The organism is Pseudomonas sp. GYB4201 (assembly GCF_056312595.1).
On the sequence record NZ_JBWGIG010000015.1, the window covers coordinates 57672 to 112430 of the forward strand.

Genomic DNA, 54759 nt, shown 5'->3' on the forward strand with positions numbered 1-54759 from the left:
GCCGCTTGCACGGTACGCGGCATCGCTTCACCCGGCTTTGAACTGCTGATACCTACCCAATGGGGGCTCTCCCCCTGGGGGCGCTCCTGCTTTACGAGGATTGTCCCATGAACACCACCCTGAACCTGGTCGGCTCCGTCGATCCCGCTGTGATCCAGCGCGTCAACGAAGATGCGCTGATTCAGCAGGCCCTGCAGTTGCTCGACCGCCGTTATTTCCAACGCGGCGAGCTGCTTATCCAGCCTGCCGATGCCGCGGCCTACCTGAAGCTGCGTCTGGCGCCCTACCGGCAGGAGATCTTCGCCCTGCTCTGCCTGGACTCGCGTAACCGCGTGCTCGCCTTCGACGAGCTGTTCTTCGGCAGCATTGATGGCGCCAGCGTCTACCCACGCCAAGTAGTCATCAAGGCCTTGGAGCATAACGCCGCCAGCGTGATCTTCAGCCACAACCACCCTTCCGGCTGCCCGGAACCCAGCAACGCCGACCGGGTGCTGACCCAACGCCTGACCGAGGCCCTGGCCCTGGTGGAGGTCCGCGTCTTGGACCACATCATCATCGGCGAAGGCCGTCCGTTGTCCCTGGCCGAATTTGGCTGGATCTGAACCGTCGTCCCGACGCCACCGCCTGCATGGGGTGGCCTCAATTTCCGCTGGAGAGCAGTCATGCATCCTCTTACGTCCACCCCCTTCGTTCGCGGCTACCAATCCTTTCGCTGTGAACGCCTTATCCAAATTATCTACGAAGAGTACTGCGAGCCTTGCTACCGGCCCCTGCATGACTCGCAGGCGCAGCTGCCGGACCATGACATCAACCGCCAGCCTTGCATATTCAACGATGACTTCGTGCTGATCACCCGGGGGCAAACCCTGGTCAGGGAAGCCGTCGCGCACTGCACTGACGACGGCACGGTGGTGGCGGTGGTCTACACGGTCGTCGCCGACCATTTCGGCCAGTCCGCCCACTTGGGTGACTATCCCAGCGAGGAGGCAGCGCAAGCGGTGATCACGCAGTTGACCTTTGCCACAGGGCACTACAGCCGTAGCTGGGAAATCAGCTCGGCGCACCTGCCCCCTGCGGAGCTCAAACTGCTGGAGGAGCGCACCTGGCGCGGCATCGCGTCCGGCTTCTTCGAGTGTTTCGAGCTGTTCGACAGCCATGCCATCGGCTGCAAGCTGTATTCGACGCCTTGGCAGGATGGCGGCAACGCTTCTGAGTGTGTCGCCAGCCGCGCAGAGGTCCTGGCGCGCCTGCGTGACGAGCAGGTACCAGCGGTGCTGACCGAACTGTTGCTGCTGGCCGGGCAAGCCGACGTGCGTTTCCTGGTGTTTGATCCAGACGCCCGACGGCTGCCCGAGCTACCCGTTTTTCCCGATAATTGATGCAAGGCGCCTACGGGCGCCTTTTTTATTGGGCGCGAATTGCCGTGGGCGGGAATCGCTTTATCGGTGGGGCGACAGCCGCCCTTTTCGCCATGGTAGCGGCAACCTTCCCTGAGGCATCGCCATGCATCGTCCACTCATGCTCACGCTGGTCATTGCCGCCCAGCTGGCGGGCTGCAGCCATGCTGCGCCCCCTCCCGGCCCAATACCATCCCCGGACAAGCCCGCGACACCCGCCAAGCCGCTGGTGCCGGAAACGCTCCAAGCACCTGACTGGGTGCGGCAAGGTCGCTACACCCTGGTCAGCGCCCGGCCGACGCTGGAACAACGCCAACCGCTGCTGCAGATGGTCGAGGTCAGTATCCCGCCGGCGCTGCGCAGTGATGTCGGCGAGGCATTGCGCCATGTGCTGCAGCGCTCGGGCTTTTCGCTGTGCCCGGATGTCCCGCCGCAGGCGCTGCTGTTCAGCCGGCCGCTACCGGCGGTGCACTACCAGATCGGCCCGATGGCCCTGATCGATGCGCTGACCATCCTCGGTGGACCGGCCTGGGAACTCAGCGTCGACCCACTCAACCGCTCGGTCTGCTATGCACTGCGGTCGCCATCACCTGCTGCACCGGTCGGCACGCTGGGGCTCGTCCCATGAAAATACAGACCTTCCATGACCTGTTGATCGGCGCCCTGTGCATCGGCGCGACCTTGCTGGCGGCGGTGACCTACAACCATCATCAGCAACTCGCGGCCATGGTCGCAGTAGCTGCACAGGCCCAGCCCGATCCTACCCCAGCTCTGCGGCGGGATCTGGATCTGCTCCGCGATGGTCAGGCAAAGCTGCAGGCACAGCTGCGCGACCTGAGCAGCCAGCAGGAGGCCGTCACAGCCACCCAGGCGGCGAACCGGCAGCAACTCGACCAACTCGACGCTGCCATCGCCGAGCAGTCGAAATCAACAGCCAATGCCCCCAGCAGCGAGGTATTCACGGCTTGGCAGCAACGACTCGACAAAGCCGAGGGGGACCTTGCCCACGTGCAGGCCCTGCTCGCGGCACAGGCTCAACCCCGGCCCCGCACTGAACCCGCCCCGATGCCAAAGCCCAGGGTGAAATCACCGCGCCCTGCCGAGCCGCCGCTGTCGGTGCTTGGCATCGAGACGCGTGGCAGCGCCCGATTCGTGTCGGTTCTGCCGACCGGTGCACGTTCGCTGTCCGCCGTGCAATTGCTGCAGCCGGGCGAGAGCCTGGATGGCTGGCAGTTGCGTGAGACCCAGCGCGACCAGGCCGTCTTCCAGGTCGCGGGGCATGCCGACCGCAGCTTACCCCTACCCTGAGGACGCTGCCATGCGCCTGTTCGCTCTCATCAACCTGCTCCTGTTGCCCATCAGTCTGCACGCTGCCGTTGTTGCCGCGGCGGACCAGGAAGTCTCCGAACCCAGCCAACGCAACAGCGACGTAAAGCAGCTGCAGCAACGCCAGGCCACTGCCGCGCAGGCATGGGGACTGACTGACGATGAATGGGTCAAGTTTGAACACCTGCAAAACGGCCCCCGGCGCTATTGGTCGCCGCAGTTGGACCCGCTGACCACCCTGGGAGTGGAGGCGGAGTCCGATCAGGAGCGGCAGCGCTATGCCGAGCTGCAAGTGCGCCTGGAAGCCAAGCGGGCCGAGCGCGAACTGGCCTACCAGCAGGCGTACACCGCCGCGTGGGCGCGGCTGTTCCCCGGGCTGCAGCCCGTACAGGGCATGAGCAGCGTGGACAATACGTCAACCAGCACCCGCTACGCGCTCTTCGTCGAAGAGCAGTGCCCAGCCTGCCAAGCCCGGGCCTTGCAACTGACGAAACAGGGCGCGCAGCTGGATGTGTACCTGGTCGGCAGCCAGGGCAAGGATGAAGCGATCCGGCACTGGGCGCGCCAAGCGGGCATCACCGCCGCGCAGGTCAGCAGCGGGCAGATCACCCTCAACCATGACCGCGGGCGCTGGTTCAGCCTCGGCGCCAGCCGCCCCCTGCCGGCACGCTATCAACAGGTGGACGGACAATGGCAGCGCGTCGACTGATATGCGCCCTGGCGCTGGGGCTTGGCACCCACGCAGGCGCCGAGGTGATACCCCCGCCGGCCTACCAAGTGATTGCCGCCCAGGCCGGCATTCCCTCCTCGGTGTTGTTCGCGGTTGCCTTGCAGGAAAGTGGTACTCGGCTGCGCGGCCAGACCATCCCCTGGCCCTGGACGTTGAATGTCGCCGGCAACCCGCAGCGCTTCGCCAATCGTCAGCAGGCGTGCACCGCGCTCATGCTCGAACTCACCCGCCAGGATCCTCGGCGCATCGATGTTGGCCTGGGCCAAACCAACCTCGGCTACCACCCCGAGCGCTATGCCAGCGCCTGTGACGCCCTTGATCCGCGGACCAACCTCACGGTCACTGCCGCCCTGCTCAAGGAACACTTCGAGGCGGCCGGCGACTGGGTGCGAGCCGCCGGTCGTTATCACCGGCCAGCCGGAGGCGAGCCTGCGGCCCGCTATCGCGCGCAGTTCATCCGCCATTGGCAGCGGGTCGACGCATCGGCTGCCCTCAATTTGGAGAACCAACCATGACGCCTGTACGGATCATTGCCCTGATTACGTTGTGCTGGCTGTGGTACGGCGTGGCGGCCCAGGCCGACGAACCAACGTCCGCAGCCCCCGTCCCACGCCTATTGAGCTGGGTCCTGCCTATCCACAGCAGTCAGCTGAGCCCAGGCCCGGTCACGCGCAGAATGCTGGATATGCCGAGAATGACACCCCTGTTTCTGGTCGGGCAGGACCCGCTTTCCCTGCAATGGCTGGCTGAACATGCCCAAGCCCTACAGGCGCTGGGCGCCAGCGGTCTGGCCGTGGAAGTTACGGATAGCGGGACGCTGCAGCGCATCCAGGCAATAGCGCCGGAGCTACCGATCTGGCCGGTCAGCGGTGATGACATCGCCGCGCGCCTGCAACTGGAGCATTACCCCGTGCTGATTACGCCAACCGCCTTGGAACAGTGAGGGCAACCCATGACCGATCACGCGATGGAGTCCCTGCTGCGGCCCGCCGTGGAGCTGTACACCGTCGGCGTGTGCGCGGGCGCTGCGGCACTGTGCCTGCACTCGCCCTGGGCGGTGGCGCTCTCGTCTGAAATTGGCGCTGGCATGGCGGTGGCCTACACCGCCTTTGGCCTCAAGCGCCTGAATGAAGCCCGCGTCGTGCTGTGCTATCGGCGCAACATCCGCTGCCTGCCGCGCTACTCACTCACCAGCCGGCAGATCCCGGTCAGCAACAAGCGCCTGTTTATGGGCCGCGGTTTCCGCTGGACACGCCTGCATACCCAACGCTTGGTCGAAGCCCAGGACCCTGCGCTTGCTCGCTATGTGAATCAGTCCGCGGCCTACCAGTGCGCTCGACGCCTGGAGCGGGCGTTGGAGAAAGCCCCCTTTGCCCTTTCACGCTTGGCCCAGCTCACCGCATTGGACAGTCCCTTCAACCCGGTACGGCCACTGCCCCCGGTGGGCGGCTCCCCGCTGCTGCACGGCGTCGAGCCCCATGAGTGCGAAGCCAGCCTGCCGCTGGGTGAGCGCGTCGGCCATACCCTGGTGCTGGGTACCACGCGAGTGGGCAAGACCCGCCTGGCCGAGGTGTATATCACCCAGGACATCCATCGGCAAACGCCGGAAGTGGTGGTGGTCTTCGACCCCAAGGGCGATGCCGATCTGCTCAAGCGCATGTATGTCGAGGCGCGCCGCGCCGGGCGCGAGAAAGAGTTCTACGTGTTTCACCTGGGCTGGCCGGAGATTTCCGCGCGCTACAACGCCATCGGCCGCTTCGGTCGCATCTCCGAAGTCGCCACCCGTATCGCCGGACAATTGAGCGGCGAAGGCAACTCAGCGGCATTCCGCGAATTCGCCTGGCGCTTCGTCAACATCATTGCCCGCGCGCTGATCGAGCTGGGCCGGCGCCCAGACTATCTGCAGATCCAGCGCCACGTGGTTAATATCGACGCCCTGTTCATCGAGTACGCGCAGCAGTTTTTCGCCCGCCATGATCCCCAGGCGTGGGACACTATCGTGCAGATCGAGGGACGGCTCAATGAAAAGAACATCCCCCGGCACATGATCGGCCGGGAAAAGCGGGTGGTCGCCATCGAGCAGTACCTGGCCGCCAAGCGCATCTTCGATCCGGTGATGGATGGCCTGCGCTCGGCGGTGCGCTACGACCGCACCTATTTCGACAAGATCGTCGCCTCGCTGCTGCCGCTGCTGGAGAAGCTCACCAGCGGCAAGACTGCGCAATTGCTGGCCCCGAACTACACCGACCTGGACGATCCACGGCCCATCTTCGACTGGCTGCAGGTGATCCGCAAACGCGGCATCGTCTACGTCGGTCTTGATGCACTGACCGATGCCGAGGTGGCCGCGGCCGTGGGCAACTCGATGTTCGCCGATCTGGTCTCGGTCGCGGGGCACATCTACAAGCATGGGGTGGACCATGGCCTGCCCGGTGTCTACAGCTCGACGGAGAAGCTGCCGATCAACCTGCATGCTGACGAGTTCAACGAGTTGATGGGCGACGAGTTCATCCCACTGATCAACAAGGGCGGCGGCGCGGGTATTCAGGTCACCGCCTACACCCAGACGCTGAGCGATATCGAGGCGCGCATCGGCAACCGCGCCAAGGCCGGCCAGGTGATCGGCAACTTCAACACCCTGCAGATGCTGCGGGTGCGGGAGACTGCGACAGCGGAGCTTTTGACCAACCAGTTGCCCAAGGTCAACGTGCAGACGCGCACGCTGGTCTCCGGGGCCACCGACACGGCCGACCCGGACGCCCATACGGATTTCACCTCTTCCTCCCAGGACCGCGTCAGCAGCACCGCCGTGCCGCTGATTGAGCCCGCGCATATCGTCAGCCTACCCAAGGGGCAGATGTTTTCCTTCCAGGAAGGCGGACAGCTGTGGAAGGTACGCATGCCACTGCCCCTACCCTCCAACGATGACGCCATGCCCAAGGATCTGCAGGAGCTAGCCAATCACATGCGCGAGTCGTACAACGCCAACGCGGGCAACTGGTGGACCAGCGCCGGCGGCGCACCCACGGTTGATTTCAACCCCGAAACGCCACCGCCAACGCGCAAGCGCCCATCCTGAATCACCGGATGAAATGCCACGTGCGCCGAGGTATCCATGCCGACCACGCCGGTCAACCAAGCACCTGTACCGCGAAAACCCGGGCTTATCCTCGCCACCGTCGAACTGTGCCTGAGGCTGCTGGGCGTGCTGTTTGGCTCGATGCTATTTTCAATCATGCTGGAGTTTGCCGGCATGGTGTGGTTTTGGCCCGATCAGGGCTGGCACCACAGTCAGGTCATGTGGCAGAGCGAGTTGGGCTGGCTGAGTGCGAACTTCAAACAGTCCTTGATCGTTGCGCAACCTGCCGCAGCCGTTGGCCGAATCCTCGAGGCGATCAATGAGTGGTTGTTCGTCAGCATCGGCTGGGGCGAACTCCAGGTGCATATGACGAAGCTAAGCCAGGAGGACAGCATTCCGGGGGCAGCGGCGCAACTGTACGTCGGGTTGCAAGACTACCTGGTCGCGGCCCTATTTACCCTCCTCACGTTCGTGGTCCGCGTTGCCGTGCTGGTACTGTCGATGCCATTGTTCCTGATGGCTGCGGTGACTGGGGGTGTGGATGGGTTGATGCGCCGTGACCTGCGGAGATTCAGTGCCGGCCGTGAAAGCAGCTTTGTCTATCATCGAGCCAAACGACTGCTCATTCCCCTACTGCTCACGCCCTGGATCATCTACCTGTCCATGCCTTGGTCAATCAATCCCACCTGGGTGTTGGTACCCTGCGCCTGGGTATTGGGCTGGATGGTCGCGATCACTGGGTCGACGTTCAAGAAATACCTCTGACTGCCGCGCCTCTATATCCGCTATCGGCCAGAAACGGACGGTCGGATAGGCAGGCGCCGTCCGGAATCTAAGTTGAACTAACCGATGCCCGGCTCTCTCGATTGTCTGACAACCATCCGAGGCTGAAGACATCATGCGAGCACTTACCTACCACGGCGCCCACGACGTGAAAGTCGATACGGTTCCGGACCCGACCCTTAACGCCCCCGACGACATCATCCTGCGGGTTACCGCGACGGCAATCTGTGGCTCCGACCTGCACTTGTACCGCGGGAAGATTCCACAAACCGAGCACGGCGACATCTTCGGCCATGAATTTATGGGCATTGTCGAAGAGGTGGGCAGTGACGTGACGGCGGTGCAACGCGGCGACCGCGTGGTTATCCCGTTCGTGATTGCTTGTGGCAGCTGTTTCTTCTGCCAGCATGACCTGTTCGCCGCCTGTGAAACCACCAACACCGGGCGCGGCGCTATCCTCAACAAGAAGGCGATCCCGCCGGGTGCGGCGCTGTTTGGCTTCAGCCACCTGTATGGCGGCATACCCGGCGGCCAGGCCGAGTATGTGCGAGTGCCCCAGGCCAACACCGGCCCCTTCAAGGTGCCTGGCACCCTGGCCGACGAAAAAGTGTTGTTCTTGTCTGACATACTCCCCACTGCCTTCCAGGCGGTGAAAAACACCGAGATCGGCGCCGGCGCCAGCATTGCCATATATGGTGCGGGGCCGGTCGGGCTGCTGTGTGCGGCCGTGGCACGGATGCTCGGCGCTGAGCGTATTTTCATGGTCGATCATCACCCCTACCGCCTCGCCTATGCGCAGCGCACCTACGGGGTCATCCCGATCAACTTCGATGAAGACGACGACCCTGCCGACACCATCATCCGCCAGACACCCGGCTCGCGGGGCGTGGACGGCGTGGTCGATGCGGTAGGGTTCGAGGCCAAGGGCAGTACCACCGAGACCATTCTGGCTACCCTCAAGCTTGAAGGCAGCAGCGGCAAGGCGTTGCGCCAATGCATCGCAGCGGTCCGCCGCGGCGGCGTGGTCAGCGTGCCCGGGGTCTACTCGGGCTTTATCCATGGCTTCCTGTTCGGCGACGCGTTCGACAAGGGGCTGACTTTCCGCATGGGGCAAACCCATGTCCAACGCTACCTGCCCGAATTGCTGGGGCACATCGAGACCGGGGCGCTGGTGCCCGACGCCATCATCAGCCACCGCCTTTCCCTGGAGCAGGCGGCAGAGGGCTACAAGATTTTCGACAAGAAAGAAGAGGAATGCCGCAAGGTGATTCTCACGCCGGGCAACCGCCCCATCGAACTGCCCGTGGCTGAGGGTCCGGGGCAGCCTGCCGTGGTTTGACGCTCGTCGAGCGGCAAGCTGCGTTGTGCAACGGTTGATGTCCAGCCACCTTGTGAGGCACGTTCATGCACCTACTCCATCCGCACGCCCGTTATCGCCCCTACACCCACGCCTCGGGTGGGTGGGGCTCGGCGCACTCGGTGATGTCTATCCTGTGGCGCGAGCAAGCCTTGCAGCGCGCGCCCTTGGCGCTGATGCGGCAAAACAAGCCCAACGGCTTTGCCTGCGTCAGTTGCGCCTGGGCCAAACCGGGCAACCCGCATGCCCTGGAGTTCTGCGAAAACGGCGCGAAGGCGACGGCCTGGGAGTTAACCGCCTACCGCACCGGCCCCGAGTTTTTCCAACGCCACACCTTGAGCGAACTGCGTGGCTGGACGGACTATGCACTGGAGCAGCATGGCCGCCTGACCCATCCCCTGCGCCATGACCCCGCGACGGACCGCTACCTGCCCACCACGTGGGAACAGGCGTATCGGGAAATAGGCGCGCAACTGCAACAGCTCGAGCCCGACGAGGTGGTGTTCTACGCCTCCGGTCGCGCGTCGTTGGAAGCCTCGTTCATGTACCAACTGCTGGCACGCGCCTATGGCACCAATAACCTGCCCGACAGTTCGAACATGTGTCACGAAAGTACCTCGGTGGGCCTGCAGGAAAGCATTGGCGTGCCAGTGGGGACCGTCACCCTGGCCGACTTCGAACAGACCGACTGCCTGTTCTTTTTCGGCCAGAACGTGGGCAGCAACAGCCCGCGGATGCTCCATCCGCTGCAAGCGGCACGCAAGCGCCAGGTCCCCATCATCACCTTCAACCCCATCCGCGAGCGCGGCCTGGAGCGCTTCGTCAACCCGCAGTCACCCAGTGAAATGCTCGGCCCGAACTCCACCGCGATCAGTACGCAGTACCATCAGGTGGCGATTGGTGGTGATACCGCAGCGGTCATCGGCATAGCCAAACACCTGCTGGAAATGGATCGGCTGGCGCTTGCCGAAGGGCAACCCGCGGTGCTCGACCATGGTTTTATCGCCGACCATACGCAAGGGTTCGACAGCTTCGTGGCCGAGGTGCACCGCCATGCCTGGGGGGAAATCGAGCAGCGCTCGGGGCTGAGCCGCAGCGCACTTGAGGCGGCCGCCACCGTGTATGCGCGCAGCCAGCGAGTGATGGTGGTATACGGCATGGGCATGACCCAGCACCGGCATGGCGTGGAGAACGTGCAAATGCTGGTCAACCTGTTGCTGCTGCGCGGCAATATCGGCAAGCCGGGCGCCGGCATCTGCCCGGTGCGTGGCCACTCCAACGTGCAAGGCCAGCGAACCGTGGGCATCACCGAGGCCCCGGACAAGGTACCCGGCGACATCATCGAGCAGCTGTTTGGTTTTAAACTGCCGACGCGCAAAGGCACCAGCACTGTCGACGCTTGCACCGGGGTGCTGGACGGCAGTATCAAGGGATTCATTGGCCTGGGCGGCAATTTCCTGCGCGCCGTGCCTGACACCCATCGCATGGAACCGGCATGGTCCGGCCTTGAGTTGCACGTGGAAGTGGCCACCAAGCTCAACCGCACCCACCTGATACCCGGCAAGCACACCTGGCTGTTGCCCTGCCTGGGGCGTATCGAGCGCGACCGCCAGGACGGCGTGGAGCAGGTCTACAGCACCGAGGACAGCACCGGCTGCGTGCACGGCTGGAAGGGCACCAGTGAGCCGGCCGGCGAGCATTTGCGCTCGGAGGTGGCAATCATCGCCGGACTGGCCGAGGTCACCCTCGGCGAACGCGTGCGCATCCCGTGGGCCGCCTGGCGTCGGGACTACGCGCTGATTCGCGCGGCGATCGGTCAGGTCTATCCCGCCATCTTCCATGACATGGAAAGCCGTATGTGGGAGCCGGGCGGCTTTCATCGTCCGCTGCCCGCCAGCCATCGCCAATGGCAAACCGACTCGGGCAAGGCGCTGTTCGTTACCCCGCGCAGCCTCGACGAGGACAGCGATGTCACCGTCGGCGCAACGCGGCGCGACGTGTTGCAACTGATGACGATCCGCAGCAACGACCAGTTCAACACCACGGTTTATGGCTATGACGATCGTTTTCGCGGGGTAAAGGGGACGCGCAGCGTCATCTTCCTCAACTTAAGCGACGTCATTCGCCTGGGACTGGCGCCGGGTGGCTGGGTGACCCTGCGCACCGCCATCGAACCGCAGGTGCGTCGTGAGGTAGGTCCGTTCCAGATCATCGCCTATGACATACCCGCCGGCTGTGCGGCTGCCTACTACCCCGAATGCAATGCCTTGGTGCCGTTGTGGCATTACGCTGAGCGCAGCAAGGTGCCCGCCGCCAAATCGGTGCCCATCACCCTGCACCCTGCCCTGCCTTCTGCAGCCGAGCGGGCCAACGAGCTGCCCCAGGGTGACCAGGTTGTTTGAACTAGTTGACGCGGCCTCGGCGCTGCTGGCCGCTCGGGTTCAGTTTGCCACCACCATCAGCTTCCACATCGTGCTGGCCGCTTTCAGCCTGGGCCTGGCCCAGTGGCTGCTGGTACTGGAGGCGATGTGGCTGTGGCGCGGCAATGCCCACGCGATGAACCTGTACCGCCGCTGGCTGAAGGTATTTGCCTTGACCGTGGCGGTGGGCACGGCCTCGGGGTTGGTGATGGAATACCAGTTTGGCCTCAACTGGGCGCCTCTGGCCAATCGGGCGGGCGCGATCATCGGGCCGCTGATGTTCTATGAGGTGCTGGTGGCGTTTTTCCTCGAGGCCGGATTTCTGGGGGTCATGTTGTTTGGCCTGCAACGGGTCGGGCCCCGGCTGCACTTTTTTGCCACCTGCGCGGTGGCGGCCGGATCATTGGCCAGCGCCTTCTGGATTCTGGCCGCCAACTCGTGGATGCAGACCCCGACGGGCTATTCCATCGACGCGGCGGGGCACTTTGTGGCCGAGGATTGGTGGGCAATCGTATTCAACCCCTCGTTCCCGTATCGCCTGGCGCACATGGTCATCGCCGCGCTATTGGGCACCGCCAGCCTGGTGGCCGGCGCCGGCGGCTGGCAACTGCTTCACGCGCCCGACAATCCGCGTGCGCGGTTGCAATACTCCATGGCCTTGTGGGTGCTGGCCGTTGCCATGCCGCTACAAATCGTGGTGGGCGACCTGCATGGCGAGCATAGCCTGGCCGTGCAGCCGCAGAAAGTGGCGGCCATCGAGGGTACGTGGAACCGGCCGCCCCCCGGTGCCGGCGAAGCGCTGCGGCTGTTCGCGCTGCCGGACATGGCCGCACGGCGCAACGACTACGAGTGGGCCATACCCCGCGTCGCGTCGCTGTACCTGACCCACGACCTGCACGGCACCATCGCCGGGCTGAACCAGTTTCCTGTGCAGGACAACCCGCCGATGCTGCCCGTATTCCTGGCCTTCCGCGTGATGGTGGGGCTTGGGGTATTGATGCTACTGCAAGGCCTGGCCGGGCTGTGGCTGCGGCGTCGACACCGCCTTGCCACCACGCGCTGGCTGCAGCGTGTCAGCGTGGCGATGGCGCCCGCCGGCTTCCTGGCAATGCTCAGTGGCTGGGTGGTCACCGAACTGGGCAGGCAACCGTTTACGGTATACGGCCTGCTGCGCACGGCAGACAGTCTGTCGCCGGTTTCTGCCGCCCAGGTATCAACGGCGACAGCGGCCATCGTGGTGTTCTACACGCTGGTATTCGCCGTGGGGCTGTGGGTGCTGTTGCGGCTTCTCGGACGGCCGCCGGATGCGCAGGAAGCCGGGCCGCAGCCGGGTTTGCCTGGGGCACGCGACCATGGCTGAGCCAAGCTGGCTAACCCTGCTCAGTGCTGGCGCCCTCGGCTTCTCGGTGCTGGCGTACGTGCTGCTGGACGGCACCGACCTGGGCGTCGGCATGCTGGTGGCGCTGGAGCGCCGTGAGGCACACCGGCAGGTCATGGTGCTGTCGATCCTGCCGGTGTGGGACGCTAATGAAACCTGGCTGGTGCTGGGCGGCGGTGGCCTGCTGGCGCTGTTCCCCCAGGCCTACGCGCTGTTGCTGCCGGCCCTTTATGTCCCCTTCCTGGTGATGTTCGCCGCGCTGGTATTGCGCGCCATGGCCCTGGAGTTTCGCGAACACGTCAGCCAGAAGCGCTTGCCAGACGCGGTGCTGGTGCTGGGCTCGCTGATTGCCACGCTGGCCCAGGGGCTGATCATGGGCACCCTGCTCCAGGGCATCACCTGGGCGCCGGGTGCTACCGGCGGCCAGTTCAACGGCACCGGCTGGGAATGGCTGCGGCCCTTCCCGCTGTTTTGCGCCGTGGCCCACGTCAGCGGCTATCTGTGGTTGGGCAGTTGTTGGCTGTACTGGCGCACCCAGGGGCCGCTGCAAGGGCGCAGCAAACGCCAGGCTGCATGGCTGGCCCCGGTGGCGGTGGTGCTGGTGGCGGGCGTTGTGGCCTGGGCCTCCCTGCTCAATGAGCACTACGCCGAACGGCTGTTGCAGGGCAGCCTGCTGCCCCCTGCCACAGGACTGGTGGCCGCGCTAATGGTGCTGTTTGCCCTTGGCCTGCGTGGGCGAAGGGATGTCTTGCCACTGGTGGCGGCACTGGGAATGGTGGTAGGGGGTTTCGGCCTCATGGCCTTTGCAGTGTTCCCGCTCATCGTGCCGCCCGCCCTGCCCCTCGCCCAGGCTGCCGCCGGGCCGCGCACACAGATGTTCGTATTGGTGGGTTTCGCGGCACTAGTGCCGATTACGCTGGCGTATAACACGTTTGGCTTCAGTTTGTTCGCTGGCAAAATTCGTGGGTGAAGGCTGCACCGGCTGTCGGCCTGAAGGGAGGAATCAGGCAGCGCCACGGTCGATCCCTTCGGTCACCTGCCCACTAAACAAATGTAACGATGACGAGTCACGCCTACTCGGAAAGTATGAGGGGGTTGCACGATCGTCCTGACCCGTGCGCCCCTCGCCTGAGAGGTGCATACCATGTTCCTGCATAATAAACGTCTGCAATACACCGTGCGCGTTGCGCAGCCCAATCCGGGTCTGACCAATCTGCTGCTTGAGCAATTCGGCGGCGCCCAGGGTGAACTGGCCGCTGCGTCGCGCTACTTCACCCAGGCCCTGGCCGAGGACGATCCAGGCCGCAAGGACCTGTTGATGGATATCGCCACCGAGGAGCTCAGCCACCTGGAAATCGTCGGCTCCATCATCGTCATGCTCAACAAGGGCGCCAAGGGCCACCTGGCCGAGGGCGTTGACGGGGAAGGCGAGCTGTACCGCGCCATCAACGGCGCTTGCAATGACTCGCACATCACCGCGCTGCTGTATGGCTGTGGCGCCCCATTGACCAACTCCGCCGGCGTGCCCTGGACCTCCGCCTACGTGGACACCATAGGCGAACCCACCGCCGACTTGCGTTCGAACATAGCCGCCGAGTCGCGGGCCAAAATCGTCTACGAACGCCTGATGAACGTCACCGATGACCCCGGCGTGAAAGAAGCGCTGGGCTTTCTGATGACCCGCGAGATCGCTCACCAACTGTCCTTCGAGAAAGCGCTGCATGCGATCCAGCCGAATTTCCCCCAAGGCAAGCTACCGGGCATGCCGGAGTTCACCAACGTGTATTTCAACATGTCCCAAGGGGACGGCGAAGTACGCGGGCCTTGGAACAGCGGCGAGGAATGGGAATTTGTCGCCAACCCTGAACCCGCCGTGGATGGCGGTGACGGCACCGCCAGCGTTGAGCTTGATGAAGAGGACCAGGAGCTGTTGCTGCAACTCAGTACCCGTACCGCGTCCGACCCTGCCAGCGACCCGGTAACCGGTGCCGACCTGGGTTCAGGTGGGCAGCCGGACCCTGAGGAAGCGTAAGGACTTGGGCGGCGGGAAGCGGCTGGTTCCCGCCAATCCCACCGTCTGCGAATCAGGTTGAATTTTCGTCGCCCCGCCGGTTTCACATGGGTACACAACGACAAAGTATCCCGCCATGACCGTTCTCAAGCCCCTTGTTGCCATTGCCTCCCTGCCCTGTGCCGAGCCCCGTGATGCAGTGAACATCTACCACGACTTGCTGCAAGGTGGGGGGCGAGTCGGCGAGGACAGCTTGCGCTCGTTCCTCAACCAGCACTTGGCGGCCGCTGCCGCCCTGCCCTGCGAGCTGCCGGATGACCCTGCGGCGTTGGCCGACTGGATGACCGCGAAAGTGAAGCAGGTCGCGCAGGACTACGCTCATTACCTGAAGAAGCGCCACGAGGGCGCTCCGCGCCGCTATTTCAGCGGCAAGGCCCACGCGCTGTATTTCCTGCAGCATGTGGCGCCCACCAAAATGGTGGATGGCGCCTGGCTGTACGGCACACTGCAACACGTCGACGACTGGCGTTACCAGGGCCTGATTCGCACCTATCTTGAAGAGCTGGGCGACGGTGAACCCGCCCTCAACCATGTGGCGCTGTACCGCAAACTGCTCGCCGACCACGACTGCGCCGCCACCCAGCCCCTGGATGCCGGCCTGTACGTGCAGGGTGCACTGCAACTGGCGCTGGGCACGGTAGGCGATGACTACCTGCCGGAGCTGATTGGCTACAACCTGGGTTACGAACAGCTGCCGCTGCATTTGCTGATTACCTCGTTCGAACTCAACGAGTTGGGTATCGACCCTTACTATTTCACCTTGCACGTCACCATCGACAACGCCAGCTGCGGACACGCACGCAAGGCCATCGAGGCCGTCTTCGCCTTCCTGGCCAAGAGCCCGGCGCCCGCCTCATTCCTGGAACGCATGCGCGCCGGCTATAACCTGAATGAATTGGGCGTGAGTTCGACAGGGGTGATCCAGGGATTCGACCTTGCGCACGAAGTGGTGGCCATGCTCGAGCGCAAACGCGAGTTTGGCCAGCACATGCATTCGGACTATTGCCAACTGGATGGCAAGACTGTCAATCAGTGGCTGCAGAAGCCCGCGCAAATTCCGGCATTTCTCGACGCCCTCCAGGCCAGGGGCTGGATCAAGCGCCACCAGGACCCAGCCTTGAGCCGGTTCTGGCAGTTGATCGACGGCCCTGGCGCCGCGATGTTTGGCGTATTCAACGGCTATGAGCAACAACTGCTGCACGAATGGATTGCCGGCACCTGGGAGGCCAGCCGGAACGGCCACCCCTTCCGCGCCCGCTTTCGCCACCGCAGTGCGGTCCAGACCGAAGACGATGCTGCCGAGCCGCTGGCCACGCCGCCTGACGCCTTGCGCTGCCTGGTCCCCCAGTTGCACCCCGGCAACCATGCAACTCCCGATGGCCTGCGCGCAACGCGCGCTTTCAGCCGGCTGCTCAGCAGCGCAGGAGGTCAATGATGCTTTCACAGCCCCTGCATTCAACGCCCCCGGCCGCAGACGCTGACGATCTGGGCTGCGACCTGTCTATCCTACAACTGGGCCGTCGCCTGCAAGCATCTGGCTACCGTTTTATCACTGTTACCCCGCTGAGCCACCAGCGGAACAACGCACGCGCCGAAAACCGGGTGGCCCGGCAGGTGCGCGACGTATTCGGCTGGAGCCGGCCGTTTGCCCGTGAATTGCTGCCCGCGGACGACTTCGATGCACTGGCCAGCGGCGGCGTGCTGCGCGAGCACGCGGGTCTGTGGGCCAGCGATATTCGCTGGTCCAGCCTGGACGACTTGCTACTGGTGCATTCCGCCTACCCCACGGTGGCCCATGATGCCGTGTTCTTCGGCCCGGATACTTACCGCTTCGCCCAAGCCATAGAGGCGCACCTGCTTGCCCGTACCCAACCTATCGAACGCGCCGTGGACATCGGCTGTGGCAGCGGCGTTGGCGCGGTGCTGATTGGCCGAGCCCGCCCCGCCGCCCAGGTGCTCGCTGTCGACATCAACCCCACGGCGCTGCGTTACACCGCCGTCAACGCGGCACTGGCCGGCGTGAACAACGTCACTGCCTGGCACAGCGACATCCTGGCCGGCACGGAAGGTGACTTTGATTTGATCGTCGCCAACCCGCCGTACATGCATGACACCCAAGGGCGCGCCTACCGCGACGGCGGTGAAGGCCTCGGTTCGGCGCTGTCGGTACGCATAGCCGCCCAGGCGCTGGGGCGCCTGAGACCAGGCGGCACGCTGCTGCTGTATACCGGTGCGCCTTCGGTCGAGGGCCAGGATCTGTTTCTGCAGCAGGTCCAGCCATTGCTGGAGGCCTCGGGGTCTCAATGGGACTACCGGGAATTGGACCCCGACGTGTTCGGTGAAGAACTGGACACTCCCAGCTACCAGACTGCAGAGCGTATAGCCGCAGTGCTGATGACGGTCACGCGACTACCCCGAACATTACCCGGAGATCTGCCAGCATGAATTCATTAAGTGGTATGAAACCAGGCGAACGGTACAACATCGAGCACCCAGGTGACGGTTCCCATTTTCACGGATTTTTCTTAGACGAAAAGTATTACCTGAGCCCCGACCTGTTGACCGCGGTGGGCTGGCTCGAAGACCAGCAATTCTTGTACGACGCGCTGGACGGTAACGGTGAACCGTTATTTCCCGAACGCAGAGTGGGCTTTATCGAAGACTTGATGCTGACCTTGCACGACGGCTCGCAGCTGCGCCTCGCGGTACTCCCCGTCCACCTCGACGCTGATGAGGCGCACGAACCTTGGGCCGCCTCAATGCCTGCGAACGCAATGCTCACGCCATCGGGAACATCAGTCCAAGGTGGATCAAATCCCGGACGCCTAAGCCGTGCCCTATGCACCCTGGTGGCGGTGGGCGTTGGCGCATACCTGATGGCCCGCCTTTATCGCCGGCGTCATTAAGAGGCTGGTCCAATCACCATTATCGAAAGTTTCTTTACCCCGTAGTAGTGGTGGTCACGCGCAGAAATGCGTCAGTCGATTTCTCGGTAGCGTGCATCGTCACAGTTTTGGAAGCTATGACAAGCGTCGCCGAGATCGGCAAAATATCTTGGCAGTGGCGTTCAGGTTTATGCTTCGTCGCGCAACCTTTGCGAGATTCGATACCAGCTTGGCCGCCAGGTGACGCCCGACCGTGGGTTCATTGTCCTCCTGGATATTGAGCGGGACGACATGCCCGCGTAATTCCTACCTGGGAATGACCTTATTGTGCAAGCGTTAGAGGCGGTTCGCTGCCCGCCACCGGGCGTTGCTTCCGAGAGGGTCAGGGAGTTCTCTCGCGAAGACTTTCCTATCAAGCCGGTATTTTCAGAACTAAATATGTTTTGAGTTCAGGCGGCTCTCGCATGCTTATCCGGCGCCTCGCTCTTCCTCCGGCTCATCATCAGCCTCGTCGTCGGAAGGCTCAGCACGTTCTTTCCGGTTCTTGGCGGGATCGTTGACGAAAGGTACGCGATCGGGACCTTGTTCTTCCAAACCTTCTGTTTGTGGTTGCATAGTTGTTGCTCCTGATTAGTACGGTTTGAGGAGATCAGCCGAAGCATCGTTCAGCGTTCCCGCCGCTTCGCGCATGAATATCTCCACAGTTTTGGGCCCCACCCCTTCAAAGCTTAGTAGCCACTGCTCGAAGTCGGCGACCCGGTGAACCCCAGTGCACAACGTACGGAGTTGTGGTTGCAGTTCCTCGCTAACGCGTTGGACCAGTACCCGCAAACGCCTCGCGGTGGATTCGTCATATCGCGCATAGCCGGCCTCGCCCAACCACCTGACGAACTGGGCATGACTGCACTTGGCTAATTGTTCAGGCGTGCCCACCCCCTCCTGGTCGACCAGCCGATGAAAAGCCTTAACCGCCACAGAGGTGTGAATCCGCTTGCCGATCAGAAAACTGGCCAGAAGCCATTTAAACAGGCCGTTGCCACCGGGCTCGTTGATATCAATACCCAAGTCCGCAGCGGTGACGGCGATCATGTTTGCCCCTGCATGAGAAAGCGGGTCAAGCTCTTTGCACAGGCCTCTATACCCGCCGGCAACACTATCTCGAAGCCATGGGTGTTCTCGGTGGGGATGGCGATACAACCCGCCCGGCCAAGGGCCCCTACTGCCAATATCGCACTGGCGTCAGAGGCAAAATCCACCAGAAACGCCGGTTGCGGCGTGTAGCCAGCCTGTTGCGTGGCGGCAATCAATGCATCGGTGACCGAACGGGTGTAATGGCCTTTTTCGTCGCCAACTACGACGATGGGGTTTGCCGATAGCTCGGTGCCATACTCCGTTGCAATCGGGCCGACTTCCACCGCAACGGCGGTACGACATGGCAAATGGTGTGCTGCGAACAGTGCCCCTGCGTTGGTTTCCTCCTCCATGGTGGTGAAGGCGAAGTAAGTGTCCTGGGCTAAGCGGCTTGGCGTTAGGGCAACCATGGCAGCCGCTTGCAGGACTGCTACCACAGGTGCGCGGTCATCCATGAAGTGCGCGCCAATAGCATCCTGAAGGTAAAACGGTTTGCGCCAGTGCTGGCTGAGCACCACTCGGGTGCCAGCTCGAATGCCTTGCTCCTCCAATTGCCTGCGGCTTTGCCGGGTGACCACGTGCACGTCCCGCCAGTGCACATTGCCATCCTGAACGTCGGCTCCCTGCGGCGATTGCCGAGTCACATGCATGCTGCCAAACGAAAGCACGCCAGGCAGCACGGCAGCATCGCCCAGAATATCGACCGGGCACATGCCGAAATTGACCGGGTTGGCGCCGCCCAACGCGGTGACCTGCAATGAACCATCGTCGTTGATGGTGCGGACTGCCATGGCGATTTCGTCCAGATGCGCCATGATCAGCATGCCGGATGTCGCGGTCTGGGCATGGTCGGTGGGAGAGTTGGGCGCGCGAATCAGCCCGATCAGGTTGCCTGCATCATCGATCCAGGTTTCATCGCAATGCTCGCGCAATTCGCGCTCGCATATCACCCTCACCTCTTCCTCTTCGCCTCCAGGGCCTCTGGCGTACAGCAGTTCTTCAAGCAGTTGCATAGGATGCATCATGACTCCTTGAGTTGCCTTTACCTTCCGGGAAGCGAGCCCGCCACCGGCAATTGGGTACTCAGGGCTGCCCGGCTCCCCCTGAGGCACCGAACACCTGACCGGTCACATACGTGGACTTAGCCGACGCCAGTTGCACGTACAGTGAGGCGATTTCCGATGGCTGGCCTGGACGTTTGAGCGGCGTGTCACTGCCAAACGCCTTCAGTTTTTCCATGGTTTGACCACCACTGACCTGCAATGGGGTCCAAAACGGTCCAGGCGCAACTGCGTTGACGCGTATACCTCGATCCGCCAATTGCTTGGCCAGGCACTTGCTGAAGTTGGCGATGCCAGCCTTGGTCATGGAGTAGTCGAGCAGATTCTTCGACGGGTCGTAGGCATTGACCGACGCGGTGTAGACGATGGCGGCTCCCTCCAGCATCAGCGCAACTGCGGCCTTGGTGACCCAGAACATGGCGTAGAGGTTGGTCTTGACCGTCCAGTCGAATTGATCGTCTGGGATATCCAGGATCGAATCGAAGCTGTGCTGGCGGCCGGCGTTGCTGATCAGAACATCCAGCCCACCCAAGGCCTGATGGGCCTGCTGCACCAGGCTTCGACAGAATTCCGGGTCACGCAGATCACCGGGCAACGCCACTGCCTTGCGGCCGGCGTCCTGGATTAACTTCACCACTTCCCTGGCGTCCGGCTCTTCGGCAGGCAAGTAGTTAATGGCGACATCGGCGCCTTCCCGAGCGAAGGCAATCGCCACCGCACGGCCAATGCCGGAATCACCGCCGGTGATCAACGCCTTGCGACCGACCAACTGGCCGCTGCCTTGATAGCTATGCTCGCCATGATCCGGGCGCGGGCTCATGCTTCCTGCCAGTCCCGGCCAAGGTTGTGACTGCTCGGTAAACGGCGGCTTGGGGAAACCACCCTGCGGGTTACGCAACGGCGCAGTGGCAGTCGCTGTCGCCGCTTGCGCCATTGAAGGCGCGGCGATACCGACGGCGGCGGTTATGGCAGCACCTTGAAGCAGGTAACGGCGCGAGGGTTTGAAGTCTTCCATGAAAGTGCTCCTGACATTTAAAAGTTACTGGTTGGCTTTGCCAGGCTCGCCGGCCGGGGTGGCCTCGCCAGTGGGCGCGTCCGGTTTTTGCATTTGCACGGAAGCCTTACTGCGGTCAGCGCCCTCGGCAGGGTGATCGGTTTCATTGAAGCAACCGTGCAGCATGAACACGCAGCAGGCCAGACCGATCAGTTGAGTGGTTTTCATGATGGGGGTCTCCTTGGTAAGCCGTTTCAAAAGGGAGAGCCGCACGGGCTTGAAAGTTCAGCTCAATTTCAGTGCGTGGTTGGCCCTGAGCCCTGCGCGCCCGACGGCCCGCTGGTCGAGGTAGACCGCGATCCGACTCAACTTTTACCTCGCCTCAGGGTTCTCAAGCACGTACCCGCTGCAAATTCAAGGAGGCCTCAATCATGCGTAACTATCCCAAACCGCCTTTCCCCAGCCAGCCTCAAGCAGTGCCGGGGTCGCAACGCAAAATGGACCCAGTGCCCGACTGCGGTGAGCAAAGCTACCAAGGCAGCGGCAAGTTGGCAGGCAAGATTGCACTTATCACCGGCGCCGACAGCGGCATTGGTCGTGCCGTGGCGATCGCTTTTGCCCGTGAAGGCGCCGACGTTGCCGTCGCCTACCTGGACGAGCACGAAGACGCACGAGAGACCGCGCGCTGGGTGGAAGCCGCTGGCCGTCAGTGCTTGCTGTTGCCAGGCGATGTGGCGAAGAAACAGGTTTGCCAGCAACTCGTCGACGATACGGTTGCCCGCTTTGGGCGTATTGATGTGCTGGTCAACAACGCAGCCTTTCAAATGACCCACGAACGCTTCGAGGACATCACGGATGAAGAATGGGTTAAGACCTTCGATATCAACATTACCGCCATGTTCCGTCTCTGCCAGGCTGCGGTGCCCTTCATGTCGGCGGGCGCCTCAATCATCAACACCAGCTCGGTTAATTCCGACACCCCCAAGCCGACGCTGCTTGCCTATGCCACAACGAAAGGCGCCATCGCCAACTTCAGCGCCGGCTTGGCGCAGTTACTTGGAGAACGAGGCATACGGGTCAACAGCGTTGCACCGGGCCCCATCTGGACGCCACTGATCGTGGCCACCATGCCTGATGAAGAGGTGACTCAGTTCGGTTCCCAGACACCGTTGGGGCGCCCTGGCCAACCCGTGGAAGTCGCGCCGATTTATGTGCTGCTGGCCTCGGACGAAGGTAGCTACATCTCCGGCACCCGCTACGGCGTTACTGGCGGCAAGCCCATCCTATGATCGATTGGGTCCAATGGCCGGCGATGGCGGTCACTATCTTCGCCGCCTGGTTCACCGGTTCTACTCAGGCGAGGCGGCGGATCATCGGTTTTTGGTGTTTCATACTGAGCAATGCACTCTGGGTGATTTGGGGCTGGCATGATCATGCCTACGCATTGATCACATTGGAGGTCTCGCTGGGCGCAATGAATTTACGAGGATTCAAGAAAAATCTGGGCATGCGCCAAGATGGGGGTAAATAGCCAAGCCGACGCTGAATATGCCGTTGAAACAACGGTGTAATTGACGCTGGCAGAGTCGGGGGCCGGGTTGGGAGCAGGATTGCCAACATGCCCTTTTCCGAGCCTGGGTACATCATATTTGCACCGATTGATACCCGTCACTGATGGCCGCTATCGGCCGGAGGCTGCCCCCCGCCCAAATGCCACGGCTCAGCCCTACGCCGTAGCCGCCAGGCTGGGCTGACCTCTGAATACCCTGAACATCCCAATCAGACCGACCTGATGTCCCTGCGGAATGTCCGGAGTATCAATTTTGAATGCGTCGTTAAACTGAGGGTCTCTAGATGATGGTTGCACCATCGACACTCTGTAATCTCGTTCAAAGGCATTGCCGCAAAGTAGTCTTTCTCGAAGTCTGCGATGAAAATAAAATGCTCAACGGAAAGGGTCTCAAATCTTGCGATAAGCACCATCCCGATGGGCTTCAAACCTGTCTCCTCCTCCAGTTCTCGAAATGCTGCGCTCTTCGGTGATTCGGACCGCATGGGACGTCCTCCCGGGAGATTCCATTTTGATCCTGCCCTACGGACAAAAAGCACCTGGGCTCCTCGACGACAGATGACAGTAGCTCGCTGCTTCACTGAGTTTCCTAACCGACCATGTTCTGCTAAGCATAGTTCGACCTTAATGAAAGGATCGGGGTTTCGCAATAACAAATGACAAATGTGTGCGCGGTCATAACTAAGCCTCATTTGAGATGACTATCGCTGATGCCAGCTTTCGGCCAGAAGCGGCCCTCCAGCCGGACGGCTAAGGCTCGGCCACGCACTGTAGCCGCTGCCGACAGGCTGCGCTGGCCGCTGGTACGCTGAAGATTGCCAGTGTGGTCGAAGGCCAGCGCAGCCTGCGGCAGCGGCTACAGTGCTGGGGCTGGCCATCCGCAATGGCTCGAATGCAGCCTCTGGGTAAATTCAGCAACGCGGGCTCAGACCAGGCGAGGCCGCTCCGCGAAGCTAACCAGCGTCGTAGCTTTCCCTTCGAGTCAATGCTTGCCAAGAGGGAATATCGGCCAGAAATGGACGGTCGGATACGCCTCAGGCAACCGATTAAGGCTAGGTCTACGCACGGTCTATGCGTGCTGAGTAGCACCCTTGCTTAGCATGATGAGCATGAATGTAGCTGACACGGGGGTCGGCGAACATTCGGTTGATCACCAATTCGACCTTGGCTCCTGCAACTACGTCGGCATCAACCATCATGCCGCTCTCTGCGTAGGCGCGAAGTGACAGCAGCCGAATCCGCATGGATTCCGGAACTTGGTCAACCGAATCGTACGCCTGTGTCGCGCCTTCCCGGACGAAGATCGCATGGGAAGCGCGATACGGGGTATCCGCCGACTGGCAGACATGATTGAGCAATAGCACAGTCTGACCTATCTCCGCGTCCTTCATTTCGATACGGTCTGGAAAGCCTGGCTTGCTATCTACTCGGTAGCGCATGACCCCGAGTACTTCCAGATCCTTCTCTGGTCGTCCGAACAGTGCCACGAAGGGCTCAGGTGAAAGGCCGGATATACGGTAAGCCATGGGCGTCTCCTATGCTGGGCGTAGTATGAAAACGGATGCTCTGCGGTCGCGCTATCCGTTTCTTGCTCTGCCGACTTCCCGCCCGAAGCTGCGTTTAGAGAAAATCTACATTCGGCCCGGAAGTAACTGGCCTGACCCCGAAGTCGGCGGCGGGACTGGCGTGCATGGGACGTGAAAAATTGTCACGAGCTGGTAAAGCTCCACCTGCTACGCGCCCGTTTAGCGGTGCACATTCTGCGTAGGATCAATGCTCCCCTACCTTCGCCGCCAACGTTTGCTGAATCATATCGACAAATGCCCTCACCAACGGGCGGCGCTCATGCTTGCGGGTAAGCACCAATAGCGGCGCGCAGGCATCGGGTTCGGCCAGCGGCCGGTAGGTCACTCGCCTCGCTTCGCCAAGGTCTGCGTGCACTCGGGCACCACCGCCACGCCCCGGCCCGCAGCTACCAGCGCGATGATCGAGGTGATCTGCTTGCCGGTGGGCGCGGGCCGACGCGTGAGGGCGTGGCGGCGGTAGAGGGTGTCGACGATTTCGTTAAGGCCAGAGCCGTAGTCCGTCGGGAAGGCGATCAGCGGGTAAGCACTCAATTGCGCCAACGTCACCTGCGTCTGCCGGGCGAGGGGACTATCACTGGCGACGGCGGCTATCAGTGGCTCGTTGCCAAGACATAGGGCCTGAACGGCAGCCTCGTCGCACGGTGGCTGCATGAGGCTCATGCCGATATCCAGGCGGCCTTCGATGATATGCGCCCATTGGGTACTGGAGGCGCCTTCCTCCAGGCTCAACTGCACGTCCGGCCATGCGAAGCAGAAAGCCTGGATGGTCTGGCTGAAAACGTCCGACAGAGCGATGGAGCTGGCGTAGCCCACCGCCAAGTTCCCCATGACACCTGCGGCCAGTTTACTGGTGATGGCCTGCGTCAGCTCCACCTGCTCCAGCACCGCGCGGGCGTAGGGCAGGAAGTGCCGGCCCTCTGCGGTGAGGATGACGTTGCGAGAACTGCGGTCGAACAAGCGAAAACCCAGTTCAGCCTCCAGTGCCGAGATCTGCCGCGTCAACGGCGGTTGCGCGATGTGCAGGCGCGTTGCGGCACGGCCAAAGTGTAACTCATCGCTCACCATCAGAAAGTAACGCAGCCGGCGCAGGTCGATCATGCTCATCCTTGGGTATCAATCGGTCCGAAAAGGGTATTGGATCCTTTCGTCGGCCTATCTTATAAAATAGTTCGAAAATATAACGAATGTTTTTATGAATCCTTCCATTCGTAGCCTTGTTCCCGTGTGGATGCGCGGTGACTGGCCCCCTGCACCTGCACCCTGGCGGTGGATCGCTGTAGCCCTTGGCAACGGCGCAGTTCAACCCTACCGTAGCGGAGCGCTGAAGTACTGATCCTGATGGCCTGTTATCGCTGGGGCACATGGTGACGCTGTGCCTCGAAGGTCGTCGAATGCCGCGCAAGAGCACTTATTTCACACTCAAGTAGCAGGGTGGAATACTCCTGGCGACGCTGGTGTGAGGCGTCCCGCCCGGCAATAACTTGTTTACGTACTAGAAGGATCTGGATCATGGCAGTTGAAACACAAGTACCCATCCAAAGCGATACCCGACGATTACTACCGGTCGCAGTGGTGGTCTTTCTCGGTCTAATGGCCATGGGCATGCCGCTGGCGTCTGTCCCACTTTGGGTCCATGGGCAACTGGGCTACGGTATGTTGGTAGTCGGCTGTGTGATGGGCATCGAGTCTGTGGCTACCTTGCTGACCCGGCACTTTGCTGGCACTGCCGCCGACCGTCGCGGTCCTAAATGGACAGTCATGCTCGGCCTGAGTGGGAGTGCGATCTCCGGTGGTTGCTACCTGGTCGCGGCGCAGCTGGTTGAAACGCCTCTGATCAGCCTTGTAGCTATTATCGCCGGGCGTATTGCTATGGGCTTCGCTCAAGGCCAGTTATTCACTGGTGGCAGTACTTGGCCGATCGGCATGTTCGGTGCCGCAAAGGCGGGCAAGGCACTGTCATGGATCGGTATCGCCATGTTCGGTGGCATTTCCGCAGGCGCCGCAGTGGCCGCATTGCTGGGTGAGGTGGTGAGCTTTGCATGGGTTTCACTGGTGACCATGTTCATCCCCCTGGTGGGTTTGATCCTCGCCCTGCGCACCCCTGGTGCCAGACTGGTCCATTCCGTGGAGAAATCCCTGAGGATAGGAGAGCTGCTGAGCAAGATCTGGCGTCCTGGCTTAGTGTTTGCCTTGGCCACGGTGGGTTATGTGACGGTATCTTCGTTCATCACTTTGACCTACGCTCAGTACCAGTGGAACGGTGCCGGTTATGCCCTGGCCGCCTTCGGCGCTGGCTATGTGGGTGCGCGCCTATTGCTGGGTTCGCGATCGGACACTGCGGTGGGGCCTAACATGGCATTACTGATGTTGGTCATTGAGGCAGCAGGCCAGGGCGTGTTGTGGATGGCTCCGACACCAGGCTACGCCATTCTCGGTGCACTACTGAGCGGCTTCGGCGTGTCAATGATCTATCCGCTGTTTGCACTGGTGGCGATTCGCAACATTCCGCACCATAGCTTGGGCCTAGCTATCGGTTTTTACGACGCCTGTTTCGATATCTCCATCGGCCTAGCCGCACCGCTTGCCGGCCTGTTAGCCCGCCAGGAGGGCATGGCGGTGGTGTTCCTGATCGGTACGGGGGCGACCCTGTTGGCGATGCTCGCAACGCTTTATGCATACGCCTATGCTGCGCGGGATGCTTCCAGTCCAACCGCTACGTGTCTTTAATCGGCAGCAATCGGCCAATAGCTGACCTCTGCGAATGACAGCTATGGGTCGAGAATGGGCCTTGAAAAGAACGGCTTCAAAAAAGGGGGCAGATCACTATTTTTATATGTGATCTGCCTCCTTTTCCCACACCTCAACTAGTAACCAGGTTGGTATCTACAAATCGGTAGGTAAACTCCATGGGGTCGGCAGCAAGGCCATTCTGGTGCATGTAGTTGCAATAGGAGTGCCATTGGGCGTTGATCAGGCCGGGAAGGTCATCTGGGAGATCCATCTGTTTGGCGACTATGTCAAACCAAACTCCCTGGATGGCGTAGGTCTCGCGTAGCTTGGGTTCAAGTTGGGCCAGAGCACTCAACTGCCCGGGCTCAAGCCTGCCAATGGATTTTAAAATGTAGCAATCCACTAGCTTTAGAAATGGCTTGCCTTCGTAGCGGCTCATGGTTGCCTCCTTGCGCATGGGGTGATGGATGAATTCAACCACATACTCAAACGCCCCGCACCTCAACCAAAGGCGGGCGTTTTCCTACGGGTATCAGCGGCGATCAGTTCACGAGAGAAGCCCTCATCCATAAGGCGCTCCAGCATCGTGTGCAAACGTCAGTTTCTCGCTGCACGCCGCATTTCGCCAACGACCGCTTCGGGTCGTTAGCGGTCAGCCGCCGTCGGGGTTTCTCACCTCTTTGCGTCCGGTGCGAATGAGTAGAATGAAGGCGGTCGGCCCAAGACTCGTCGGAACATAGTGGCAAACGCCCCTGGGCTGTCATATCCCATCTCCAGGGCAATAGTCGTCACGCTGCGGCCAATTGCAGCCATTGCGGTTAAGCACATTCGATGGAAAAAGTTCAGAGTTGGCGCTGTTCCCCACTGATTTGAGGCTTTACCGCTTTTTGTAATAGCGACCAAGCTGCCTGCTGTTGGAGATTCAGCTTACCTGCTCGGGGCCCCGACCGCTGAACTTGGACATGAAAGTGACCAGGCTCTGATCAATATCCGTCAAGCGAAAAACTCACAAGTTAGTCACGGTAGTACCAGACATGCCGGGGATAAATTGTGATGACATTTCCTTTGATACCGAGACTCTGTTTTCTAGCTGTCCTGCTCCCGCTTCCCGCCTTGGCGCAAGAGGGGGTAGAGGCCCGCGACCTGGGGTTGATCGTCAAACAGCTAGATGCCATCGCTCGTCTGGTTGACCGATCACAGCTTGCCGCGCCTCCCGCTGGTGAGCCTCGCTATCGCTTTGACTACGGGCAACTCTCCCAAGACCTTCAACACATACGCCTGGGGGTTAACGACTACCTGAGCCCCTCGCGCGCCCAACCCAACGAGCTCATCCAGTTATATGGATCTTACTGCGCCAACGAGCCAACGGCGGACACAAGCCATGAGCATGACTGACACCCAAATCAGCGCGTTCACTGCGGCTGCCGGCTTTGCGCCTCAATTGAGTTCGGTGCTGTGGCGTTCGACAGTCCTGGTGCTGGCATTGCTGTGGTGCGCCTGGGCGCTGTGGACGGGCTACCGGGGTTGGGCGGCCGGCAACCTCAGTTTCGGTGCCCTCGGCGGGAGCACGGCGCGCCTCGCGCAAGCCCTAATCGTGCTGATGTTTTTCATGCTGTCCTGACTACAGGAGACCCTAGCCATGCCCCTTCGCCTACTTCGTCCCGTCCTCTGCATCCACCTACGCCAACACCTGCAGCAAGGCTTGCTGGGTAGCCCGTTGATTTTGATGTCGAGCCTGGCCTTCGCCGATCTGCCAACCATGGAGGCACCTTCCCGCGGCGAGGGCACCGGCCTGATCGAGACCATCAAGAACTACGCCTATGACGGTGGCATCCTGCTCGGTTTGTTGATCGCCCTCCTCGCCTTCCTGGGCGTCGCCTGGCACTCGCTGACGGTTTATGCCGACGTACAGAACCAGCGCAAAACCTGGAAGGATCTGGGCGCGGTCGTCGGTGTCGGTGCGCTGCTGGTGGTGGTCATCATCTGGTTTTTGACCAAAGCCGCCGCCATCCTGTGAGGTCGCCATGCCCGATCCCATTGCGCCCCTGCCTGACAGCACCCTGACTTTCCTGCCCGAACGGCTCAATCGTGACCCGGCCGTGCTGCGTGGCCTGACCAACGATGAGATGTGGGTCGCCCTTGCAATCGGTGCCAGCATTGGCCTCATTGTCGGCGCGCCCCTGGCGCTGGCCACCGCCTCCATCGCCATGCTGCCCACCTGCATGATCGCCAGCATGGCGCTGGTGCTGTTTGCCGGCGGCAAGCTGCTGCGCCGCGCCAAACGCGCCCGGCCCGAGACCTGGTTGTACCGCAGGTTGCAATGGGATCTGGCCCTGCACTGGGGCGTCGGCGCCCAGCAGCTGATCCTGCACTCAGGCCCCTGGACGGTCAGGCGCACCCGTCGTCATCGGGAGGGCAACCCATGAGCCGCTTCCGCAACAAGGTCGATGCCCAACAGGCGCATATTTTCAGCCTGCGCCTGGCCGTCGGGACACTGGCGCTGCTCAGCGCAGGGCTCTGGTATGGCTGGCAGACCGCCCCTAGCCAGTTGACCATTCATGTCCCGCCGGACCTGCGCTCGGGCAGCACCCGCAAATGGTGGGATGTGCCGCCGGAAAACATCTATTCCTTCGCTCTGTACATCTTCGGCCAGCTCAATCGCTGGCCGACCGATGGCGAGGCCGATTATCCCCGGGCGATCTATGCCCTGCAGCCGTACCTCACGCCGGCCTGCAAGACCTTCCTCGACGGTGACTTCGAGTACCGCAAGGTCGCCGGGGAGCTGCGCGGTCGCGTACGAGGCGTCTATGAAGTACTCGGCCGCGGGTACAGCGATGACCCCGGCCTGCGGGTGAAGCAGCTGGATACGCACAGCTGGTTGGTCCAGCTCGACCTCAACGCCGACGAATACTACGCCGCCGAACCGGTCAAGCGCGTGGTCGTGCGGTACCCGCTGCGCGTGGTGCGCTTCGATGTCGACCCCGAGCACAACAAGTGGGGGTTGGCCCTGGACTGCTACGGAGGTACGCCGCAAAAGCTGTCTCTACCGGGAGGTCCGTCATGAACAGACACATACTGATCTTGGCCTTCGTATGGTCAGCTACCTGGTGCGCGACCGCGAGCGCCGTTGAGATCAAGCATTGGGATCGCCTGCCTTTGGCCGTGCCACTGGTGGTTGGCCAGGAACGCATTCTAATGCTCGACGAGGACGTTCGCGTGGGCGTACCCAATGCGATCAGTGCCAAGCTGCGGGTGCAATCGGTGGGCAGCACCGTGTATTTGCTGGCGTCCGAGGCCATCCCGCCGACGCGCCTGCAGCTGCAGTCGGTGAAATCCGGCGACATGGTGCTGATCGACATTGAAGCGTTGGCCGGCACGGCCGCGCTGGAACCGATCAAGATCGTCGCGGACGCCAAGGCACCTGAAGCGGAAGGTGACTCAAGCACCACGCCTGCGGTACCCGCTACGCCAGTCCCAGTGGTGCTCACCCGCTATGCCGCGCAGAACCTCTATGCGCCGTTGCGTACGGTTGCGCCGCTGCCAGGTGTCCGCCGCGTGCCGGTTGGTGTGTCCCTCGCCCTCAGCACCCTGCTACCCACCGAGCACATTACCGCCAAGGCCCTGGCCGCCTGGCGCCTGGGCGACTACTGGGTCACCGCAGTAAAGCTGGTCAACCAGGGGCCAGGCGAGGTCTTGCTCGACCCGCGTCATCTGCAGGCGACCCTGTTCGCGGCCACCTTCCAGCACAACTCGCTGGGACGCTCCGGCACACCCGAAGACACCACGGTGGCCTATCTGGTCACGCGTGGTGGTGGCCTGAAACAGGCATTGCTGCTGCCCCCGCCCAAGCCGGAGGATGCCGACCATGAAAGCTAACGTGCTGCTGAAGTGGCTGGTGCCCGGTCTGCTGGTCACCGTCGTGCTGATCATATTCAGGTCCTGGATCACGCCGCAGGGGGAGCAGCACCCTCAACCTCAGGACAACGCCACCCTTACCGCCGAGCAGGCCAAGTCCCTCGGCATCGCAGGCGATACGCCACGCGACACCGTGGCCACCCTGGTCGGCCAGGTCAAAGCCATGCGCAGCGACATGCTGACGCTGAAGAAAAGCAACGAATCGCTGCAGACCGAGAACAATCGGCTGCGCACTCGCGAGGGCAGTATCGACAGCCGCATTCAGAGCACTCTGGGCAGCGTCACCCAGCAGGTGACCGAGCAGCGCCAGCAAGCCAATGATGCTCGACAGAAAGCCGAACAACAGCACCGGGAAACCCAAGGGCTGCTGTCGAAGCTCAAGGATCAGATTGCCGGGATGTCAGGACCAAAATCCGACCTTCCCGTGGGTTTTGGCCTGGAGCCCGGTGATGAGCAGGCCATCAAGGGCGTGCAGCCACCGGCGGATACGCTGCAATGGATCGAGCCGGCGTCGGGACGCACGGCGAACGACGGCGCCGCGAAAGCTGACAGCCCGCTGTCCAAGCTGTCCTCGAAGTTCAACGGCTTGGAAGGACTGCAGGACAACGCTATCGACCGAGGCCAGAAACAGCTGCGTGCCGTGGCCAAGGGCGAGCGCGATCTCGCGGCTCAGCATGATCGCAACGAAGGCTCCAAGCCCGTCTACACCATCCCGGAGAACGCCACATTGATGGGCTCCGTGGCCATGACCGCGCTGATCGGCCGAGTACCCGTAGATGGCACGGTCAACGACCCCTACCCCTTCAAGGTCCTGGTGGGGCCGGATAACCTCACGGCCAATGGCATTGACCTGCCCGAGGTGGTGGGCGCGGTCATGAGTGGTACCGCCTCCGGCGACTGGACACTTTCCTGCGTGCGGGGCCAGGTCGAGTCGATCACCTTCGTGTTCGCCGACGGTACCGTGCGCACCGTGCCGCAACCACAGGCCGTGGTCAGCCGCAACAGCGCCACCAGCCAGTCCTCGAACACCGAGAAGATCCGCGGCGGCCTGGGCTACATTTCCGACCCCTACGGCATTCCCTGCATTTCCGGCGAGCGCCGCTCCAACGCCCAGCAGTATCTGGGCAGCCAGAACCTGATCACCGCCGCCGGCGCCGGCTTTGCGGCAGCCTTGGGCAGCGAGCAGAACAGCGCCTCCTTCATCAGTTCAAGCAGCAGCTCGCTGGGCGTCAGCCAGAGCAGCGGCAACAGCGCGCTGAACTCGGTCATCAGCGGTGGCATCGGCGATATCCGTGACTGGATCAACAAGCTCTACGGCGAGGCCTTCGCCGCCATCTATGTGCCGCCCTCCGCCAAGGTCGCGCTGCACCTAGACCACGAGATCACCATCGACTACGAGCCCACAGGCCGGAGAGTCCATCATGAATACTCATCCGTTTCGACGCTGGAGCTGGATTAGCCTGCTCAGCCTGGCGCTGCTCGGCTGCAGCACCGACAAAGACAAGCTGCTGCCCCATGGCGACCAGACGATGCTCGACATCTGGAACGGCGCCGGCTCCGTGGGCACCCAGGCACAATTGCAGGAGGTCCGCAGCGAACTGCGCCGGCCGGTCCTCGAACCCGAGCGGCTGATCAGTGACCAAGCCTCCTATACCCGCACCGCGGCCAACGAGATCCGCGCGCAGTTTCCGCGTCTGCCCAACCCCGATCTGGTGATGTACGTCTACCCGCACCTGAGCGGCACCCAGCAGGCGCCCGTCCCGGGCTACTCGACCGTGTTTCCCCTGTACGAGAAGGTCCAGTACGCGCTGCCGGGCGAGCGCCTGGATGATCTCTGATGACCGAAGAGCGCGATCAGGGACAACGACACTGGAAACCATGGCGCGCCGCCCAGCGCCGACGTGCAACGCAAGCCGATGAAGCCGCGCATTACGCTCACAACCCCAGCTTCACCGACCACCTGCCGTGGGTGGAGTACCTGGAGACCGAGCGCTGCTTCCTGCTCGACGACAACCGCTCGGTCGGTGCTGCATTCGAGCTGCAGCCGATCGGCACCGAAGGCCGCGAGCCCGAGTGGCTGCTGGCCGCCCGTGACGCATTGGAGGATGCCCTGCAGGACAGCTTCGACGAGCTCGACCAGGCGCCATGGGTAGTGCAGTTTTACTGTCAGGACGACAGCGATTTCTCACCTTACCTGGAACGCTTGGAGCGCTATATCGCCCCCCGAGCCCAGGGCACACCGTTCACCGAGGCGTTTCTCGACTTGATGCGCCGGCATCTGGCCGCCGTGGCCAAACCCGGGGGATTGTTTGAAGACCACGTGGTGTCGCACTTGCCGTGGCGCGGTAGCAATCGACGGATTCGCCTGGTCATCTATCGTTGGCTGGACGCCCAGGCGGACAACCAGGACCAAGCGCCCACGCAACTGCTGGCCAGGGCCTGCGACCGCATCACTGCCTCCCTGCAAGCTTGTGGCGTCCGCCCTCGGCGGTTGAACGGACGCGACTTCTACGCCTGGCTGCTGCCCTGGTTCAATCCGGCCCCCGCCCTGACCGGAAAATCACCCGCCGAGTTCTACCAGCGCGTGCCCTATCCCGAAGAGGGGGAGACAGGCTCACTGCAACTGCCCTTCGACCACGATTTTGCCGAGCGCCTGTTTTACCAGGAACCACGCTCCGACGTTGAGCAGGGGCTGTGGTACTTCGACCGGGAGCCCCACCGGGTGATGGTGGTCGACAAGCTGCGCAAGCCGCCTCACATCGGGCAACTCACCGGAGAGACGCGCAAGGGCGAGGCGCTCAATGCGTTGTTCGACCAGATGCCGGAAGCGACGGTCATGAGCCTGACGCTGGTGGTGACGCCGCAGGACGTACTGGAGGAACAGCTGAACCGGCTCGCCCGCAAGGCCATTGGCGAAAACCTGGCCTCGACCCAGACCCGCCAGGATGTCGAGGAAGCGCGCTCGCTGATCGGCCGCCAGCACAAGCTGTACCGAGGCACCTTGGCGTTCTACTTGTGCGGCAAGAACGAGCAAGAGTTGCGCCAGCGCTCCATCCAGGCCGCTAACGTCCTGCTGGGTGCCGGCCTACAGCCGGTGCGCGAAGGCGATGAAGTCGCCGCCTGCAACAGCTACCTGCGCTGGTTGCCCATGGCGTACAACCCCAGCCGCGACAAACGAAACTGGTACACCCGGCTGCTGTTCGTGCAGCACGTCGCCAACCTGCTGCCGCTGTGGGGGCGCAGCGTCGGTACCGGCAATCCAGGCATCACGTTCTTCAACCGTGGCGGGGCTCCGCTGTCCTTCGACCCGCTGTCGCGGTTCGACCGGTCCATGAACGGCCATCTGTTGTTGTTTGGGCCCACCGGTGCGGGCAAGTCGGCCACCCTGGTCTCGATCCTCATGCAGGTCATGGCCATCTACCGGCCCCGGTTGTTCATCGTCGAGGCCGGCAACTCATTTGGCCTGCAAGGTGACTATTTCGCCACCCTGGGGCTGTCGGTCAACAAGGTTCAGCTCAAGCCGGGCAGCGGCTTGAGCCTGGCGCCGTTCGCCGACGCCCGGCGTCTGGTCGAGCAACCCGACCAGGTCGCCAGCCTGGCCACCGATGATCTCGACGACAGCAACACGGACAACGATGAACAACGCGATGTCCTGGGGGAATTGGAGATCACCGCGCGCCTGATGATCACCGGTGGCGAAGCCAAGGAGGAAGCGCGCCTGACGCGCGCGGACCGCAGCCTGATCCGAGAATGCATCCTCGATGCCGCCAAGGCGTGCGCGGATGCCCAGCTGCAGGTTATGACCCATGACGTGCGGGATGCGTTGTTGCGGGTCGCCAGTGATGCACATTTGCCCGACAAGCGCCGTGAACGCGCGCAGGAGATGGCCGAGTCCATCGACCTGTTCTGCCAGGGCTTCGAGGGCACTTTGTTTGACCGGACCGGCACGCCATGGCCTGAGAGTGACGTCACCATCGTGGATCTTGCGACCTACGCCCGCGAGGGATACGAGGCGCAGATGTCGATCAGCTACATCAGCCTGATGAACACCGTGAACAACCTGGCGGAACGTGATCAATACCTGGGCCGGCCGTTGATCATGGTCACTGACGAGGGCCACATCATCACCAAGAACCCCTTGCTGGCACCGTTCGTGGTCAAGGGCACTAAGATGTGGCGCAAGCTGGGGGCGTGGTTCTGGCTGGCCACGCAGAACCTGGCCGACTTCCCGAGCGCCGCGCAGACCATGCTGAACATGATCGAATGGTGGATCTGCCTGAACATGCCGTCGGCGGAAATCGAGGAGATCGCCCGCTTCAAGAAGCTGACGCCGGCGCAGAAGGCTTTACTTTTATCGGCGAGCAAGGCATCGGGCAAGTACACCGAGGGCGTGGTGCTGGCCAAAAACATGGAAACTCTATTCCGCGCGGTGCCGCCGAGCCTTTACCTCGCTTTGGCCATGACCGAACCAGAAGAAAAAGCGCGGCGCTGGGATTTTATGCAGACGCACAAGCTGTCGGAACTCGAGGCCGCTCACCAGGTGGCAGATGCTTTGAGTCGACTACGGGGCATCCTGTAGCCTGAAGACCTCATCTAATCCTTAGCCGGTGTTGATGCAACGATTCAGCAGGCGCGCTCAGGCCTGTAGCTGATAGGCACTTGACGATGGGAACGCCCCAACATTTTCGATCGCTACCAAAAACGGAGCTTCACGTGCTTTTGCGCTTCTTAGACATGTTTCAACAACAGACTGCATCAGAAACACATTCTATAATTGTACAAAACCCCTTCCTGTACAATATTTGCCCAATCATTATTATTTTCCGTTGAAATATATAGCCAAGTAATTTGGCACATGGCCCTTTGCCCTCAAAATTAAGCGCATAAAATCATGTTCTAGCTCACCGGGCTTACGGTATTGGCTCGAGAACGTGATCATTTAGCGCCTATCTCAAGCAGATCCACCATCAAAGCCAAAGCGTAACCTTGGATATCTCAGGGGGTGTGGCGCCGTGTCCTATAGAGCGTCGAAAGCCCATGGATAAGGTTGAAGCCGGGTGTCTACTGTTTTTTTGTTCGGCAGTAGCACCGAGGTTAGGGGGGAAATCATTATCTGCGGCGCCCATTGGTTCATCTTGCTTTGCGAGCGTTATACACTGTGCTAGGAGTTGGGCATCGTCGTTACGTTGTTATTGACCTAGTTTAGCACGCGTTTGGCCGGCAAGATCCGACGCACCGCCCACTTACATTCGACGCAGTGCCGGTGGAGTGCTTCACTGAGAGCACAATGCCTGGTCCTAATACTGCTGTTTTGTTACGCGAGAAACTCGCCATGCGACTGTCAAGTTTCATTCTGGAAAACCTTGAACTCATTTTACGCGCCTGGGTAGATTTTGCCCGCACCGTGGATACCCCTCACCATCCACTTGCGGACGTGAGCCTAAGGAACCATGCCGAGCACATCCTCAGGTCGGTCGCCCAGGACATGCGTACTCATCAGACCGAACAGCAACAGATAGACAAATCTCATGGCCTTGCGCCAGCGAGTATTCGTGAAACAGCAGCTCAAACTCACGCGGTGCTTCGCTTGATGGATGGGTTCACCCTTGATCAAATGGTGTCTGAATATCGGGCGTTGCGATCCAGTGTACTGAGGCTGTGGCTCGCGGATGAGTTTGGCGATGATGAGCACCACGTCCAGGATATGATTCGCTTCAATGAGGCGATCGACCAAGTCTTAGGTGAATCCATTGCTTCTTATGGCAAAGCCGTTGAGGTAACCCGGAAAACCGTATTGGGCGTTCTTGGGCATGACCTGCGCTCGCCTTTGAGCGCCGTGCTGATGGGGGCGGACTTGCTGCGCAAGGCACAGCATTTGGCGGACCGGGAGAAGCAGATCGCCGCTCAAATCGCGACCAGCGTGGGCAGAGCCAACCAAATGGTTAACGATCTGCTTGATCTGGCCAGATGCAACCTGGGAACCGGCATTCCGGTCAAGCTTGAGACAACGGAGCTGAGCGGAATTTGCAAGGCCGTGATTGATGAGTTAAGAGCAGGCCATCCCTCGGCCCAGATTCGGTTCACAAACGTCGACAAAATCGTCGGTCAATTTGATCCCGCCCGCATGTCGCAGGTCTTCTCAAATTTGGTAGGGAACGCAGTGCGTCATGGTGATACGCTGCAGCCAATCCAGGTTGCGTTGAACAGGGAGGCTCAGACTGCCATCCTCAGCGTGAAAAACTTCGGTGAGCCCATTCCGGAAAGTGCTTTGCCTTTTTTGTTCAGTCCCGAGGGTCGGTACTCGAGGTACTCGAATGACAAAGCCGGCGTCGTCGCCGGTCTGGGGTTAGGGCTTTTTATCGCGGCAGAAATCGTGTCCGGGCATGGTGGACAGATTGAGGTAGAATCTACCCAACAATCAGGAACAATTTTTAGGGTTACCCTTCCATGCCCTTGAGCGAGAAAGGAACCACAGGGCGTACAGCTTGGGGCACGTCTGGACTATAACTCCGTCGTGGATGAACGCTTTCATCTTCCCGGGCTCTATGAGGAGGCACCTCTTCCCGCCGGCCCCCTTCATCCCTTGCTTGCGGGAAGAATGCTTGGTGCCATCACTGTCCATAGTCATCTTTTGGGCCGAACAACCGCATTTTCCAGAATAGGAAGGACTTCAGCCTTATGGATCTCCAGCGACGAAATAACGTGAAGGTCTTTGGCTCCGGCCCTTCAACTCTGGTGTTTTCACATGGATTCGGCTGTGACCAGTCCATGTGGAAGTACCTCCTCCCCCATTTTTCAAATCGTTTCCGTATCGTGGTTTACGACCATGTCGGCGCAGGCAGATCGGACTTCAGTGCTTACAACGTCGAGAGATACAATACGTTAAGTGGTTATGCCCAGGATTTGATTGAGATCGCTAGGCGATTTTCGGCCGGCCCGGTCATACTCGTGGGCCACTCGGTGAGCGCGATGATCGGGGCCCTGGCCGATCGCCTTTCTCCCGGACTGATTTCGGCGCATGTCATGGTCGGGCCTTCACCCCGCTACATTGACGCAGAGGGGTACCGAGGAGGTTTCAAGGAAGCGGATATTTTGGCGCTTCTAGACACCCTGGACAGCAATTATCTAGGTTGGTCCAGTACCATGGCACCGGTCATCATGGGTGCGCCCGGCCAGCCGCATTTGAGTGAAGAACTTAATAACAGTTTCTGCCGGACCGATCCGGAAATTGCCAAGCATTTCGCACGCGTTACCTTTCTGTCAGACAACCGCAGCGACGTGGAAGGGCTTCTTACCCCGACGTTGATCCTGCAGTCGACTGAAGACCTCATCGCTCCAGTCGAAGTTGGTGAATATCTTCACAAAGTGATGGGCAACAGCGTATTTTGCCTCGTCCCGAATATAGGCCATTGCCCGCATATGAGCGCGCCGAGCGCTTGCTCAGAAGCGATGGATATCTTTCTGAGCCCTTGGATTCATGCACATGAGTGATGAGGTGTGGGGGTTAAGCGGTGCTAACGCTCTACTTGAACGCGCGCCCTGCGGACTGGTGGTGACAGCCGAGGATGGCACTATTACAAACGCCAATGCAACTTTCTCAGGTTGGCTGGGCCGCACGCCCTCGGACTTGATCGGGCAGCGGTTTCAAGAGCTGTTGACCATGGGCGGCCGAATATTTCATCAGACCCACTGGGCGCCCTTGATGAAACTGCAAGGCTCGGTAGCAGAAGTCAAACTGGATCTGCAGCATATTGACGGGCGTGTCATTACCATGTTGCTCAACGGGGTTAGGCGTGAGTACGAAGGGGGCGTCCAAAATGAGCTAGCGTTTTTCGGCACGGTTGAAAGAGATCGTTATGAACGAGAGATCCTCGCCGCTCGACAACGAGCAGAGCAGCTACTATCAGAGAAAGCAGCCGCAGAGACCGCGCTGCAAACTGCTCAAGCAGAGTTGGCATTGGCTTATCAACATGCGCAACGCCGAGCAACGTTTGCCGAGCAAATGATTGCTATTGCAAGCCATGACCTCAAAACGCCGCTGACCGCGATCAAAATGGCCTCCGAGCTTCTGAACCGAGCAGAGCGCCCTCCGAGAGAATCACAACTGCTTGGCCATATCGTGACAGCGTCTGAACGTGCCCAGCGAATGATCTCTGATCTGCTGGACCTGGCGTCGGTGAGAATCGGCCAAGGAATGAGCATACGCCCAGCCCCTGTGGATTTAATTAGGCTGGTGGACGCTTGCATGGGCGAACTGCGTGTCGCATACAGTCAATCCCGAATTCATCACTTGTCAAAAGGCCGAGGAATATTGGAGGTGGATTCAGATCGGACACAGCAGATGATTGGTAATTTGGTAGCCAACAGCGTCGCGTACGGCGACCAACGATACCCGATCACCATCACAACTGGGTTTTCCCGCAGTTTCGCTGAAATTGCCGTTCACAACCACGGCCATGTCATCCCAGGGCTGCTCATCCCACAACTTTTTGAACCAATGACCCGCGCCAGTGACCGCGAGGATGCCGTCAGGTCGGTCGGGCTTGGCTTGTTTATAGTCCGAGAAATCGTTAAAGCACATCGGGGCACCATCGCTGTCAGCTCTACTCCTTGGCTGGGGACGACTTTCCTGATCCGGCTGCCGTCGCTGCCTACATCCGATTGTCCGGAGCAGTAAAGTCTGGCCGCTCTAAACGAGGTTCGTCCGGTTCATCCAGACGTCCCTCCAGGGGCCAACGTGAGGAAGGCATCCATCCTTCGAGACCTTTGCCAGCTTTTTAGCTAAGATATAGCCTTCCCACTGCGCGGAGCCAGGTACCTGGAGCACATGGAAGCAACAATGACCACGGCAGAACTTACTGAGTATCGGGCGAAGCTCATCGAGCAAAACCCTTTGTTACGCGAAGAATTCGAACGGCTTTCCGAGGATGAGCTTTTCATGCTACGAAAGCTAATTGGCGACCGAAAGCCGGACGATTCGACGCGACTCAATAATTAGCTCCGTCTGACGTAGCAATCCCCCCCGGATGTTTAATCGACTCAGCAGGAAAACTTCAACTTCAGGCTACCGCATTACTCCTGCAATGTAAGCTCCGCCTCCCTTCAAACAATTTGATAACCAGTGAAGGCTGACCGCCTTACCAGTTACCGTCAGCTCGACGAAGATCAACACATCACCTAGTTCGCAAATTTCACACCAGAGCAAAACTGTTACTTAACCACAAAATCCTTTTATTGCGCTGCCACATTACTGCCTAACGACAGAAATAATTCCAGCCAATCTCTTCCCCCCTGCTTTGTACAACTAGCAGCAAGGACACTGAACCGTACAACTCTTGTATAACTTTTGCCATCGCACTATTAAGACACAAGCTTCTTTTGCGAGTTTCTCTTGCGCCACTTGTCCTTTCGCTAGGAAATAAATCGAATTTCGCCAACTGAAAGCGGCTCGTACGTAATGCATGGACATTCCCATGCGAAAATATGGAAGGCGAAAATCATGGCTAATAATCAAGATGGTCGCAGCAACCAAGGCGGCAGCAAGGAAACTAACCCCGGCAATTTTTCCAATGATCGCGAAAAGGCGTCCGAGGCCGGCAAGAAAGGCGGCCAAGCGTCCAGCGGTAACTTTGCAAACGATCGCGAAAAAGCCTCAGAAGCTGGGCGAACCGGCGGTCAACACAGTCACGGTGGCGGTCGCGGCGGCAACGATGAAAACGGCGGCAAGCAATAAGTGATGCTGCCAGGGCAGGCTTCCCTGCCCTGGCCGTTTTTTATAAGGACGATGACCGTGGTTTGAGGAATTCAGCTATGTTTCTACATAACAAACGACTGCAATACACCGTACGCGTTGCTCAGCCTAACCCGGGGCTTGCGAATCTGCTCCTTGAGCAATTTGGCGGCGCCCAAGGTGAGCTCGCCGCTGCTGGCCGATATTTTACCCAAGCACTGGCTGAAGACGATCCGGGTCGCAAGGATCTGCTGATGGACATCGCGACCGAGGAACTCAGCCACCTGGAAATCGTCGGCTCGATTATCGTCATGCTCAACAAGGGAGCCAAAGGTCGGCTCGCTGAAGGGGTTGAGGAAGAAGGCGAGTTGTACAGAACCATCAACGGCGCTGGCAACGATTCGCATATCACCAGCCTGCTCTATGGTGCGGGTGCACCGCTGGTGAACTCGGCAGGTGTTCCATGGACAGCTGCCTACATTGACACGATCGGCGAGCCCACTGCCGACTTCCGCTCCAATATCGCCGCAGAAGCTCGCGCCAAGATCGTGTACGAACGCCTCATGAATGTCACCGACGATCCTGGGGTGAAAGAGGCCCTGGGCTTTCTCATGACCCGTGAGATCGCCCATCAGTTGTCATTCGAAAAAGCGCTCCACGCCATCCAACCGAACTTCCCACAAGGCAAGCTCCCAGGCATGCCGGAGTTCACCCATAAATACTTCAACATGTCAGGTGAGCCCAATACTCGGGGTCCGTGGAACGAGGGCGGAGAGTGGGAGTACGTGGAATCTCCGCAGCCTGCCGTCGATGGCGGCGACGGCAGCGCCTCGGTGAGCCTCTCACCTACCGACGCCGCCGCGCTTGAAGCGCTGAAAGCCCGCACGACCTCAGACCCTATGAGCAACCCGGTGACGGGAGCCGATCTGGGTTCAGGGTTCGTACAAGGCGACTGAGATCGCTAAGCGCCATCTCAGGACGACAGCAGAGGTACTCCATGAAAAATCCCATAATCTCTTCATCTGCTCCACAGCAGCCGCCGCGATGGATCGTCCATGCACTGGCCGCATTCGAGATGGAGTCGACGCAAATCTGCAGGGGGTTCAGGGCATCTGTAGCCGTCAACGTTTTCGGCGTTGGCACCCTGCTACCCAATGAGTTATCCGACCGTCCCGCGCGTTCGCCGACGCTCTCATGACAGAACGAAAGCGGAAGCGAACCTTTTGCACATACGTATTTTCGAGGTAACGACATGGCCCGTACGACCGTAGAAGACCTATTTATCCACGAGCTTTCTGACGTCTACAGCGCTGAGAAGCAAATTACCAAGGCATTGCCGCGTTTGGCACGGGCGGCTACCAACCCCAAGCTTGCCGACGCGTTTTCGTCTCATCTGATCGAGACTCAAGGCCAGATCGAGCGCATTGATCAGCTTGTAGAGATCGCTGGGCTGAAACTCAAACGCATGAAGTGCATAGCCATGGAGGGCCTAATCGAGGAAAGTAAGGAGCTCCTGGATGAGATTGAGAAAGGCGCCGTTCTCGATGCGGCACTGATCGGTGCGTCACAAAAAGTCGAGCACTACGAAATCGCCAGCTATGGCACGTTGATCGCTATGGCCAAGCATTTGGGCATGAAGGAAGCGGTGTCATTGCTGGGCGATACATTGGTTGAAGAAAAAGGCGCGGATGAAAAGCTCTCGGCTATCGCCGAAGAGGGGGGAAACCAAGCTGCGACGCTCGAGAAGTAACTCCTTGCAGGCGACGGCGCGTGTCGCCGTCGTCTGAGCCACCCCATGACCGGATGCCGTGTGTGCAGGTTCTGCTCGATTTTGCATGTCACGGTTCCCCTTATCTCAATAGGAAGGTTGCGTCAGGTCGAGACAGATGATCGGTCAACCAAGCTGCGTGACTTCTCACCTCCTGCCAGGGCGGGCTATGCGTTGCGACCCGTAACCTACTGTAGGAGTTGTTATGAAGCATCCATCAAACTCTGCCTGGTCAGACTGCTCCAGACAAAGCGTGCACGCCGAGGAGCTCGATAACGGCACCGCATTTCGAGTCGAAGTCCGGTTAACCTCAGTCGGCTCCACGCAAATGCAAATTACCATCCGTTACGGCGATAACACGCCGTTAGAGGAATACTACATCGACATGCCCAGTAGTTCCCCAACAGAGGCGCTTAATCTAGGCGTTGATCGGGCACGGGCGTTGGCAACGGGAATCGGTCTTGCCGGGCAGCCCACGCTTGAAGGCATGCAGACCGCCAGCAGGCGGTTATGACGAACCAAGGATTAAAACCCTACCACCCTCGAGGACCAAGCCACTTCAGCGCTGGAGGGAAGACGCCTAACAGGTTTCTCCCGCCAGCATTCTTCGGTGGAAACCGGCCAGGTGCTGGAGCCCGAAAGATGCCGCTTGTAACTGCATGTGTTCTCTGTCCCCGAAGAACCTGTATCGGCGGGTAAATACGCCGAGCTTGCCACTGAGCGAGAAGCCCCAGGCAAAGCACACCGTTCCCGCTGGAATGCCCTCGACGTCCTGGTCTCCACAGAGGCCCGTCGTGGCGATAACTGCATTAGTCGGGCTATTGCGTAGCGCGCCTAGCGCCATTTCTCGCGCCACCTCGTTGCTCGTCAGGTTGAACCACCTGATGGTGTCTGCGCTCACGCCCAACAGGCGTTGTTTAGCTTCGGGGGAGTACACCACATAGCCTGATTCAACTACCTCGCCACATCCTGGAACCTGGGCAAGCAACGAAATGATCCGCCCCGCCGTACAGGACTCGGCCGTCGTCAGGTACAGGGAATGCCGTTTGAGGTAGGCGACAACTTGCTCCGCGTTCATGATCCCATCTCTGATTGACTCCGCATTTGCCGACCATAGTGCTCTGAGGTTCTCGCGTTGCCTAACAGGGAGGATTGGTGGCACCGGGGCTGTTGGAGGGTGCACCGGGCGCCAAGGACCTCAGGTACGCGCCAAAGCCTTCCTCGCAACGACTTTCTGGGCGGGCGCTGGTAGTCACGCAGTTAACTGTCGTCCAGCTGATGGAAGCGCCCGCAGCAGTCAGATCCGCGATCAAATGAACATCTTCATGAACCCGGAGCGGTTTGAACCCCCCGACTTTTCTGTACGCCACCACGCTTACCCCCAGATTTGCACCATGAATGTGGCGGTGCCCCTCTTTCATCGAGTAAAGCGACTCATACCGTTCCTTGGTAGTTGGTGGATGAGCCGACCAGTCCGCCACACGAACGGTTCCACATACGGCATCACACCCAAAGCGCAGTTGATCCATCAGCCAGGTTTCGGGTACCTCGGTATCAGCGTCAGTAAAGGCGAGCCATCGCGCTCCCTGATGGATCAGATGATCGGCCCCCGCATTACGCGCCATACCCACGTTCTTGTACCTTTCGATCAGTAGCTGTACCGGGTAGCAGCGAGCAACCGCTTCGGTACTGTCGGAGCACGCATCACAGACCACGACAATTTGGACCTTTTCGCCATTCAAGCCTGGGTATCGAGCGGCTGCTACCAGCGAGGCGAGGCAGCCAGCGATGGCATCTCGCTCGTTATGAGCTGGGACAATAATTCCGATCATAGACGGTTACCGGTCAAGACGGTGGGCTGCGAATGCAGACGATTTAAGCTTGACCTCTACTTCTGCCTCTTCGTTGCATAAAGTTGCTTGAGGCCACGCAGAAAATCCCGGGGAGAGTGCCGTCGGTAGACTGGCTGGAACTAAAGCGACTCGCGCCGTCTCGGTTGTTAAATACTACGGAAGGATTCCACCATGCGAGCACTCACCTATCACGGCGCCCACGACGTCCGGGTCGACACAGTTCCAGACCCGGTGCTGATCGACTCCGAAGACGTCATCCTCCGGGTCACCGCCACTGCCATCTGCGGTTCGGATCTGCACCTATATCGCGGCAAAATCCCCCAGACCGAGCACGGCGATATTTTTGGTCACGAGTTCATGGGCATCGTTGAGGACGTGGGCAGTTCAGTGACTGCGGTGCAACGCGGGGCTAGGGTGGTCATTCCTTTTGTAATCGCCTGCGGGGGATGCTTCTTTTGCCAGAACGCTATATTTGCGGCCTGCGAGACGACTAATACAGGTCGTGGCGCCATCTTGAACAAGAAGAGCATTCCCCCCGGCGCAGCCTTATTTGGCTTCAGCCACCTGTACGGCGGCATCCCTGGCGGCCAAGCTGAATACGTCCGGGTACCCAAGGGCAACACCGGGCCATTCAAGGTGCCTGGAACCTTGGCGGACGAGAAGGTGTTATTCCTCTCCGACATCCTTCCTACCGCGTACCAGGCAGTGAAAAACACAGAGATTAGTGCGGGCGCCAGTATCGCCATCTATGGCGCCGGCCCGGTCGGTTTGTTGTGCGCGGCCGTGGCCAAGATGCTAGGCGCCGAGCGCATCTTCATGGCGGATCACCATCCCTACCGCTTGGCCTACGCCCAACGCGCCTATGGCGTCATCGCCATCAACTTTGACGAAGACGACGATCCTGCTGACACCATGATCCGCCAAACGCCGGGTTTTCGAGGTGTGGACGGTGTCGTTGACGCCGTGGGATTTGAAGCCAAGGGCAGTACCACCGAAACCGTGCTGGCCACACTGAAGCTTGAGGGCAGCAGCGGCAAGGCGTTGCGTCAATGCATTGCGGCTGTCCGTCGTGGCGGTGTCGTCAGCGTTCCAGGAGTGTACGCCGGGTTCATTCACGGCTTCCTGTTTGGCGATGCCTTCGACAAAGGCCTGACTTTCCGCATGGGCCAGACCCACGTGCAGCGCTACTTACCCGAACTGCTGGGACACATCGAAACCGGTGCGTTGTCGCCTGACACCATCATTACCCATCGCCTCTCCCTGGAACAGGCTGCCGAAGGCTACAAGATCTTTGACAAAAAGCAGGAGGAGTGTCGCAAGGTGATCCTGACCCCGAGCAGAGCGACGTCTATACCCGTTGCGATCGATGACGGCCCGGACGTTGTCCCTGTGTAATCACTGAATTAAGGCGAGGGTTTTATGGACTTCTCAATTTTTTGGATAGTGGCCGCCGTGGTGGTCGTGTTCCTAGACGCGTTGGCGCTGGCGAGCGTCTGGCGCACCACTAAAAGTGGCTCTACAAAGGTAGGATGGACCGTTCTGATAGTAATAGCGCCCTTAATAGGCGTCGGTATATGGGGGATTGCCGGCCCTAGGGGTGTGGCTGTCCCGCCCACTTCAAAAAACCACAGCAAAGGCTGAGCAACCCATGAACCCGCATGAGTTCGACAGCAGAGCCTATCCAGTCGCAGAAGACATGCGAATGCAGCGACGCGTGTGGCGTTTCGAACGGGTAGGTTGGACAGGGCTGATATTGTTGATATTGCTGACCCTCGCAGGCTTGTTTTCTAAGGGACCATTGAGCTCAGTCGAACCGCAAACCAGTGACGGCACTCTGCGGGTGAAATACCAGCGTTTCAGCCGCAATGGGGCCCAGGATGATCTGGTCGTCACTTCGTTGGGCTCCCCCCATGAAATGCGTTACCTGATTTTGGGAGGTGAATTGCTTCAGGGCGTCTCCATTGAAGGTTTGACACCACAACCTGCACCGCTGCGCAGCGACGGGAAAGACTTGGTGGTTCCCATGCAAGCCGACCGGATGGGGGTGGCCACCTTGTACCTCACTGTACGAAGCAACGGAGTGGGGCTGTATCGCGGTCACGTCGGTATCATCGGCGGCGAGCGCCTTCCCGTACCCAAGTTCATCTATCCCTGAGGGAGACACGCCATGGACGCCGTACTTCGTGCCGCCGCCATGTATTTCGTGCTGATGATTCTGTTTCGAATCGCAGGACGTCGATCGCTCAACGAACTAACCACCTTCGACTTCATCTTGCTCCTCATTATCGGTGAGGCGACCCAACAAGCGTTGCTGGGGGATGATTTCTCAGTGACCAACTCGGTTTTGATCATTGCAACCTTGATCGCCATCGACGTGGGATTCTCACAGGTCAAGCAGCGATCCCCACGACTCGCAAAGATAATCGATGGTGGCCCAACCATCGTTGTGGAGAACGGTCAACCGTTGACCCAGCGCATGAAAGAAGCTCGCATCACGGAAGCGGACATCATGGAAGCGGCCCGTTCAAGCCAAGGCTTGATCGAGATGACAGACATCAGGTACGCGATCATTGAAAGGAATGGTTCAATTTCCGTCATTCCCGTTAAATGATCGAGCAGACTCCTCTATTGGTATCTATCCGCACAGCGCAAAAAATCCAACGTGCATTGAGCCCCTCCACTACCGTGAATTCACCGTCCACAATTGATCGAGGCGCGTAGTAAAGCTTTGGCTCATCATCTCCGGACGCATGCCCCAATCAGGATTGGTTGGCACGCTGGCCAGGCGCATGGTGCCCCTGCCCCACCGACCGTTGATGGCATCCATCAGCCCCATGACCTTCTCCGTGGTCGCCGGCTGCGAAATCGAGAACAGATCCTCGGTGTACTCACCTTTCTGGCAGAGGTTCAGCAAGAGGACTTCGGCCTTGCTGTACTTGAAACCAGGTCGGTAGATACGGTCCACCGCCTCAACGGCAAGCTTGGTCATCAGCCGGGTATCGTGCGTGGGAAAGGGTAATTCGACGATGACACCGTTAGCGTACTTGGCCTCATCGGGGTTGAAGAACCCGGTACGAATGCTCGCCCGGATCTTCTTGCACAGCGACTGCTGCACCCGCAACTTTTCGGTGGCGCGCGCCATGTAGGTCGCCACCGCCTCCTTGATGGGCACCACATCCGTCAGGCGCTGGCCAAACATCCGGCTACAACAGATCTCCTGTTTGGGGGGATCCAGCTCGTCCAGTTCCAGGCAGGGTGTGCCGGCCAGCTCGCGCGCGGTCTTCTCGATCACACTGAAGCGCTTACGCAGCATCCAGGGATCTGCCTTGGAGAGCTCCCAGGCACTCTTGATACCCATCCCCTCCAAGTGGGCAGTCATCTTGCGGCCGACGCCCCAGACATCCGACGCAGGGCATTTTTTCAGCACCCAGTCGCGTTTTACCTGATCGCGCAGATCCACCACTCCACCACTTTGCGCCTGCCACTTTTCGCCGCGTGATTGGCCAGTTTGCTCAACGTCTTGGTACCGGCGATCCCGACGCCAACGGGTATGCCGGTGCTCCGGTAAACCTGTGCGCGAATCTGGCGCCCTAGCTGCTCCAGATCGCCGGGTACGCCAGACAAATCGGCGAACGCCTCGTCGATGCTGTAGATCTCGACCTGCGGCACCAGCGACTCAATGACCGTCATGACCCGCTCGCTCATGTCGCCGTACAGCGCGTAGTTCGAGGAGAAGGCGACAATGCCATGCTGCTTGAGCTTTTGCTTGATCTGAAAGTACGGCTCGCCCATTTTCACGAACGGCTTGGCGTCGGCGCTTCGGGCAATGACGCAGCCATCTGAATATCTGAATGATACTAACTGTTAGAAGATATTAACGCATTGATTTATATAGATTTCTTTTTACTAATATGTTTCTCGCTAAATTAGCCATTTCGAGCTGAAACCAGGAATGGCTTCCCGGCCTTAGCCCGGTAGAAATTCGTAAAACTCATGATTTTAAAACCAGCTTTACAGCTGAAGAGAACAGGATCAGAGTAGCGAAACCTACAAAATAAATAGCAGCATCTACATGAAAGCTTGGCTTGCTCTGATTCTTGGCCTTCCCACGGCCAATGCCACTGAACGAATGCGTGCGTGGCGTGCCTTGAAAGCATCAGGTGCGGCGGTTTTGCGCGATGGTGCCTATCTGTTGCCGGACACCGACGCCTGTCGTGAAACGCTCGCCGCTGTCGAGCGTGACATCCTGGCGATCAATGGAACTGCTTACATCCTGCCCGTGGTCGATCCTAATGGTGAGCGCTTTATCGAGCTGTTCGACCGTAGCGAGGACTACAGAAAACTGCGCACCGAGATCGAAGAATGCCGGGGTCAACTCACGACTGAGAATGCACTTACCACCACCAAGCAGATTCGCAAGCTCCGTAAAGCCTACGATCAGCTGATCGGCATCGATTACTTTCCAGGCAGGCCGAAACAGCAGCTTGATTCGGCTTTGCAGGAGCTAGAGACGGCGGTCAGCAGAGCCCTGTCTCCAGATGAGCCACATAGCCGCAATCAACCAATCACGCCACTTAATCTTGATGATTATCAGAGTCGTGTTTGGGCAACACGCAAGCGTCCCTGGGTCGACCGGCTGGCCTGTGCATGGCTGATTCGCCGCTTCATTGACCCGCAGGCTCAGATCCTCTGGCTGAACGCGCCACAAGATTGTCCGGTGGACGCACTGGGCTTTGACTTCGATGAGGCAACCTTCAGCCATGTGGGCAATCGCGTGAGTTTCGAAACTTTACAAGCCAGCTTTGAACTTCAGGAGCCCGGCCTCAACCGTATCGCGGCCTTGGTGCATTACCTCGATGTTGGAGGCATTCAGCCAGTGGAGGCTGCCGGTGTCGAGCGCGTGCTGGCCGGTCTACGCGAAACCATTACCCACGACGACCATCTGCTGGCTGCCGCGAGCGCGATCTTCGACGGCCTGCTCGCCGGGTTTGTCAAAGAGGAACAATCCAATGAATAAGGTTTTCGCACCCATGGTTGAAGAAGAATTGTCGAGACCTGATCCGATCAGTTTGCGTGAGGCGTTCTGGTTCTGGTTGAAGCTCGGATTCATCAGCTTCGGCGGGCCTGCGGGACAGATCTCGATCATGCACCAGGAATTGGTAGAGCGGCGGCGCTGGATATCCGAGCGCAGATTCCTGCATGCCCTCAACTACTGCATGTTGCTCCCTGGGCCAGAGGCTCAGCAGTTGGCAACCTATATCGGCTGGCTGATGCATCGAACTTGGGGTGGAGTGATTGCTGGCGTACTGTTTGTGCTGCCTTCGTTGCTCATCCTGATCGCTTTGTCGTGGATGTACATCGCCGTCGGCGAAGTGCCTGTGGTGGCTGGGCTCTTCTATGGCATCAAGCCTGCCGTGACCGCCATCGTCGTGCAGGCGGCCCATCGAATCGGCTCTCGGGCATTGAAGAACAATTGGCTGTGGGCGATAGCAGCAGCTTCATTCACCGCCATCTTCGCATTCAATGTTCCGTTCCCGTTAATCGTTCTGGGTGCCGCATTGATCGGCTATGTCGGCGGACGCCTAGCACCCGAGAAGTTCAGAGCCGGGGGCCATAGCGCCGCCAAAAAGTCCTTCGGCCCGGCCTTGATCGATGACGACACTCCATCCCCTGAACATGCCCGCTTCAGCTGGCCGAAGCTGGTGTTGCTGGCCTTCGTCGGCGCAATTTTGTGGGCCTTGCCCATGGGCGTCCTGACCGCACTTTTTGGCTGGGACGGCACCTTGACCCAGATGGGCTGGTTCTTCACCAAAGCCGCATTACTGACCTTCGGTGGGGCTTATGCGGTGCTCCCTTATGTCTACCAGGGCGCAGTCGGTCACTACGGCTGGCTGACCCCGACACAGATGATAGACGGGCTGGCCCTGGGGGAAACCACGCCAGGGCCGCTGATCATGGTGGTGGCCTTCGTCGGCTTTGTCGGGGCCTATGTCTTGCAGGTGTTCGGTGCCGATCAGGTGTTTATGGCTGGAGCCGTCGCAGCTTCCCTGGTGACATGGTTCACCTTCCTACCTTCGTTCCTGTTCATCCTCGCCGGAGGCCCGCTGGTGGAGTCGACCCACAACGAACTCAAGTTCACTGCACCGCTAACTGCTATTACCGCCGCCGTGGTTGGAGTGATCCTCAATCTGGCGTGTTTCTTCGGCTATCACGTGCTTTGGCCGAAGGGCTTCAGCGGTAATCTGGACTGGCCCTCTGCACTGATCGCCATTGCGGCGGCAGTTGCCTTGTTTCGATTCAAACGGGGCGTAATCCAAGTGGTGATGGCCTGCGCACTCATTGGCTTGGCAGTGCATCTGTTGCGCTAGAAAGCCCGAGCTGATCATCAGTCTTTGGCGAGCACCGCGCCCGCCTGATCACCCAGCCTAGAGAGCTAGGTAGGAGGTGTTCCATGAGGTGGATTACCCGTGAACGACCCGAGATCGACCGTATCGCCTTCACAAGGTGACGCGGAGTGTACAGGATTTACTAACGATCCCCCCCTCAGATCGTTGTGGAGGAGCTAGCGTTATGGGCTGAAAACAACGGAGGCAGTGAGGCCGCGGTTAATGCGCGGAGCGCCCTGAACGGCCTGGACGAGTCATCGGCTCTGATTGGGGCCTGCCTGGAAGCGCTTGGCAAAGAAGCCATCAACTAGCCCTGAAAATCGGGCGTTTCCGCGTGTACTCCCGTCACCCAGACGCTGACCGCGTTGTTGTAGCAACCTGCGGCCTTCGTAGCGGGCGACACACCGTGGGTTGAGCCAAACGACTGCACCCTGCCCGCCAACTACGCAGCGGTGCCTGCCAAAACTCGCCCTGCTGCTTCCCAGCAACCTCGCTTACAGGTCGCCGATGACGACCAGGAGTATACTTGTACCCTTTCTAGAAATTCCCAGCTCTTCGACTCGCCCACTACCATTGCCTTCAGCCCACCCGCAAATACGATCACCCGCACCTCAATTTGCAAGGCGCTTACGGGGTTGCAATCCACGATGCTGAAGGTCGGCGCAATGGATGCAAAACGGTTGAGCTGCTGAGCGCTACCCATGAACTTGAGTATCTTCAAATGCATCCCCAGGCCTTCAAGGTCAATAGCCTTCTGCCAGCGACTTGGTTGCAGACTACGTCAGCAGGTACTTGCCCTCGCCTTCATCGTTTCCACACCGTGCTTCGCGTTGACGACGCCGGCCATCGTTGCCTCGGTCAGCTCACTGCAATGCCTGGAGTACCGGGTCGTCGGCATCTGCTATTGGCTGTTGTGCAGCCCCTTCGGTTGCACGGTCCGCACCTCGCCCAAAATCCGCCACTTCATTCCCGAACTGGTGGTATCGAGCTACACCGACACCGGGGCCAACCCTTGGCTCGAAATGTCGCCCCTGTCGATGCCTGTTCCGGGTTCGGTAGGAGGGGGCAACCTCATTACCCCTTCCCCACGACGCGACAACCTACCCCGCTTCAAGAATGTCGACGCCATCGGTCATCCCGGAGGGCTAGCGCTGACTGCCCTGGCCCAGCGCTTCGGCTACAGCTGCCCGACCGCCGCAACCCCGCTTACTCCCTATTACCTCAGCACCCTTGACCCGCTCGGCTGGCGCCACGGCGTACCCGAATCGGTCTACCCCCAGGCGCTGGTGCCCGGCGTACGTGAAATCGGCAGCCAAACGGTCGGCGAGATATGGGGCAACGTCTATCCCCGCCAAGGCTTCCTGGTCCAGCCAGATGACTTCAAGGCCGCCGCCGTCATGGCCCAACGCGCCAGCGACTTCATCACCCGGGTGGGCCAACCTCATGTCTACCTGCCACTGGAGCCGACGCCCTATGACGGTTACTGGCCGCCGCTGCCGGTGATGGAAAACGACGTCAGCAACCATCGCTGGCAGCTGCTCTACCCGCAACTGCAAAGCACGTGTGCGGTGTTTCCAAGCCCAGCGATTCAAAGCGACGACGGTGCCTACGCCTGGTCGCTATGGCGGCCCTACCGCTGTTGCCAGCGCATGGGCCAGACCTTCCTGTTCAGCATCGACTTCGACGGAGGCCACTAATGAGTGCGCGCAAATGGCACTGTCCAATTGCCATGCTGTTCGGCCTGATGGGTGCACTGTTCTGCGCATCCAGCGCTGCGGCGGATGGTGACTACAACCTTGGAGATCAAGGTCAGGTACTGGATGACCGGGTGATGTACACCATCGGTGGTGGCTCGGCCGCAGGAGCCCCCTCCTCGTTGTACCGCCCCAGTGGCCTGGGCGTGGGGCTGTCATGGCGCGCCAACATGATGTGCGGAAACATGAACCTCGCCAACACACTGCAGAACCAGTTGAACGGCGCCACCCAGGGCTTCCAGCAGATCATGGGTAACGTCATCCAGAATGCCACGCAGGCGGTGATGTCACTGCCGGCGATGATCATCCAGCGTGCTAATCCCGGCCTCTACGAATTGCTCAGCAACGGGGTGTTGCAGGGGCGGCTCGATTTCGACCGCTCCAAGCTCACCTGCCAGGCCATGGCCGCCAAGATGGCCGACAAGGTCGATCAAGCCGGCTGGGGCGACATGGCAAAGAACCAGGAGATGCAGGCCAACCTTGAGCAGTCTGGCGGCGACGCGGTAACCGCGGTGAAAAACACCGAGACCAACAACGGCAACAATGGCGTCAGCTGGGTCGGTGGGCAGAAAGCCGGTGGACGAGCCCAAGCGCCCATCCGGGTGACTGCCGACGTCGTCAAAGCTGGGTATAACCTGCTGCACAACCGCTCGTTGGGCGACAGCTCCGCTGTGGGCGCTGCCTGCCAGAACGGCGCCATTTGCCAAGCCTGGCCCAGCCCGGCTGAAGCCTCCGACTGGGCTACCCGGGTGCTGGGCGAGACCGAGGTGGAGACCTGTGACGACTGTGAGACCCTGCGTGCGACGGCAGGTACTGGTCTTTCGCCTCTGATCCAGGAAGCCTACACCGAGCAGTTGACCGGCCTGCAGCGGCTGGTAGCGGGCACAGATCAACCTACGCCCGAGAATCTGAACAAGGTATCCAGCCCGCTGCTGCCGGTATCGCGCGGCGTGATCGAGGGCTTGCGCGATGACCCAGACCAGGACTTGCTCGCCCGGCGTCTCGCCAGCGAAACCGCGCTGTCGAGCGTCATCTACAAGGCCATGTTGCTGCAGCGCACCCTACTGGCAGGCAGTCATGAGCCCAACGTGGCATCGGCGCAGCCCGCAACCAACGCGCTGAACAACAACGTCGAAACCCTGGACCGGGAAATTCGCCTGCTGCAGACCGAACTGCAGGTGCGGCAATCCCTGGCCACCAACACCGCCAGCCTGGTGCTGGACCGCCATGCCGGCGGTGCAGATGCCTCACGCATCATCGACCAGCGCGACCCGGAACCTGGCAGGCTCCAGCGCGCCGATCGAGGCAGGAGCACGCCATGACGATGGCCACCCTCAAGGCAGGTCTGATAGGCGTGCTGCTCGGTAGTGGCACATGCGTGGCCCTGCTGTTGATCGCCTGGTTGGCCATTCACTCCCTGAATATGTGGCCTGAATGGCCAACGATCCCGCGCGCCCTAAGCGGCTACCTCGCGGGCTGCCGCGTTTTGCTCTACAGCCTGATCAGCGCCGGCTGGTGGCGTGCATTCCGAATGCAGCGCTCTACAGAAGGCCGGCGCCGCTTGCGGTGCCTGGCGCTGATCGGTTTCAGTGCCATTGCGTTGGTTGAACTGACACGTATGTGAGGTGGAACCATGACCCTGAGCACCAACAGCTACCTGGAGTTCTATCTGTCATTGCTGGCCTGGATCATCAACAACGGCATCTGGAACACCCTGGCCGACACGGGGCTATTTGCAGCTCCCTTCGGGGCCATCATCCTGCAGGAGTGGCTGTCAGCAAGGCAACAAGGCGCTGATGAGGGCAACAAAGGACTCCTTTCGATCCCTCGCGTCGAAAACCGTTTATGGATGGCCTACGTGGTGATCCTGTTCGCCTGCATCCCGTTTTTCCCGCTGAACCTGTCGTCGATTACCTTCGATGACGCGGCCAGCCAGCGCTGCGGCGTCTCACTGGCCAAGCCGGCTGATACGTCCTGGGGCACAACGTTTAACACGATCGGCGATAAGTCGGCGAACGTACCGGTGTGGTGGTTTCTCGTGCATGCGTTGAGCAAGGGCATCACCGCGGCGGCCACGGCCGCCATCCCCTGCGCGCCCGATATCCGTGAAATGCGCATGGAGATCGACAGCTCCCGCATCAGCAACCAGGTGTTGCTGCAGGAGGTCGCGGATTTCACGCGGGATTGCTACGGCTACTCGCGGTCGCGGCTGTTTACCAATCGGCCAGAGCTCGACAAGGCGCAAAGCTACGACGCCTCCTGGATTGGCTCGAGCTACTTCCTCAATACGCCGGGCTACTATGATATCGACCGCTCACGGACACCGAGGGTCGCCTGGCCCTACGATGAGGCTCGCGACACGTCGTTGCCTCAGCTGGCCAACGGCGCCGGCTATCCCAATTGCAAGCAATGGTGGAGCGATGCCGATGTTGGCCTGCGCGCGCGCCTGCTGGCCGAGGTCGATCCCTCGCTGATCTCGCGCCTGGAGGGCTGGTTGACGGGCCGTAACAACACTGAGGTAGAAGATGCCACGCTACGCGAACTAGTCAGCCCGCGGCAGCAGTCCATCAGCATGTCCCCCGGCCAGGTGTTCCAGGACTATGGCAGCAGCGCCCGAGGCGGTTCGATCACGCAGGGCTTGAACAACCTGGCCACGAATACTGGACTGGCGCTTGGCTCATTCAGCAATTTCCCGGCGATGAATGCGCTGCGGGCAGCACTGCCGATGGTGCAGGCGTTCCTGATCCTGGGTGCAATCATCAGCCTGCCGCTGGTGTTGCTGATCAGCACCTACCAATTGAAGGCGTTGATGACAGTCACGTTCGCGCTATTCACTCTACACATGCTGACGTTTT

General features: G+C 60.3%; 57 protein-coding genes and 3 pseudogenes (2 of these 60 running past the window's edge). 47 read left to right on the plus strand and 13 right to left on the minus strand.

Translation table 11 applies throughout. The features are described 5' to 3' along the window. The 18 genes from AC0Z2B_RS16035 to AC0Z2B_RS16120 all read left to right on the plus strand — a co-directional run. Nucleotides 1–41, plus strand: partial view of a hypothetical protein gene (locus tag AC0Z2B_RS16035; RefSeq protein ID WP_476297933.1) — the final stretch only. It extends 217 nt beyond the left edge of the window; the window shows 41 of its 258 coding nt (coding positions 218–258); its start codon lies beyond the left edge, outside the window; its stop codon occupies nt 39–41. A 66-nt stretch (nt 42–107) separates the two neighbouring features. Beyond that, nucleotides 108–602 carry a JAB domain-containing protein gene (locus tag AC0Z2B_RS16040; protein WP_476297935.1) on the plus strand — a complete coding sequence of 165 codons (495 nt, stop codon included), beginning with the start codon at nt 108–110 and terminating at the stop codon, nt 600–602. A gap of 60 nt (nt 603–662) precedes the next feature. Beyond that, complete coding sequence (locus AC0Z2B_RS16045; RefSeq protein WP_476297937.1) at nt 663–1379, plus strand: DUF5983 family protein; 717 nt, start codon at nt 663–665, stop codon at nt 1377–1379. 124 nt (nt 1380–1503) lie between these two features. After that, the gene (gene pilL2 / locus AC0Z2B_RS16050) at nt 1504–2025 is read left to right on the plus strand and encodes a PFGI-1 class ICE element type IV pilus protein PilL2 (protein ID WP_475503305.1); all 522 of its coding nucleotides are present in this window, start codon (nt 1504–1506) and stop codon (nt 2023–2025) included. Continuing rightward, the gene (locus AC0Z2B_RS16055) at nt 2022–2705 is read left to right on the plus strand and encodes a hypothetical protein (RefSeq protein ID WP_476297939.1); all 684 of its coding nucleotides are present in this window, start codon (nt 2022–2024) and stop codon (nt 2703–2705) included. The genes pilL2 and AC0Z2B_RS16055 overlap by 4 nt, the downstream gene beginning before the upstream one ends. A 10-nt stretch (nt 2706–2715) precedes the next feature. After that, nucleotides 2716–3432, plus strand: coding sequence for a TIGR03759 family integrating conjugative element protein (locus AC0Z2B_RS16060; protein ID WP_475503307.1), 717 nt, complete (start codon nt 2716–2718; stop codon nt 3430–3432). Beyond that, nucleotides 3414–3968, plus strand: a complete 555-nt coding sequence (locus tag AC0Z2B_RS16065) for a lysozyme family protein (protein ID WP_475503308.1) — start codon at nt 3414–3416, stop codon at nt 3966–3968. Before AC0Z2B_RS16060 ends, AC0Z2B_RS16065 begins: the two co-directional genes overlap by 19 nt. Next, a complete protein-coding gene (locus AC0Z2B_RS16070; protein ID WP_475503309.1) occupies nt 3965–4396 on the plus strand; it encodes an integrating conjugative element protein in 432 nt (143 codons plus the stop codon). Before AC0Z2B_RS16065 ends, AC0Z2B_RS16070 begins: the two co-directional genes overlap by 4 nt. Before the next feature lie 9 nt (nt 4397–4405). Beyond that, a complete protein-coding gene (gene traD, locus AC0Z2B_RS16075) occupies nt 4406–6532 on the plus strand; it encodes a type IV conjugative transfer system coupling protein TraD (RefSeq protein WP_476297941.1) in 2127 nt (708 codons plus the stop codon). A gap of 36 nt (nt 6533–6568) precedes the next feature. After that, the gene (locus AC0Z2B_RS16080; protein WP_476297943.1) at nt 6569–7297 is read left to right on the plus strand and encodes a TIGR03747 family integrating conjugative element membrane protein; all 729 of its coding nucleotides are present in this window, start codon (nt 6569–6571) and stop codon (nt 7295–7297) included. A 133-nt stretch (nt 7298–7430) separates the two neighbouring features. Beyond that, complete coding sequence (locus AC0Z2B_RS16085) at nt 7431–8654, plus strand: zinc-dependent alcohol dehydrogenase (RefSeq protein ID WP_476297945.1); 1224 nt, start codon at nt 7431–7433, stop codon at nt 8652–8654. A 65-nt stretch (nt 8655–8719) separates the two neighbouring features. Further along, nucleotides 8720–11074 (plus strand): FdhF/YdeP family oxidoreductase, encoded by a 2355-nt coding sequence (locus tag AC0Z2B_RS16090; protein WP_476297947.1) that lies wholly within the window; start codon nt 8720–8722, stop codon nt 11072–11074. After that, on the plus strand, nt 11058–12452 hold the full coding sequence (locus AC0Z2B_RS16095) for a cytochrome ubiquinol oxidase subunit I (RefSeq protein WP_476297949.1): 1395 nt from the start codon (nt 11058–11060) through the stop codon (nt 12450–12452). The genes AC0Z2B_RS16090 and AC0Z2B_RS16095 overlap by 17 nt, the downstream gene beginning before the upstream one ends. After that, nucleotides 12445–13440 (plus strand): cytochrome d ubiquinol oxidase subunit II, encoded by a 996-nt coding sequence (gene cydB, locus AC0Z2B_RS16100; protein WP_476297951.1) that lies wholly within the window; start codon nt 12445–12447, stop codon nt 13438–13440. Before AC0Z2B_RS16095 ends, cydB begins: the two co-directional genes overlap by 8 nt. A 174-nt stretch (nt 13441–13614) precedes the next feature. Continuing rightward, a complete protein-coding gene (locus AC0Z2B_RS16105; protein WP_476297953.1) occupies nt 13615–14502 on the plus strand; it encodes a manganese catalase family protein in 888 nt (295 codons plus the stop codon). 115 nt (nt 14503–14617) lie between these two features. Then, nucleotides 14618–15976, plus strand: coding sequence for an iron-containing redox enzyme family protein (locus tag AC0Z2B_RS16110; RefSeq protein WP_476297955.1), 1359 nt, complete (start codon nt 14618–14620; stop codon nt 15974–15976). Further along, nucleotides 15976–16986: a methyltransferase gene (locus AC0Z2B_RS16115; RefSeq protein ID WP_476297957.1), complete on the plus strand. Its 1011-nt coding sequence runs from the start codon at nt 15976–15978 to the stop codon at nt 16984–16986. The genes AC0Z2B_RS16110 and AC0Z2B_RS16115 overlap by 1 nt, the downstream gene beginning before the upstream one ends. After that, nucleotides 16983–17447, plus strand: a complete 465-nt coding sequence (locus AC0Z2B_RS16120; protein WP_476297959.1) for a short chain dehydrogenase — start codon at nt 16983–16985, stop codon at nt 17445–17447. The genes AC0Z2B_RS16115 and AC0Z2B_RS16120 overlap by 4 nt, the downstream gene beginning before the upstream one ends. Nucleotides 17448–17894: 447 nt before the next feature. Here AC0Z2B_RS16120 and AC0Z2B_RS16125 read toward each other — a convergent pair whose 3' ends face one another. The 5 genes from AC0Z2B_RS16125 to AC0Z2B_RS16145 form a co-directional block, all read right to left on the minus strand. After that, nucleotides 17895–18041, minus strand: coding sequence for a hypothetical protein (locus AC0Z2B_RS16125; protein WP_476297961.1), 147 nt, complete (start codon nt 18039–18041; stop codon nt 17895–17897). A gap of 15 nt (nt 18042–18056) precedes the next feature. Next, nucleotides 18057–18515 (minus strand): HhH-GDP family DNA glycosylase, encoded by a 459-nt coding sequence (locus AC0Z2B_RS16130; RefSeq protein ID WP_476297963.1) that lies wholly within the window; start codon nt 18513–18515, stop codon nt 18057–18059. Then, nucleotides 18512–19570, minus strand: a complete 1059-nt coding sequence (locus AC0Z2B_RS16135) for a zinc-binding metallopeptidase family protein (RefSeq protein WP_476297965.1) — start codon at nt 19568–19570, stop codon at nt 18512–18514. Before AC0Z2B_RS16135 ends, AC0Z2B_RS16130 begins: the two co-directional genes overlap by 4 nt. 70 nt (nt 19571–19640) lie before the next feature. Then, on the minus strand, nt 19641–20633 hold the full coding sequence (locus tag AC0Z2B_RS16140; protein ID WP_476297967.1) for an SDR family oxidoreductase: 993 nt from the start codon (nt 20631–20633) through the stop codon (nt 19641–19643). A 24-nt stretch (nt 20634–20657) separates the two neighbouring features. Beyond that, nucleotides 20658–20840 carry a hypothetical protein gene (locus AC0Z2B_RS16145; RefSeq protein ID WP_475503322.1) on the minus strand — a complete coding sequence of 61 codons (183 nt, stop codon included), beginning with the start codon at nt 20838–20840 and terminating at the stop codon, nt 20658–20660. Nucleotides 20841–21043: 203 nt separating this feature from the next. On the opposite strand from AC0Z2B_RS16145, the gene AC0Z2B_RS16150 reads away from it, so the two are divergent. Both AC0Z2B_RS16150 and AC0Z2B_RS16155 read left to right on the plus strand, forming a co-directional pair. After that, nucleotides 21044–21901, plus strand: a complete 858-nt coding sequence (locus AC0Z2B_RS16150; protein WP_476297969.1) for an SDR family oxidoreductase — start codon at nt 21044–21046, stop codon at nt 21899–21901. Beyond that, on the plus strand, nt 21898–22143 hold the full coding sequence (locus tag AC0Z2B_RS16155; protein WP_476297971.1) for a hypothetical protein: 246 nt from the start codon (nt 21898–21900) through the stop codon (nt 22141–22143). The genes AC0Z2B_RS16150 and AC0Z2B_RS16155 overlap by 4 nt, the downstream gene beginning before the upstream one ends. Nucleotides 22144–22391: 248 nt before the next feature. Here the strand turns inward: AC0Z2B_RS16155 and AC0Z2B_RS16160 are convergent, their stop codons facing one another. The 3 genes and pseudogenes from AC0Z2B_RS16160 to AC0Z2B_RS16170 all read right to left on the minus strand — a co-directional run bounded on the left by AC0Z2B_RS16160 (nt 22392) and on the right by AC0Z2B_RS16170 (nt 24866). Continuing rightward, nucleotides 22392–22874 carry an NUDIX domain-containing protein gene (locus AC0Z2B_RS16160; RefSeq protein WP_476297973.1) on the minus strand — a complete coding sequence of 161 codons (483 nt, stop codon included), beginning with the start codon at nt 22872–22874 and terminating at the stop codon, nt 22392–22394. Between the two features lie 366 nt (nt 22875–23240). Next, a complete protein-coding gene (locus AC0Z2B_RS16165) occupies nt 23241–23708 on the minus strand; it encodes a DUF1203 domain-containing protein (protein WP_476297975.1) in 468 nt (155 codons plus the stop codon). A gap of 244 nt (nt 23709–23952) precedes the next feature. Then, nucleotides 23953–24866, minus strand: a pseudogene (locus AC0Z2B_RS16170) (LysR family transcriptional regulator). A 411-nt stretch (nt 24867–25277) separates the two neighbouring features. Here AC0Z2B_RS16170 and AC0Z2B_RS16175 point away from each other — a divergent pair. Next, a complete protein-coding gene (locus AC0Z2B_RS16175; RefSeq protein ID WP_476297977.1) occupies nt 25278–26495 on the plus strand; it encodes an MFS transporter in 1218 nt (405 codons plus the stop codon). 133 nt (nt 26496–26628) lie between these two features. Here AC0Z2B_RS16175 and AC0Z2B_RS16180 read toward each other — a convergent pair whose 3' ends face one another. Together AC0Z2B_RS16180 and AC0Z2B_RS16185 are read right to left on the minus strand one after the other, a co-directional pair. Beyond that, complete coding sequence (locus tag AC0Z2B_RS16180) at nt 26629–26937, minus strand: hypothetical protein (RefSeq protein ID WP_476297979.1); 309 nt, start codon at nt 26935–26937, stop codon at nt 26629–26631. A 233-nt stretch (nt 26938–27170) separates the two neighbouring features. Next, on the minus strand, nt 27171–27326 hold the full coding sequence (locus AC0Z2B_RS16185) for a helix-turn-helix domain-containing protein (RefSeq protein ID WP_476298075.1): 156 nt from the start codon (nt 27324–27326) through the stop codon (nt 27171–27173). A gap of 225 nt (nt 27327–27551) precedes the next feature. Here AC0Z2B_RS16185 and AC0Z2B_RS16190 point away from each other — a divergent pair, with 225 nt between their 5' ends. From AC0Z2B_RS16190 to AC0Z2B_RS16270, 17 genes and pseudogenes are all read left to right on the plus strand, one after another. Beyond that, nucleotides 27552–27893, plus strand: a complete 342-nt coding sequence (locus AC0Z2B_RS16190) for an integrative conjugative element protein, RAQPRD family (protein WP_476297981.1) — start codon at nt 27552–27554, stop codon at nt 27891–27893. Continuing rightward, complete coding sequence (locus tag AC0Z2B_RS16195; protein ID WP_475503327.1) at nt 27880–28119, plus strand: TIGR03758 family integrating conjugative element protein; 240 nt, start codon at nt 27880–27882, stop codon at nt 28117–28119. Before AC0Z2B_RS16190 ends, AC0Z2B_RS16195 begins: the two co-directional genes overlap by 14 nt. 18 nt (nt 28120–28137) lie before the next feature. After that, nucleotides 28138–28515 (plus strand): TIGR03745 family integrating conjugative element membrane protein, encoded by a 378-nt coding sequence (locus AC0Z2B_RS16200; protein WP_476297983.1) that lies wholly within the window; start codon nt 28138–28140, stop codon nt 28513–28515. Nucleotides 28516–28522: 7 nt separating this feature from the next. Beyond that, on the plus strand, nt 28523–28924 hold the full coding sequence (locus AC0Z2B_RS16205) for a TIGR03750 family conjugal transfer protein (RefSeq protein ID WP_476297984.1): 402 nt from the start codon (nt 28523–28525) through the stop codon (nt 28922–28924). Next, the gene (locus AC0Z2B_RS16210; protein WP_476297986.1) at nt 28921–29562 is read left to right on the plus strand and encodes a PFL_4703 family integrating conjugative element protein; all 642 of its coding nucleotides are present in this window, start codon (nt 28921–28923) and stop codon (nt 29560–29562) included. The genes AC0Z2B_RS16205 and AC0Z2B_RS16210 overlap by 4 nt, the downstream gene beginning before the upstream one ends. Then, entirely contained in the window at nt 29559–30374 is an 816-nt protein-coding gene (locus tag AC0Z2B_RS16215; protein WP_476297988.1) for a TIGR03749 family integrating conjugative element protein, read from the plus strand. The genes AC0Z2B_RS16210 and AC0Z2B_RS16215 overlap by 4 nt, the downstream gene beginning before the upstream one ends. Then, nucleotides 30364–31872 carry a TIGR03752 family integrating conjugative element protein gene (locus tag AC0Z2B_RS16220; protein ID WP_476297990.1) on the plus strand — a complete coding sequence of 503 codons (1509 nt, stop codon included), beginning with the start codon at nt 30364–30366 and terminating at the stop codon, nt 31870–31872. The genes AC0Z2B_RS16215 and AC0Z2B_RS16220 overlap by 11 nt, the downstream gene beginning before the upstream one ends. Next, nucleotides 31835–32251 (plus strand): TIGR03751 family conjugal transfer lipoprotein, encoded by a 417-nt coding sequence (locus AC0Z2B_RS16225; protein ID WP_476297992.1) that lies wholly within the window; start codon nt 31835–31837, stop codon nt 32249–32251. The genes AC0Z2B_RS16220 and AC0Z2B_RS16225 overlap by 38 nt, the downstream gene beginning before the upstream one ends. Then, nucleotides 32251–34992 (plus strand): conjugative transfer ATPase, encoded by a 2742-nt coding sequence (locus AC0Z2B_RS16230; RefSeq protein WP_476297994.1) that lies wholly within the window; start codon nt 32251–32253, stop codon nt 34990–34992. The genes AC0Z2B_RS16225 and AC0Z2B_RS16230 overlap by 1 nt, the downstream gene beginning before the upstream one ends. 753 nt (nt 34993–35745) lie before the next feature. Next, nucleotides 35746–36870, plus strand: coding sequence for an ATP-binding protein (locus AC0Z2B_RS16235; protein WP_476297996.1), 1125 nt, complete (start codon nt 35746–35748; stop codon nt 36868–36870). Nucleotides 36871–37091: 221 nt separating this feature from the next. Further along, on the plus strand, nt 37092–37904 hold the full coding sequence (locus AC0Z2B_RS16240) for an alpha/beta fold hydrolase (RefSeq protein WP_476297998.1): 813 nt from the start codon (nt 37092–37094) through the stop codon (nt 37902–37904). Further along, nucleotides 37897–39090: a PAS domain-containing sensor histidine kinase gene (locus tag AC0Z2B_RS16245; protein WP_476298000.1), complete on the plus strand. Its 1194-nt coding sequence runs from the start codon at nt 37897–37899 to the stop codon at nt 39088–39090. Before AC0Z2B_RS16240 ends, AC0Z2B_RS16245 begins: the two co-directional genes overlap by 8 nt. Before the next feature lie 162 nt (nt 39091–39252). Next, complete coding sequence (locus AC0Z2B_RS16250; RefSeq protein ID WP_476298002.1) at nt 39253–39411, plus strand: hypothetical protein; 159 nt, start codon at nt 39253–39255, stop codon at nt 39409–39411. Between the two features lie 555 nt (nt 39412–39966). Further along, nucleotides 39967–40146 (plus strand): annotated as a pseudogene (locus tag AC0Z2B_RS16255) (con-10 family general stress protein); the annotation flags it as partial. A gap of 77 nt (nt 40147–40223) precedes the next feature. Further along, the gene (locus tag AC0Z2B_RS16260) at nt 40224–41099 is read left to right on the plus strand and encodes a manganese catalase family protein (protein WP_475503338.1); all 876 of its coding nucleotides are present in this window, start codon (nt 40224–40226) and stop codon (nt 41097–41099) included. Nucleotides 41100–41395: 296 nt separating this feature from the next. Continuing rightward, nucleotides 41396–41893 carry a YciE/YciF ferroxidase family protein gene (locus tag AC0Z2B_RS16265; protein ID WP_476298004.1) on the plus strand — a complete coding sequence of 166 codons (498 nt, stop codon included), beginning with the start codon at nt 41396–41398 and terminating at the stop codon, nt 41891–41893. A 223-nt stretch (nt 41894–42116) separates the two neighbouring features. Continuing rightward, on the plus strand, nt 42117–42425 hold the full coding sequence (locus tag AC0Z2B_RS16270) for a hypothetical protein (RefSeq protein ID WP_475503340.1): 309 nt from the start codon (nt 42117–42119) through the stop codon (nt 42423–42425). Nucleotides 42426–42491: 66 nt separating this feature from the next. Here AC0Z2B_RS16270 and AC0Z2B_RS16275 read toward each other — a convergent pair whose 3' ends face one another. Both AC0Z2B_RS16275 and AC0Z2B_RS16280 read right to left on the minus strand, forming a co-directional pair. After that, on the minus strand, nt 42492–42989 hold the full coding sequence (locus AC0Z2B_RS16275) for a CinA family protein (RefSeq protein ID WP_476298006.1): 498 nt from the start codon (nt 42987–42989) through the stop codon (nt 42492–42494). Between the two features lie 61 nt (nt 42990–43050). Next, nucleotides 43051–43743 carry a glycosyltransferase family 2 protein gene (locus AC0Z2B_RS16280; RefSeq protein WP_476298008.1) on the minus strand — a complete coding sequence of 231 codons (693 nt, stop codon included), beginning with the start codon at nt 43741–43743 and terminating at the stop codon, nt 43051–43053. Between the two features lie 192 nt (nt 43744–43935). Here AC0Z2B_RS16280 and AC0Z2B_RS16285 point away from each other — a divergent pair, with 192 nt between their 5' ends. From AC0Z2B_RS16285 to AC0Z2B_RS16295, 3 genes are all read left to right on the plus strand, one after another. Beyond that, complete coding sequence (locus AC0Z2B_RS16285; RefSeq protein WP_476298010.1) at nt 43936–45159, plus strand: zinc-dependent alcohol dehydrogenase; 1224 nt, start codon at nt 43936–43938, stop codon at nt 45157–45159. A 253-nt stretch (nt 45160–45412) separates the two neighbouring features. Continuing rightward, nucleotides 45413–45919 (plus strand): hypothetical protein, encoded by a 507-nt coding sequence (locus AC0Z2B_RS16290; RefSeq protein ID WP_476298011.1) that lies wholly within the window; start codon nt 45413–45415, stop codon nt 45917–45919. Nucleotides 45920–45931: 12 nt separating this feature from the next. Beyond that, nucleotides 45932–46375, plus strand: coding sequence for a DUF421 domain-containing protein (locus AC0Z2B_RS16295; protein WP_475503345.1), 444 nt, complete (start codon nt 45932–45934; stop codon nt 46373–46375). 69 nt (nt 46376–46444) lie between these two features. On the opposite strand, the pseudogene AC0Z2B_RS16300 reads toward AC0Z2B_RS16295, so the two are convergent. Continuing rightward, nucleotides 46445–47607: pseudogene (locus AC0Z2B_RS16300) on the minus strand (Y-family DNA polymerase); the annotation flags it as partial. A gap of 229 nt (nt 47608–47836) precedes the next feature. Between AC0Z2B_RS16300 and AC0Z2B_RS16305 the strand changes: the two are divergent. The 6 genes from AC0Z2B_RS16305 to AC0Z2B_RS16330 all read left to right on the plus strand — a co-directional run. Further along, nucleotides 47837–48781 (plus strand): chromate resistance protein ChrB domain-containing protein, encoded by a 945-nt coding sequence (locus AC0Z2B_RS16305; protein WP_476298013.1) that lies wholly within the window; start codon nt 47837–47839, stop codon nt 48779–48781. After that, nucleotides 48774–50132, plus strand: coding sequence for a chromate efflux transporter (gene chrA, locus AC0Z2B_RS16310; protein WP_476298015.1), 1359 nt, complete (start codon nt 48774–48776; stop codon nt 50130–50132). Before AC0Z2B_RS16305 ends, chrA begins: the two co-directional genes overlap by 8 nt. 719 nt (nt 50133–50851) lie before the next feature. Beyond that, nucleotides 50852–51847, plus strand: a complete 996-nt coding sequence (locus AC0Z2B_RS16315) for a TIGR03756 family integrating conjugative element protein (RefSeq protein ID WP_476298016.1) — start codon at nt 50852–50854, stop codon at nt 51845–51847. Nucleotides 51848–51879: 32 nt separating this feature from the next. Further along, nucleotides 51880–53226: an integrating conjugative element protein gene (locus AC0Z2B_RS16320; protein ID WP_476298077.1), complete on the plus strand. Its 1347-nt coding sequence runs from the start codon at nt 51880–51882 to the stop codon at nt 53224–53226. Further along, nucleotides 53223–53528, plus strand: coding sequence for a hypothetical protein (locus AC0Z2B_RS16325; protein WP_476298018.1), 306 nt, complete (start codon nt 53223–53225; stop codon nt 53526–53528). Before AC0Z2B_RS16320 ends, AC0Z2B_RS16325 begins: the two co-directional genes overlap by 4 nt. A gap of 9 nt (nt 53529–53537) precedes the next feature. Then, on the plus strand, nt 53538–54759 hold the 5' portion of the coding sequence (locus AC0Z2B_RS16330; RefSeq protein ID WP_476298020.1) for a conjugal transfer protein TraG N-terminal domain-containing protein. It continues 317 nt past the right edge of the window; 1222 of the gene's 1539 nt are visible here — the first part of the coding sequence; it begins with the start codon at nt 53538–53540; its stop codon lies beyond the right edge, outside the window.

Excerpts from the sequence above, each read along its gene's own strand:
- AC0Z2B_RS16325 (WP_476298018.1), top strand. The coding sequence starts at position 53,223 with ATGACGATGGCCACCCTCAAGGCAGGTCTGATAGGCGTGCTGCTCGGT.
- AC0Z2B_RS16195 (WP_475503327.1), top strand. The coding sequence starts at position 27,880 with ATGAGCATGACTGACACCCAAATCAGCGCGTTCACTGCGGCTGCCGGC.
- AC0Z2B_RS16280 (WP_476298008.1), bottom strand. The coding sequence starts at position 43,743 with ATGATCGGAATTATTGTCCCAGCTCATAACGAGCGAGATGCCATCGCT.
- AC0Z2B_RS16290 (WP_476298011.1), top strand. The coding sequence starts at position 45,413 with ATGAACCCGCATGAGTTCGACAGCAGAGCCTATCCAGTCGCAGAAGAC.
- AC0Z2B_RS16235 (WP_476297996.1), top strand. The coding sequence starts at position 35,746 with ATGCGACTGTCAAGTTTCATTCTGGAAAACCTTGAACTCATTTTACGC.
- AC0Z2B_RS16110 (WP_476297955.1), top strand. The coding sequence starts at position 14,618 with ATGACCGTTCTCAAGCCCCTTGTTGCCATTGCCTCCCTGCCCTGTGCC.
- AC0Z2B_RS16040 (WP_476297935.1), top strand. The coding sequence starts at position 108 with ATGAACACCACCCTGAACCTGGTCGGCTCCGTCGATCCCGCTGTGATC.
- AC0Z2B_RS16175 (WP_476297977.1), top strand. The coding sequence starts at position 25,278 with ATGGCAGTTGAAACACAAGTACCCATCCAAAGCGATACCCGACGATTA.
- AC0Z2B_RS16065 (WP_475503308.1), top strand. The coding sequence starts at position 3,414 with ATGGCAGCGCGTCGACTGATATGCGCCCTGGCGCTGGGGCTTGGCACC.
- AC0Z2B_RS16045 (WP_476297937.1), top strand. The coding sequence starts at position 663 with ATGCATCCTCTTACGTCCACCCCCTTCGTTCGCGGCTACCAATCCTTT.
- AC0Z2B_RS16240 (WP_476297998.1), top strand. The coding sequence starts at position 37,092 with ATGGATCTCCAGCGACGAAATAACGTGAAGGTCTTTGGCTCCGGCCCT.
- AC0Z2B_RS16285 (WP_476298010.1), top strand. The coding sequence starts at position 43,936 with ATGCGAGCACTCACCTATCACGGCGCCCACGACGTCCGGGTCGACACA.
- AC0Z2B_RS16245 (WP_476298000.1), top strand. The coding sequence starts at position 37,897 with ATGAGTGATGAGGTGTGGGGGTTAAGCGGTGCTAACGCTCTACTTGAA.
- AC0Z2B_RS16055 (WP_476297939.1), top strand. The coding sequence starts at position 2,022 with ATGAAAATACAGACCTTCCATGACCTGTTGATCGGCGCCCTGTGCATC.
- AC0Z2B_RS16250 (WP_476298002.1), top strand. The coding sequence starts at position 39,253 with ATGACCACGGCAGAACTTACTGAGTATCGGGCGAAGCTCATCGAGCAA.
- AC0Z2B_RS16120 (WP_476297959.1), top strand. The coding sequence starts at position 16,983 with ATGAATTCATTAAGTGGTATGAAACCAGGCGAACGGTACAACATCGAG.
- AC0Z2B_RS16135 (WP_476297965.1), bottom strand. The coding sequence starts at position 19,570 with ATGCAACTGCTTGAAGAACTGCTGTACGCCAGAGGCCCTGGAGGCGAA.
- AC0Z2B_RS16200 (WP_476297983.1), top strand. The coding sequence starts at position 28,138 with ATGCCCCTTCGCCTACTTCGTCCCGTCCTCTGCATCCACCTACGCCAA.
- pilL2 (WP_475503305.1), top strand. The coding sequence starts at position 1,504 with ATGCATCGTCCACTCATGCTCACGCTGGTCATTGCCGCCCAGCTGGCG.
- traD (WP_476297941.1), top strand. The coding sequence starts at position 4,406 with ATGACCGATCACGCGATGGAGTCCCTGCTGCGGCCCGCCGTGGAGCTG.
- AC0Z2B_RS16155 (WP_476297971.1), top strand. The coding sequence starts at position 21,898 with ATGATCGATTGGGTCCAATGGCCGGCGATGGCGGTCACTATCTTCGCC.
- AC0Z2B_RS16270 (WP_475503340.1), top strand. The coding sequence starts at position 42,117 with ATGAAGCATCCATCAAACTCTGCCTGGTCAGACTGCTCCAGACAAAGC.
- AC0Z2B_RS16070 (WP_475503309.1), top strand. The coding sequence starts at position 3,965 with ATGACGCCTGTACGGATCATTGCCCTGATTACGTTGTGCTGGCTGTGG.
- AC0Z2B_RS16315 (WP_476298016.1), top strand. The coding sequence starts at position 50,852 with ATGAACTTGAGTATCTTCAAATGCATCCCCAGGCCTTCAAGGTCAATA.
- cydB (WP_476297951.1), top strand. The coding sequence starts at position 12,445 with ATGGCTGAGCCAAGCTGGCTAACCCTGCTCAGTGCTGGCGCCCTCGGC.
- AC0Z2B_RS16145 (WP_475503322.1), bottom strand. The coding sequence starts at position 20,840 with ATGAAAACCACTCAACTGATCGGTCTGGCCTGCTGCGTGTTCATGCTG.
- AC0Z2B_RS16320 (WP_476298077.1), top strand. The coding sequence starts at position 51,880 with ATGCTGTTCGGCCTGATGGGTGCACTGTTCTGCGCATCCAGCGCTGCG.
- AC0Z2B_RS16140 (WP_476297967.1), bottom strand. The coding sequence starts at position 20,633 with ATGGAAGACTTCAAACCCTCGCGCCGTTACCTGCTTCAAGGTGCTGCC.
- AC0Z2B_RS16185 (WP_476298075.1), bottom strand. The coding sequence starts at position 27,326 with ATGTGCTTAACCGCAATGGCTGCAATTGGCCGCAGCGTGACGACTATT.
- AC0Z2B_RS16205 (WP_476297984.1), top strand. The coding sequence starts at position 28,523 with ATGCCCGATCCCATTGCGCCCCTGCCTGACAGCACCCTGACTTTCCTG.
- AC0Z2B_RS16150 (WP_476297969.1), top strand. The coding sequence starts at position 21,044 with ATGCGTAACTATCCCAAACCGCCTTTCCCCAGCCAGCCTCAAGCAGTG.
- AC0Z2B_RS16115 (WP_476297957.1), top strand. The coding sequence starts at position 15,976 with ATGCTTTCACAGCCCCTGCATTCAACGCCCCCGGCCGCAGACGCTGAC.
- AC0Z2B_RS16130 (WP_476297963.1), bottom strand. The coding sequence starts at position 18,515 with ATGATCGCCGTCACCGCTGCGGACTTGGGTATTGATATCAACGAGCCC.
- AC0Z2B_RS16080 (WP_476297943.1), top strand. The coding sequence starts at position 6,569 with ATGCCGACCACGCCGGTCAACCAAGCACCTGTACCGCGAAAACCCGGG.
- AC0Z2B_RS16230 (WP_476297994.1), top strand. The coding sequence starts at position 32,251 with ATGACCGAAGAGCGCGATCAGGGACAACGACACTGGAAACCATGGCGC.
- chrA (WP_476298015.1), top strand. The coding sequence starts at position 48,774 with ATGAATAAGGTTTTCGCACCCATGGTTGAAGAAGAATTGTCGAGACCT.
- AC0Z2B_RS16215 (WP_476297988.1), top strand. The coding sequence starts at position 29,559 with ATGAACAGACACATACTGATCTTGGCCTTCGTATGGTCAGCTACCTGG.
- AC0Z2B_RS16275 (WP_476298006.1), bottom strand. The coding sequence starts at position 42,989 with ATGAACGCGGAGCAAGTTGTCGCCTACCTCAAACGGCATTCCCTGTAC.
- AC0Z2B_RS16105 (WP_476297953.1), top strand. The coding sequence starts at position 13,615 with ATGTTCCTGCATAATAAACGTCTGCAATACACCGTGCGCGTTGCGCAG.
- AC0Z2B_RS16190 (WP_476297981.1), top strand. The coding sequence starts at position 27,552 with ATGACATTTCCTTTGATACCGAGACTCTGTTTTCTAGCTGTCCTGCTC.
- AC0Z2B_RS16260 (WP_475503338.1), top strand. The coding sequence starts at position 40,224 with ATGTTTCTACATAACAAACGACTGCAATACACCGTACGCGTTGCTCAG.
- AC0Z2B_RS16180 (WP_476297979.1), bottom strand. The coding sequence starts at position 26,937 with ATGAGCCGCTACGAAGGCAAGCCATTTCTAAAGCTAGTGGATTGCTAC.
- AC0Z2B_RS16060 (WP_475503307.1), top strand. The coding sequence starts at position 2,716 with ATGCGCCTGTTCGCTCTCATCAACCTGCTCCTGTTGCCCATCAGTCTG.
- AC0Z2B_RS16295 (WP_475503345.1), top strand. The coding sequence starts at position 45,932 with ATGGACGCCGTACTTCGTGCCGCCGCCATGTATTTCGTGCTGATGATT.
- AC0Z2B_RS16220 (WP_476297990.1), top strand. The coding sequence starts at position 30,364 with ATGAAAGCTAACGTGCTGCTGAAGTGGCTGGTGCCCGGTCTGCTGGTC.
- AC0Z2B_RS16090 (WP_476297947.1), top strand. The coding sequence starts at position 8,720 with ATGCACCTACTCCATCCGCACGCCCGTTATCGCCCCTACACCCACGCC.
- AC0Z2B_RS16125 (WP_476297961.1), bottom strand. The coding sequence starts at position 18,041 with ATGCAACCACAAACAGAAGGTTTGGAAGAACAAGGTCCCGATCGCGTA.
- AC0Z2B_RS16305 (WP_476298013.1), top strand. The coding sequence starts at position 47,837 with ATGAAAGCTTGGCTTGCTCTGATTCTTGGCCTTCCCACGGCCAATGCC.
- AC0Z2B_RS16160 (WP_476297973.1), bottom strand. The coding sequence starts at position 22,874 with ATGAGGCTTAGTTATGACCGCGCACACATTTGTCATTTGTTATTGCGA.
- AC0Z2B_RS16085 (WP_476297945.1), top strand. The coding sequence starts at position 7,431 with ATGCGAGCACTTACCTACCACGGCGCCCACGACGTGAAAGTCGATACG.
- AC0Z2B_RS16225 (WP_476297992.1), top strand. The coding sequence starts at position 31,835 with ATGAATACTCATCCGTTTCGACGCTGGAGCTGGATTAGCCTGCTCAGC.
- AC0Z2B_RS16210 (WP_476297986.1), top strand. The coding sequence starts at position 28,921 with ATGAGCCGCTTCCGCAACAAGGTCGATGCCCAACAGGCGCATATTTTC.
- AC0Z2B_RS16165 (WP_476297975.1), bottom strand. The coding sequence starts at position 23,708 with ATGGCTTACCGTATATCCGGCCTTTCACCTGAGCCCTTCGTGGCACTG.
- AC0Z2B_RS16265 (WP_476298004.1), top strand. The coding sequence starts at position 41,396 with ATGGCCCGTACGACCGTAGAAGACCTATTTATCCACGAGCTTTCTGAC.